The following is a 56,753-nucleotide window of genomic DNA, read 5'->3' as shown; positions in this document are numbered from 1 at the left end:
CGGCATCGACCCGATGACGCAGCGCGACCGCCAGGACGAGGCGATCGGCATCATCCGCCGCCTCTTCAACGGCGAGCGGGTCACCGCGAAGAGCGACTGGTTCACCATGAACGACGCCGCACTGCAGATCCTCCCCTTGCAGGAGGAGATGCCGTTCGTGGTGGCCTCGCAGATCTCGCCCTCCGGCATGACGCTCGCCGGCAAATACGGCATCGGCATCATCTCGCTGGGCTCAATGACGACGCAGGGCCTGATGTCGCTGCAACAGCAATGGCAGTTCGCCGAGGATGCCGCGAAGAAGCACGGCACCAAGGTCAATCGTGCCGACTGGCGCGTGCTGCTGACCTTCCACATCGCCGAGACCCGCGAGCAGGCCCGTCGCGAGGCCGGCGCCGGGCTGATGCGCTGGCACAACGAATATAATGTCGGCACGCTGCAGCGGCCGGGCCTGACCGCATTCTCCTCGCCGGATGAGGCCGTGGACAAGACCGCCTTCGTCGAGGGCGCGGCGTCCACCATCGGCACGCCGGACGATCTCGTCAAAACCATCAAGAACGTGATGGAAGTGTCCGGCGGCGTCGGCGCCATCATCGGCTTCGTGCACGACTGGGCCAATCCGGAAAATACGCGCCGGAGCTGGGACATGGTCGCGCGCTATGTCGTGCCGGAGATCAACGGCTATATCGACGGCCTGCGCAGGTCGCAAAAATTCGTGATCGAGAACCGCGCGATCTTCGAGCGTGCGGGCCAGGCCGTGATGGCCAAGATCATGGAGAACGAGAAGGCCGCCGAGGCGCTGAAGGTCACCGGCCCCGGCCGCGTCGCCATTCCCGCCGTCAACGCGCCGGATCTGAATGCGGCGGCTAAACGAATGGGATAGGCCGGTGCGGCCGCGAACGCGCAGGGGCATAGCGGCACATCGTTCGGTCCGGACTGTGCTATGCTGTCCCTCCGAGTAAAGCGGAGCTATCAGCATGTCGATGCAGGGCGGGTCCTCTTCCAAGGTCCCCTTCGCGCCACCCAGGCGTAATGAGCTGACGCACATTCCCGGCGACGAGGGTTTGCCGATCATCGGCAAGACGTTCCAACTACTGGCCGATCCCAAGGGTTTCATCGAGGCGTACGCCACGAAACACGGGCTCGTCTTTCGGACCCATTCCTTCGGCCAGACCAACGTCGTGCTGCTCGGGCCCGATGCCAACGAGCTCGTGCTGTTCGACCAGCAAAAACTATTCTCGTCGACCCATGGCTGGAACCATGTGCTCGAATTGCTATTCCCGCGTGGCCTGATGCTGCTCGATTTCGACGAGCACCGCCTGCATCGCAAGGCGCTGTCTGTCGCGTTCAAGTCTGGACCGATGAAGTCTTATCTCGACAAGCTCGACAAGGGCATCGCAGCGCGGATCGCGCAGTGGAAGGCGAAGCCCGGCTCGATTCAGCTCTATCCGGCGATGAAGCAGTTAACGCTCGACCTCGCAGCGACATCGTTTCTTGGCGCCGATATCGGTCCCGAGGTCGAGGGGATCAACCGCGCCTTTGCCGACATGGTCGCGGCCTCCATCGCTCCGATCCGCCGCCCGTTGCCGGGCACGCAGATGGCGCGCGGCGTGGCTGGCCGCGAGCGCATCGTCGCCTATTTTCGCGAGCAGATTCCGCGTCGTCGCGCCAGGAGCGGAGGAGAGGATCTATTCTCACAGCTCTGCCACGCGACCCACGAGGATGGCGCGCTGCTGTCGGAGCAGGACATCATCGACCACATGAGTTTCCTGATGATGGCCGCGCACGACACGCTGACCTCGTCGCTGACCTCCTTCATCGGCGAACTCGCCGCCAACCCGGACTGGCAGGACAGGCTGCGCGCGGAGGTTCTGGCGCTCGGACTTGCTCCTGATGCCCCCAGCAGCTTCGACGATCTCGAAAAAATGCCTCTGTCGGAAATGGCATTCAAGGAGTCGCTAAGGATCAGGCCACCGGTGCCCTCGTTACCGCGCTATGCCATGCGTGATTTCACCTTCATGGGATACTCCGTTCCTGCTGGGACCCGGATCGGCGTCAATCCGCTGTACACGCATCACATGAAGGACATCTGGCCGGAGCCGGACCGCTTCGATCCGCTCCGCTTCACGGAGGAAGCCCAGCGTGGCCGCCATCGCTTCGCCTTCGTGCCATTCGGCGGCGGCGCGCATATGTGCCTCGGCCTGCACTTCGCCTATATGCAGGCCAAATGCTTCGCGCGGCACTTTTTGCAGAACATCGAGGTGTCGCTGGAAGAGGGCTACAAGCCGGACTGGCAGATGTGGCCGATCCCGAAACCGCGGGACGGGCTGCGGGTGACGGTGAAGGCGGTTTAGCGCCGCTCTCGTAGGGTGGGTTAGCTCGCGGCCGCGCAAAGCGCGGTCCGCGAGCGTAACCCACCTCTTTTGTTTCCGCGGAGACAGAAGTGGTGGGTTACGCGTAACGGACTGCGCTTCGCGCATCCGCTACGCTAACCCACCCTACGGCACCGCCGCTGGAGCCGCTACGCCCCCTGATCGAACGCCTTGCGCAAGGCGCTCAAGCCCTGCTGCTGCTGGCTCCAGTTGCGGCCGCCGGTCATGGCGCCGTCGATGACGAGATCGTGGCCGTTGATGAAGCTGGATTCGTCGCTGGCCAGGAACACCGCAGCATGGGCGATATCATCAGTGAGACCTGCGCGCGGGATCGGCTGCGCGGTCTTGTAGACCTCGCGCATCATCGCCGGCGTCTTCTCGGCGGCGTCGGTCGAGAGCCCCAGCGCCTTGCCGAAAATGCCGGTCGCGATCGCGCCGGGCGAGATCGAGTTGACGCGCACATTGGACTCGCCGAGCTCCATCGCCACGCATTTGGTGAGATGGATTACCGCAGCCTTGGCCGCGCCATAGACGATGGACGACGAAAAGCCGGCGAGGCGGCCAGCAATGCTGCCATTGTTGATAATGCTGCCAGAACCCTGCTTCTTCATATGGGGCGCGGCGTGCTTCATGCCGAGCATGACGCTGCGCACCAGCGTCGCCATCGCCGCGTCGAAGCGCTCGACCTCGAGACCCTCGATGCCGCCGGTCTGTGCCGGGCCGCCGGCATTGTTGAACAGGCAATCGATCCGGCCGAACCTCTCCACAGCGAGCGCGATCAGCGCCTGCATCTGCGCTTCGACCGTCACGTCGGTCTGGAGGAAGGCGCAGTTGGCGCCGAGCTGCCTCGCCAGCGCCTCGCCTTCCGGTATGCGACGCCCGGCGATCACAATTTTGGCACCTTCGGCAACGAAGACTTCCGCAGTCCGCAATCCGATCCCGCTCGTCGCGCCCGTAATCACCGCCACCTTGCCGTCCAGCCTGCCCATGGAATGTCCCTGCTTTCGAACCCCTTGACGCCAAATGGCGAACACCGATCGACGACGGCACCGCGACAGTCGGCGCCGCGACGGTCACTATTCCTGCCGGCTTCCGACAAGGCAAGCTTTGCTTGCGCGCCCGACATGCGTAACATTCAAGGCGGCCGCACGTCGCAACCGGGCTGCGCATGGAGAAGCTGATCGAGGAGTTCCGCAAGGGCTGGCAGGGCGTGGCACCGCCGTCGCTCGGCCTGAGCATCGGCTTTGCGATCACCTGCCTGCTGGTTGCGACCCTGGCGCGCTGGGGGCTCGCCCATGTCCGCCCCGACGTCTACTTCACGCCTTACTTTCCGGCCGTGTTCTTTGCCGCCGCCTTCGGAGGTTTCCGGATCGGCATCGTGACGGCGATCATCGGCGGCGTGCTCGGCGTGGTCCTGAATTTCAGCGATGCCATTGCCGACAACGCCCGCTTTGCCCTGCTGGCGCTGTACTGGGCGGTCTGCGCGCTCACCATCTGGGGCGTCGAGCATTATCGGACGCTGCTGGTCGAGCAGCGCCGGATCTCCAAGCGCCTGATCGAGGAAGAGGAGTATCGCAAGCTCCTGGTCGACGAGCTCCAGCACCGGCTGAAGAACAAGCTCTCGACCGTGCACGCGGTGATTCATCAGGTGCTGCACGACCAGCCACAGGTCTGGGCCCGGATCGATCCGCGGCTGCGTTCGCTGGCCACGACCGACGATCTGATCTCGCGGATCGACAAGGGGGGCTGCGACATTCGCGATTTGCTGATCGCCGAACTCGGGCCCTACGGCCATGTCCGCTTCACCCTCAACGGCGACCGGCTGTTCCTGCCGCCGAAGCTCGCGGTCACGCTGTCATTGATGTTTCACGAGCTCGCCACCAACGCAGGAAAGTATGGCGCATTCTCCGCGCCGCGCGGTCTGTTGCAGGTGTCATGGACCATCAGCGAGGACCGCCTGACGGTCACCTGGGACGAAACCGAAGGGCCAAGCGTGGACAAGGTGTCCGAGCCCGGCTTCGGCACCAAGCTGCTGAAATCGGCACTTTCGGCTTTCGACGGCAGGACCGAGCTCTCCTATCTCAAGTCCGGCCTGCATTGCATCATGCAATGCCGCATCCCCAAGAACGGCTAGACTCGAAACAAACGAAAGAGAAGCGCGAAGGTCACGCGCGCTTTCGCATGCGCCGTTGACGCTCTGTTAATGACGATTTTCTGCGCGCGTCGCATCGCCGCAAAACACCCCCGTATTTCTCCGTAGCCCTTAACCAAACTTAAGAGGGAACTGCGCATGATTGCGTGCATTGCAAAGGCGCGCTGAACAACAAGATTCATGACTTCTATGAACGACAACAAATATTCCGGCGCGAATGAAGCCGAACTCGGATTTCTCAAGGAAATCGTTAGAATGCTGCCGGCCGGCCTGACCGTGCAGGATGCCCATGGCGAGCTTCTGCTGGTTAACGATGCTGCAGCCGCCCAGCTCGGCATGGACGGCAGCCGCCCCTCGCCGGATCTGGCGCCGCGCCGGGAAGCCTGCCGCAAGGCGCTGAGCGCCGGCGAGGCCATCGTCACCGAGGAAGCGCTTCACGACGGCGCCGCGCGCCAGGTGCTGCTCACGACCCATCGCCCCGTTCGCCTCGCCGGACGCGAGCTCCTGATCTCGGCCTCCTCCGACATCACCGAACAGAAGAATTTCGAGGACCAGCTGTTTCGCTCGGCCTATTTCGACGAGCTGACCGGCCTGCCCTCGCGCCGCGTGATCGAGCATCGCGCCAACAGCCTGCTCGCGAAGGACATCGGCGGCGAGCGCTTCGCGCTGGCCTTTCTCGACGTCGACAATTTCAAGCACATCAACGACTATTACGGCCACGCCGTGGGCGATGCGCTGCTGGTCGAGCTGTCGAAACGGCTCGGGCGCGACTTGCGCGATTCCGACATGCTGTCGCGCATCTCCGGCGACGAATTCCTGCTGCTGCTCTCCCCGATCCAGAGCCAGGAGGAAGTCGCCGAGTTCATGCAGTCGACGCTGGAGCGGCTGACCGCGCCGTTCTTCATCGACCATTCGGAAGTCTTCGCCTCGACCTCAGTCGGCATCAGCCTCTATCCCGACCACGGGCGCAGCTTCGAGACGCTGCGGCAGAACGCCGACATCGCGATGTACCGCATCAAGAACAACGGCAAGGGACTGGCCGCGTTCTTCGACGCCAGCATGGAGCGCGAGGCGCTGGCGCGGAGCAAGATCGAGCAGTCGCTGCGACTCGCCATCCTGGAAAAGCGCTTCTGCTGCGCCTTCCAGTCCAAGGTCGACATCCGCACGCAGGCCGTGAAGGGCATCGAGGCCCTGGTGCGCCTGCGCGACGACGAGGGCGTGATCCAGGCACCGGGTTCGTTCATCAACCTCGCCGGCGAGCTCGGACTGATCGACGAGCTGACCCATCTCGTGCTCGCCGAGATCGTCAAGTCGATCGACCTGATCAACGACACCTTCGGCGCGGAAGCGACCATCAGCATCAACGTCGCCGCCAAGCAGGCCGGCAATCCCGAGTTCATGCGCAGCTTCGCGCGGGCGCTGGAGGAGACCGGCTTTCCGCAGCGCTTCATGATCGAGGTGACGGAAGATGCCTTCGTCGCCAAGAATCATTTCCAGGCCGAGATCCTGCCGATGTTCCGCAAGCTCGGCGTCGGCATCTCGATCGACGATTTCGGCACCGGCTATTCCTCGCTCTCCGCGCTCGCCGACATCACCGCGGACGAGATCAAGATCGACCGCTCTTTCATCACGGATATCCACAAGCGCCCGCGCAGCCAGGGCATTTTGCGCGCGATCGAATCCCTGAGCGAGGCGCTCGGCATCACCGTGATCGCCGAGGGGCTCGAATCCTACGAGGAGCTGGCTTATCTGCAGGCTGCGACCAAGATCCGCTATGCGCAGGGCTATTACTTCTCCCGCCCGATCTTCCTGGAGGAGCTGAAGCTCGCAACCCCCGCCTCCAGCGAAGCCCGCGCCAACGTCGCCAGCCGCCCGATGCAGCAGAACCGCCAGGGCTATTCGCGGGCGAGCGGGTATCGACGGTAGGCCGACAGCGGGGCGACAAACACCGCCGTCGTCCCGGGGCGCGCAAAGCGCGAACCCGGGACCCATAACCACAGGAAGAAGTGACGGCGCGAGCTGGTAACCACGAGTCTTCGCCAAACAACTCCCTGTGGTTATGGGTCCCGGATCTGCGCTTCGCTTGTCCGGGACGACAGCGGAGAATGGGATGCACGCAGCCTTCAATTCCCCCTTTGAAATTACTACGCTTTTGGTAATAAACAGGCGGGCTTCCCGCGAGGCACGCCATGTCCACCGCCGTCTCCGTCGTCAGCGATCCCGCCTATATCCGCGCACGCGCCATGGAGACGCTGTTCGAACGGCTCGAGCATCTGTGCGAGGGCGCCATCGCAATCGATCGCAGCGGACGCGTGGTGTATGTCAACGAAAAATATGTCACCGCGATTGGCCTCTCGCATGAATCCGAAGCGCTCGGCCGCCCGATCGAAGAGGTCATCCCCAACAGCCTGATGCGAAGGGTCGTGGAAACGGGGGAGCCGATCATCCTCGACATCATGGAGCTCGGCGGCCAGCAACTCGTCGTGACCCGGATGCCGATCGAGGACGAGAAAGGGAACATCATCGGCGCGATCGGCTTCGTGCTTTATGATCGCCTCGAGGGCCTGAAGCCGCTGCTCGGGCGCGTCGCCCAACTCGAGAACGACCTGCGGCTGGCGCGACGGCAATTGTCCAACGCCCGCGCCGCGCGCTTCACCTTCGCCGACTTCGTCGGTACGACGCCGGCCATCGCACAGGCCAAGGAGCTTGCAGCGCGGGCCGCGCGGCAGAGCGTCACGGTGCTGCTCACCGGCGAGACCGGAACGGGCAAGGAAATGCTGGCGCAGGCGATCCACAACGCCTCCTCCCGCGCCGACAAACCGTTCGTCAGCGTCAATGTCGCCGCGATCCCGGAAACGCTGATCGAGTCCGAATTCTTCGGCGCCGTTCCCGGCGCCTATACCGGCGCCGACCGCAAAGGGCGCGAGGGCAAATTCCGAGTCGCCGACGGCGGCACGCTGTTCCTCGACGAGATCGGCGAGATGCCGCTGCAGCTCCAGGCGAAACTCCTGCGCGTGCTGCAGGAGCGCGAGATCGAGCCGCTCGGCTCCGACAAGGTCAGCAAGGTCGACGTGCGCGTCATTGCAGCCACCAATGTCGACCTGCACAAGCGGGTCAGCGATGGAACATTCCGGGCCGATCTCTACTACCGGCTCAACGTGCTCTCGATCGTGCTGCCGCCCCTGCGCCACTGCCTGGACGACCTGCCCGACATCTGCGCCCGGCTGCTCGACGACATCAGCGCGTCCGGCGATTACGTCAAGGCCAAGATTACGCCGAGCGCGCTCGCCGCACTCGCCCGCTATGATTGGCCGGGCAACGTCCGCGAGCTCCGCAACATCCTCGAGCGCGCGCTGATCCTCAGCGATTCCGGGCGGCTGACCGGCGACGACTTCGTCCGCATTCTCCCCGTCGGCACCGAGGTCCGGCTTGCACCGCCCGAGCGCCCTGCCGGAACGGTGGTGCCCTATGCCGAGGCCGAGGCCGAGTTCGAGAAGCACACGCTCGAGCAGGCGCTCGCCGCCAGCAACGGCCAGATCTCGGAGGCTGCCAAGATGCTGCGGATCTCGCGCGCGACCTTCTACAAGAAGCTCGCCAAGTTCGGCCTCGCCACGGGACCAGCCTCCGTCTGAGTTTCGAGACTCAGAGTGTCCGGAGTCTCGGATTCCTGACACGCGACCTGGCCGCTTTGTCCCGACGCTTTTGCTGAATCTGCTGGGTTTTCAGCCAATTTGCGCAAACCTGCGGCATCTGGCGCGGAGCTTGCTCTTCGCTTTGCACAATGACGCATGCTGCACATGCGCATTCGCAACCAGGGAGGACGCAAGATGAGTGAAGCGATCTCGGTCCATCAGCTTCAGACGAGACAGCCATCGCACGTCACGGTCGCCACCGCGAGCCTGATCGGCACGGCGATCGAGTGGTACGACTTCTTCCTCTACGGCACGGCCGCAGCACTGATCTTCAACAAGCTGTTCTTTCCGACCTTCGACCCGATGATGGGCACGCTGCTGGCGTTCGCCACCTACGCGCTCGGCTTCATCGCACGCCCGCTCGGCGGCGTCGTGTTCGGGCATTACGGCGACAAGATCGGCCGCAAGACCATGCTCTATCTGACGCTGCTGATCATGGGCGCGGCGACGGCGGCGATCGGCTTCCTGCCGACCTATGAGACCGCCGGCATCTGGGCCGCGATCCTGCTCGTCGCCTGCCGCCTGATCCAGGGCTTTGGCCTTGGCGGCGAATGGGGCGGCGCGGTGCTGATGGCGGTCGAGCATGCGCCCGCGGACAAGAAGGGCTTTTACGGCAGCTGGCCGCAGCTCGGGGCGCCGCTCGGCCTCGTGCTCGGCACGCTGGTCTTCTCGGTGGTCTCCGCGCTGCTGACCGACGCGCAGCTCTATGCCTGGGGCTGGCGCATCCCGTTCCTGTTCTCGATCGCGCTGGTGCTGGTCGGCCTGTGGATCCGCTTCACCATCGCGGAATCGCCGGAGTTCCAGAAGGTCAAGGACACCAAGCAGGAAGTGAAGATGCCGATCCTCGAGGCGATCAGGATGTATCCGAAGAACATCCTGCTCGCGATGGGCGCGCGCTTCGCCGAGAACGGCTTCTTCTACATCTACGCGACCTTCGTGCTCGCTTATGCCACGCAATCGCTCGGCATGAACAAGCAGGACATGCTCAACGGCGTCTTGATCGGCGCGGCGATCGAGACCTTCACCATCCCCGCCTTCGGCGCGCTCTCCGACCGGCTCGGGCGGCGGCCGATCTACATCTTCGGCGCGGTGTTCTCGGCGCTGATGTCGTTCCCGCTGTTCATGCTGCTGTCGACCAAGAACCCGCAATACGCCTGGATCGCGATCGTGCTCGGCCTCGCCGTCGGCCATGCCGCGATGTACGGGCCGCAGGCGAGCTTCCTGTCGGAGCTGTTCGGCACCAAGGTGCGCTATAGCGGCGTCTCGCTCGGCTACAACCTCGCCTCGATCTTCGCCGGCGCGCTGTCACCTCTGATCGCGACGGGATTGATGACGGCTTATGCCCCGGCGACCTGGCCGATCTCGCTCTACATGATCGCGCTGGCGATCATCACCGTCGTCTCGGTCTATTTCGCCACCGAGACACGCAAGATAGTGCAGTCCTGATGCCCTGATGCTGCCTCTTGTCGCGAGGAGCAACCTGTTCCAGGGCCGCTCCTCGCGATAAGATCAACGCATAACAACGGCATGCGGTCCAGGGATCGGGAGGAACGCCGTGAGCCAGCACCCAGCACTGCCTTACTTACGCAATTCCGAGAAAGGCAAGGTCGTTTCGGCGACTGAGGCCGTGATGCTGATCCGCGACGGCGATACCGTCGCCACCGGCGGCTTCGTCGGCATCGGCTTCGCCGAAGAGATCGCGATCGCGCTGGAGGAGCTCTATCTCTCCCACGAGGGCGATGCGCCCTACACGCAGGGCAAGCCGCACAATCTGACGCTGGTCTATGCGGCCGGCCAGGGCGACGGCAAGCATCGCGGCCTCAATCATTTCGCGCATGAGGGCCTGGTCCGGCGCGTGATCGGCGGGCACTGGGGCCTTGCGCCCAAGCTGCAGCAGCTCGCGATCGCCAACCAGATCGAGGCCTATAATTTGCCGCAGGGCGTGATCACGCATCTGTTCCGCGACATCGCGGCACGCCGGCCCGGTCACATCACCCGCGTCGGCATGGGCACCTTCGTCGATCCCCGGCATGGCGGCGGCAAGCTGAATGCACGCACCACCGAGGACATGGTGGAGCTGATCACGCTGCGTGGCGAGGAGTGCCTGCTCTACAAGACGTTCCCGATCGATGTCGGGATCATCCGCGCCACGACCGGCGATCCCGACGGCAACCTCACCATGGAGAAGGAGGCGCTGACGCTGGAGGCGCTCGCCATCGCCATGGCGGCGCATAATTCCGGCGGCATCGTCATCGCCCAGGTCGAGCGCGTCGCCGAAAGCGGCAGTCTCAATCCGCGCCAGGTCAAGATCCCCGGCATCCTCGTCGACTGCGTCGTCGTGGCGAAGCCGGAGAACCATTGGCAGACCTTCGGCACGCAATACAATCCGGCGTTCTCGAGCGAGATCCGCGTCCGTGCCGCCTCCCTGCCGGTGATGCCGGTCAGCGAGCGCAAGATCATCGCCCGGCGCGCCGCCCTGGAGCTCAAGGCCAACAGCGTCGTCAATCTCGGCATCGGCATGCCTGAGGGCATCGCCTCGGTCGCCAATGAAGAGCGGATCATCGACCTCATCACGCTGACGGCGGAGCCGGGCGTGATCGGCGGCATCCCGGCAAGCGGGATCGATTTCGGCGCGGCGATCAACACCCAGGCGGTGATCGACCAGCCGTATCAGTTCGACTTCTACGACGGCGGCGGTCTCGATGCCGCCTTCCTCGGCCTCGCCCAGGTCGACCGTGTGGGCAACCTTAATGTCAGCAAGTTCGGGCCGAAGCTTGCGGGCGCGGGCGGCTTCATCAACATCAGCCAGAATGCCAAGGAGGTCGTCTTCGTCGGCACATTCGGCGCGGGCAAGCAGCGCATCGCGGTGAATGACGGCAAGCTCGTCATCCTCGACGAAGCCAAATCACGCAAGTTCGTCGACAAGGTCGAGCACGTCACCTTCAGCGGCCCGTTCGCTGCCGCGCGCAAGCAACGCACGCTCTATATCACCGAACGCTGCGTGCTCGAGCTCAGACCGGATGGGCTCGAGCTCACCGAAGTCGCGCCCGGCATCGACATCGAGCGCGACATCCTGCGCCTGATGGATTTCAAGCCGCTGATCCCGCGCGACCCCGCCCTGATGGACGCCCGCATCTTCCGCGACGGCCCCATGGAGCTGCGCGAGCGCCTGCTCACCATCCCGCTCGACCAGCGCTTCACGCTGGACGAGCAGCAGAACCTGTTCTTCGTCAATCTGGAGCGCTATCCGCTGCGCAGCAAGGCAGAGATCGACGCCATCGCTGATATCGTCGAGGCAAAGCTCGCTCCGCTCGGCCGCCGGGTCTACACCATCGTCAACTATGACAATTTTTCCATCCTGCCGGAGCTGATGGACGATTATTCAGCCATGGTGCGCAGCCTGGTCGACCGCTTCTATTCCGGCGTGTCGCGCTACACCACGTCGGGCTTCCTGCGCATCAAGCTCGGCGAAGCCCTGGAGAAGCGCGGCGTCGCGCCGCACATCTTCGAAAGTGCGGAGGAAGCGCAGTCGGATCGACGTCAGGCCGAGGGGGCCGAAATATCGCGAACCATGCGGCAAGCCCAAAAATGATGCATGCTCGAAAGGCCGACACGCTCGGCCGGAAGGTTCAATTGCAATGTTCGTAGTGTTGTGCAAATCGCTGTTACCTAGAAACTTTGAATCAGGAGGGACCATCGTGCGTCGATCATTCATCATAACAACAACCATCCTTGCCCTCGCCGCGAGTACCTCCGCACGGGCCGACGATCTCAAGGTCGCTCTGATCTACGGCAAGACCGGTCCGCTGGAAGCCTATGCCAAGCAGACCGAGACCGGCCTGCAGATGGGTTTTGAATACGCCACCAAGGGCACCATGACGCTCGACGGCCGCAAGATCGTCGTCATCACCAAGGACGACCAGGGCAAGCCGGACCTTTCGAAGGCCGCGCTCGCGGAAGCCTATCAGGACGACAAGGCCGACATCGCCATCGGCACGACCTCGTCGGCCGCGGCGCTGGCGATTCTCCCGGTCGCTGAAGAGAACAAGAAGATCCTGATCGTCGAGCCCGCGGTCGCGGACCAGATTACCGGCGAGAAGTGGAATCGCTACATCTTCCGCACCGCGCGCAACTCCTCGCAGGACGCGATCTCCAACGCGGTCGCGATCGGCAAGCAGGGCGTCACCGTCGCAACGCTGGCGCAGGACTACGCCTTCGGCCGCGATGGCGTCGCCGCCTTCAAGGAGGCGCTCGCCAAGACCGGCGCGACGCTGGCAGCGGAAGAATATGCCCCGACCTCGACCACCGACTTCACCGCGGTCGGCCAGCGCCTGTTCGATGCGCTGAAGGACAAGCCGGGCCGCAAGATCATCTGGGTGATCTGGGCCGGCGCCGGCAATCCGCTGGCAAAGCTCCAGGACATGGACCCGAAGCGCTACGGCATCGAGCTCTCCACCGGCGGCAACATCCTGCCGGCGCTCGCCGCCTATAAGGGCCTGCCCGGCATGGAAGGCGCGACCTATTACTACTATGAGATCCCGAAGAATCCGGTGAACGACTGGCTGGTCGCCGAGCACCAGAAGCGCTTCAAGGCCCCGCCGGACTTCTTCACCGCGGGCGGCTTCGCAGCCGCTATGTCCGTTGTCGCCGCCGTCACCAAGGCGAAGTCGACCGACACCGAGAAGCTGATCACGGCGATGGAAGGCCTGGAGTTCGACACGCCGAAAGGCAAGATGGTGTTCCGCAAGGAGGACCATCAGGCGCTGCAGAGCATGTATCACTTCAAGGTCAAGGTCGATCCGAACGTCGCCTGGGCCGTGCTCGAGCCGGTGCGCGAGCTGAAGATCGAGGACATGGACGTTCCGGTTAAGAACAAGCGGTAGGCGTCTTACTTCACCTCTCCCGCTCTTGTCCGCCGAAGCCTTGGCGAAGGCGGATGCGGGAGAGGCCGGGAGGGGGCTCTCATCTCTTGAGGCTCTCGCCTGCGGAAACACCCTCTCCCCTGCCCTCCCCCGCAAGCGGGGGAGGGTGCGCACCGCGACCGCGGATAAATCCAGTTTCATCATTTCCAGACGTTCAATGACGCTCACCCTCGAAACCCGCGATCTCACCATCCGCTTCGGCGGCCATGTCGCAGTCAACAACGTCACCTGCAGCTTTCGCCCGGGCGAGCTCACCGCCATCGTCGGGCCGAACGGCGCCGGCAAGACCACTTATTTCAATTTGATCTCGGGCCAGCTGCGCGCATCGAGCGGCAGCATCTTGTTTGACGGCACCGACATCACCCAGCATTCCGCGCCGATGCGGACCCGCGCGGGCCTTGGTCGCGCGTTCCAGCTCACCAATCTGTTTCCCAATCTCACCGTGGAAGAGAACGTCCGGCTCGCGGTGCAGGCGGCGAACGGCACCCATTACGACATGCTACGGCCCTGGATGGTGCGCCGCGACCTGATCGCGCGCGCCGACGCCATCCTCGACCAGGTCGCGCTCGGCAGCCGCCGCGGCGTCGCCGCGACCGCGCTGTCGCATGGCGACCAGCGCAAGCTCGAGGTCGCGCTGATGATCGCGCTGGAGCCGAAAGTGTTCATGTTCGACGAGCCGACCGCCGGCATGAGCATCGACGAGGTGCCTGTTGTCCTCAACCTGATCGCGCAGCTCAAGCAGGACAGGAGCAAGATCATCCTGCTGGTCGAGCACAAGATGGACGTGGTGCGTTCGCTCGCCGATCGCATCATCGTGCTGCATAACGGGCAACTTGTTGCAGATGGCCCGCCGGCCGAGGTGATCGCCTCGCCGATCGTGCAGGAAGCCTATCTGGGCGTCGCACCGAAGAGCGCCGCATGACCGATCTCCTCAAACTCTCCGGCGTGCACACCCATATTGGGCGCTATCACATCCTCCAGGGCATTGATCTCGCCGTCCCGCAAGGACAGGTCACGATGCTGCTCGGCCGCAACGGCGCCGGCAAGACCACGACACTGCGTACCATCATGGGCCTGTGGCAGGCCTCCAGCGGCGAGATCAGCCTCGCCGGGATGCGCATCGAGAGCCGCGCCACGCCCGACATCGCCAGGCTCGGCGTCGGCTACGTGCCGGAGAGCATGGCGGTGTTCTCCGACCTCACGGTGAAGGAGAATCTGGTGCTCGCGGCTCGCGACGGACCGCTCGACGACGCCCAGCTCGACTGGATTTTCGGCTTCTTCCCGGCGCTGCGCCGGTTCTGGCTGTCGCGGGCGGGAAGCCTCTCGGGCGGGCAGAAGCAGATGCTGTCGATCGCGCGCGCGATCATCGAGCCGCGCAAGCTGCTTTTGATCGACGAGCCGACCAAGGGTCTGGCGCCCGCCATCGTGATGGCGCTGATCGAGTGCCTGAAGGAGATCAAGCGCAAGGGCGCAACGATCCTTCTGGTCGAGCAGAATTTCTTTGCCGCGCGCGAGCTCGGTGACAGCGTGCTGGTGATGGACAACGGCACCATCGTCCATCGCGGCGAGATGGCGGCGCTCGCCGCCGACGTGCCGCTGCAAGAGCGGCTGCTCGGCCTGAGCCTGGAGGCGCATCAGTGACTGACCTTGCTGCAACCGATCCCCTGCCGAAACCGAAGCGCGACCTCGCGCCGGTCCTGCTGCCGATTGCGCTCGCCCTTCTGATGATCCCGCTGATCGGATCGACCAGCTCCTGGCTGACGCTGACCGCCGCGAGCCTTGCCATGGGCATGATGATCTTCATCATGGCCTCGGGCCTCACGTTGGTGTTCGGCCTGATGGACGTGCTCAATTTCGGCCACGGCGCCTTCATTGCCGTCGGGGCCTATGTCGCAACGCTGGTGCTTGCGCCGTTCGCGGCGTCCATCCAGGCCGATTCGCTCTGGATGAACCTTGCGGTGCTGGCCCCGGCCGCACTGCTGTCGATGGCGGTGTCCGGTGCGCTCGGCCTGGTCGTCGAGCGCGTGCTGATCCTGCCGGTCTACGGCCAGCATCTGAAGCAGATCCTGATGACGACCGGCGGTCTGATCGTCGCCGAGCAGACGCTCTATGCGCTGTGGGGACCGCAGATCATCCCGATGCCGCTGCCGGCCTCGCTGCGCGGCTCCTTCATTCTCGGCGATGTCGCGATCGCCAAATACCGCGTGCTGGCGATGCTGATCGGGCTCGCCGTTTTCATTGCGATCCAGCTCGTGCTCAACCGCACCAAGCTCGGCCTCCTGATCCGCGCCGGCGTCGAGAACCGCGAGATGGTCGAGGCGCTCGGCTATCGCATCCGGCGCCTGTTCCTCGGCGTGTTCATGACGGGATCAGCGCTGGCCGGCCTCGGTGGCGTGATGTGGGCGCTCTATCGCGAGCAGGTCCACGCGTCCATGAGCGACGACCTCACCGTCCTGATCTTCATCGTCGTCATCATCGGCGGACTCGGGTCGATCGGGGGCTGCTTCATCGGCGCGATCCTGGTGGCCATGGTCGCCAATTACGGCGGCTTCCTGGTGCCGAAACTCGCCCTCGTCTCCAACATCCTGCTGATGGTCGCCATTCTCATGTGGCGGCCGCGCGGCCTCTATGCGGTGACCAGCCGATGATGATCCTTTCCGGCGATCCGCCGCGCAGCCGCGTCCTCACGCTCCTCCTCGTCGTCATCATCCTGGCGCTGGCGGCGACGCCATTCCTGTTTCCGGGCGCCAAGGCGCTGAACGTCGCGGCCAAGATCTGCGTCTTCGCCGCGCTGGTCGCCTCCTACGACCTCTTGCTCGGCTATACCGGCTCGGTGTCGTTCGCCCACACCATGTTCTATGGCATCGGCAGCTATGCCATCGCGATCGCGCTGTACGGCATGGGCCCGAACTGGGCGGCGGTCGCAACCGGCATCGTCACCGGCCTGCCGCTGGCGGCCTTGCTCGCGCTCGCCATCGGCCTGTTCTCGCTGCGGGTGGCCGCGATCTTCTTTGCCATGATCACGCTCGCGGTCGCCTCTGCCTTCCAGGTGCTGGCCTCGCAGCTGTCCTGGCTGACCGGCGGCGAAGACGGCCGCAGCTTCCAGCTGCCGGAGCTGCTGCGCCCCGGCACGGTGCTGATCTCGAAAAACCTGTTCGGCTTCGAGATCAACGGTCGCATCCTGACCTTCTATCTGGTGTTCGCGATCTCGGCGCTGATGATCCTCGCTCTGTTGCGCGTCGTGAACTCGCCGTTCGGCCGCGTGCTGCAGGCGATCCGCGAGAACCGCTTTCGCGCCGAGGCGCTCGGCTTCCGCACCGTCTTCCATTTGACCTACGCCAACTGCCTCGCCGCCCTCGTCGCCGCCAGCGCCGGCATCTTGAACGCGCTGTGGCTGCGCTATGCAGGCCCCGACACCTCGCTCAGCTTCTCCATCATGCTGGACATCCTGCTGATGGTGGTGATCGGCGGCATGGGCACGATCTACGGCGCGATCATCGGCGCCACCATCTTCATCCTCGCGCAGAACTATCTGCAGTCGCTGATGGGCGTTGCCTCGAAGGCGGCCTCGGAAGCCGGCCTGCCGCTGCTGCCGGGACTCCTGCATCCCGACCGCTGGCTGCTGTGGCTCGGGCTGCTCTTCATCGCCAGCGTCTACTTCTTTCCGACCGGCGTGGTCGGACGGCTGCGCCATGGCGGCGGCAAGAAGACCGTGGGCCCCTCGCATTAAGCATCGATTAATGATGCAGCGCAGCGGTTGCTGCGGACGCAGCGCAACCGTGACGTGCTTCGCGTCCGGCGGCATACGGGCGCGCCGGCGCAACCTGATTTAATCCTTAGGTAACTGGTTTTCCTAAGCTTTGCGCCATTTGTGAGGTGTATTCCTGTCCTTCCAGGGAGGGGGAATGCGCCAGGTCTTTTCCACGATGGCAGCCGGAATGTCCCTAGCCGCGAAAAACGGCTGGGCGGCCTTAGCGCGTCGTGGCCCGGTCCTGTGGTTGACCCTGTGCGGTGTGCTGCTGGTCGCGGGCATCTTCGCCGTGACCGCCATGGCCGTCGGCGAATTCCGCGAGCGGACCCTGCTCAACCGCGAACGCGAGCTGGAAAACACGGTACAGCTGATCGCGCGCCACTTCGACCAGCAGTTTGAAGACTCCGATGTCGTTGCCGCCGACCTGATCGGGCAGATGAACCTGCCGGAGATCAGCTCGCCCGCGGTGTTCCGCGAGCGCATGTCGGGCCCTGCGGCGAACCAGATGCTGCGCAGCAAGGTCAGCTCAGTGTCCTATCTCGGCGACATCGCGATCTACGATGCCGACGGAGAACTCATCAACTGGTCGCGAATCCAGCCGCTGCCCAAGATCAATATTTCCTCGCGCGCCTATTTCCAGACGCTCAAATCCGATCCGATGGCCGAACCGGTCATCCTGGAATCGGTCCGCAGCTTCATCATCGGCAAATGGACCACGGTCGTTGCACGACGGCTGCGCGGCGCCGACGGCACCTTCTTCGGCGCGATGGTCCGCCGGATCGATCCGGACAGCTACCGGAACTATTTCGCATCCGTGGCGCTTGCCGAGGGCACGGCGATCGCGCTGTTCGACCGCGAAGGCAAGATGCTGGCACGCTACCCCCATGTCGAGGAACTGATCGGCAGGAGCTTCAAGGATGCCCCGCTGATGCGGAAGGTGCTGACCAGGGGCGGTCAGCACACGCTTCGCGTCAGGAGCCCGATCGACCACGAGGAGCGGCTCGGATCGGCGGCGTCGCTGAAGCATTTCCCGCTGGTCATCGTCGCCACCAACACCATGGCTGGAGCGCTTGCGGACTGGCGGCAGCAGACCGGCTTCATGGTCACCACGGCCGCGCTTTCCGCCGCCGTGATCGCGATGATCCTCTATCTGATCATTCGCCAGATCAACCGGCAGAACCGCGAGGCCCAAGAGCGGATCGAGGCGGAGCGGCTGCGGCTCGACACCGCCCTCAACAACATGTCGCAGGGGCTGATCCTATATGACGCGAGCGGCTACATCGCCACCTGCAACCGCCGCTATGCCGACATGTTCGGCCTCTCCCACGACGTCATCAAGCCCGGCTGTCACATCCGCGAGGCGATGTCTCATCGCAAGGAGCGTGGCGCGTTCGGCGGCGATGTCGAGGCGTTTTGCGCCGAAGTGATGCGGGTGGTCGCCGAAGGTACGGTCTCCACCAGGATCCACGAGTTGCCCAACGGCCGCGCCTTCCAGGTCATCAACACGCCGCTCGCGCAGGGAGGCTGGGTCGCCACGATCGAGGAGATCACCGAGCGGCGCAATCTGGAGCAGGAGCGCGACCGCAACTACATGTTCCTGCGCGAGATCATCGATCACATCCCCTCCCAGATCACGGTGAAGGACGCCGGAACGCGGCAATATCTGCTGGTCAACCGGACCGCCGAGGAGCAGTTCGGCCAGTCCAGTGAAGAGATTGTCGGCAAGGCCCCCTTCGACCTGTACCCGGCTGAGGCGGCCAGACTCGTCACCGAGGACGACAGCAGGGCGCTGCAGTCCGCCGAGGGATTGTTCAAGGACGAGCACGCCTGGCAAAGCCAGACCAAGGGACCGCGCTACATCACCTCGACCCGGATCGGCATTCGCGACAAGTCCGGCGAGCCGCGCTACCTCATCAGTGTCGTCGAGGACGTCACCGAGCGGCGGCGTGCCCACGAGAAGATCGCGCATATGGCGCATTACGATGCGCTGACCGATTTGCCGAACCGCACGCTGTTCCGCGAGCAGATCGAGCGCGAGCTGGAAAAGGCCGCGGATGGCTGCCAGTTCGCCCTGCTCTATATCGACGTCGACGAGTTCAAGGGCATCAACGATTCGCTCGGCCATCACGTCGGCGACGAGCTGCTGAAGGCGATCGCGACCCGCCTGCGCGGCTGCCTCAAGAAGGGTGACCTGATCGCGCGGCTTGGCGGCGACGAATTCGCGGTGATCCAGACTGGTATCCAGTCCTCCGCCGATGTGCTGTCCTTCGTGACGCGGATCTACGAGGCGATCCGGCAGCCCTATCACTGCCTCGGCCACCAGCTCTCAACCGACGCCAGCATTGGCATCGCGCTGGCGCCGCAGGACGGGGCCGATCTCGACCAGCTCATCAAGAACGCCGACCTCGCGATGTACGGCGCCAAGGCCGAGGGACGCCGCACACACCGCTTCTTCGAGCCGGAGATGGATGCGAGCGCCAAGGCGCGCCTGACCATGGAGCAGGATCTGCGCCAGGCCCTGGTGAACGGCGGCTTCGAGATCCACTATCAGCCGCTGGTCGATCTGCGCTCGGGCGCGGTCTCCGGCTGCGAGGCGCTGCTGCGCTGGCGCCATCCCGAGCGCGGCATGGTCTCGCCGGCGGAGTTCATTCCGGTCGCCGAGGATACCGGCCTGATCAACGAGCTCGGCGACTGGGTGCTGCGCATGGCCTGCAACGAAGCCGCGACGTGGCCGGCGCATATACGGGTTGCGGTCAACGTCTCGCCGGTGCAGCTCAAATGCGACACGCTGGCGCTCAGGATCGCCAGCGCGCTCGCGGCCTCCGGGCTCGCTCCCTCCCGGCTCGAGCTCGAGATCACCGAGGCCGTGCTGATCCGCGACGACGAGGCGGCGCTGTCGATCCTGCATCAGCTCCGTTCGATCGGCGTGCGCATCGCGCTCGACGATTTCGGCACCGGCTACTCCTCGCTGAGCTACCTCAAGCGCTTCCCGTTCGACAAGATCAAGATCGACCGCTGCTTCGTCGCCGACATCGCGGAGACCAGCGGCGCGCCCGTCATCGTGCAGGCGGTGGTGAACATCGCCGCCGCCAGCAACATGACCACGGTCGCCGAGGGCGTCGAGACCGAGGCCCAGCGCGAGATGCTGCGTAACCTCGGCTGCACCGAGATGCAGGGCTATCTGTTCAGCGCGCCGAAGCCGGCCACTGACGTGCGAAAACTGTTCGGCCCCGGCGATGCCGCACCGGTGGCGGCGGTGGCCTGATGACGAAGCCAAACAAGACTCCGGCAAAGTCCGTCGACGCTGCGGATTCCTATGCCGCGCGGCTGATGCAGCACCTGGTGGTGCCGACCTTCGTGATCGACCCGAAGCGCCGCGTCGTGATCTGGAACAGGGCCTGCGAGCGGCTGACCGGCGTCGCCGCCTCCGAGGTGATCGGCACCAGCAAGCACTGGCAAGCCTTCTATGAAACCAGGCGCCCCTGCCTTGCCGACCTGGTCGCGCTCGACCGTCCCGAGCAACTGCCGGAGTTCTATTCGGAATATGCGGCGCGCGGCCATAACGGGCTCGGCTTTTCCGCCGAGAACTGGTGCGTGATGCCGAAGCTCGGCAGCCAGCTCTATCTCGCGATCGACGCCGGCCCCATCCACGACGAGGCCGGCCGGCTGATCGCCGTGGTGGAGACGCTGCGCGACCTCACCGACCAGAAGCGCGCCGAGATGGCGCTGAAGGAGCTCGCCACCAAGGACGGGCTCACTGGCCTGTCGAACCGCCGCTCGTTCGACCAGATGCTGATGAGCGAATGGGCCCGCGCCGAGCGCACGCAGAAGCCGATGGCGCTGCTGTTCGTCGACGTCGATCATTTCAAGCTGTTCAACGACCACCACGGCCACCAGACCGGCGACGAATGCCTGCGCGCGGTCGCGACCGTGGTGAGCCGCCATGCCGTGCGCCCGCTCGACCTCGCCAGCCGCTATGGCGGCGAGGAGTTCGCGCTGATCCTGCCGGACATGGATTGCGACAGCGCCTGCGCCATCGCCGAGGAGATCCGCATCGCCGTGATGGCCTTAGCGATCGCCCATGGCGCCAATGGGGCCGGCGACCACGTCACCCTCAGCGTCGGTGTCGCCAGCCGCATACCCGGCGCGGCCGACGGCGGCCCCAACCGTCTGCTGGGCGAGGCCGACGAGGCGCTCTATGTCGCCAAGCGGCTCGGCCGCAACCGCGTCATCTGCGCCGAAAGGGTGCTGGCCGAGTTCGTGCGGGAAGGTCGCGGCGCGCACCGGCTTCCAGCCGTCGCAAATCGCCGCTCCAGCCGAGGTTGATGTTCATCGAAGGTTCTATTGCGTTCGGGCTCGCGGGCGGAGGATGTTGCGCCAGTACAACACGCATATTTTCTTCTCGAGAAGCCGCAATTTCTCGGACGCTCATTTGAATATAGATAAGTCGTTGCCTGGAGCCGTATTCGCTTTGATGTTTCCCTGCCCATCCCGCAGTGCCCTCCCCTGTCCGGCCGAACCCGGCCCTGCCACCAAGATCAACCGCTGATGTCCGAGGAAGCCGGTTCGTTTCGCGGACGTGTCCACCGCGGAACACAGCAAATTGGTGGCACCTGCATCGAGCTCGAGGCCGCGGGCGAGCGAATCCTGCTCGACCTTGGACTTCCGCTCGATGCCGTCGGCCCCTCGGATGACCTGCTCCCGCCCGTGGCCGGGCTTCGCGTCGAGGATCCAGCCCTGCGTGCGATCGTCCTGTCGCACGGACACGGCGATCATTGGGGTTTGCTACCCCTGTGCAGACCCGATGTCCCTCTCGCCATGGGCGCCGCGACCGCGCGCATCATGCGTGCGGCAGCTCCTTTCGTGCCCAATGCCTTCGTGCCGGATGTTTCGTTCGAGCTGGCCGATCGCAAGACCTTCCAGATCGGCCCGTTCAGCATCACACCTTATCTTGTCGATCATTCGGCCTATGATGCCTATGCGCTGCTGATCCATGCCGCCGGCCGGCGTCTGTTCTATAGCGGCGATATCCGTGCGCATGGTCGCAAGGGCGGCCTGTTCGAGCGATTGGTAAGCAATCCGCCCCGCGGCGTCGATACGATGCTGATGGAGGGGTCTAGCCTCGGCCGTCTCGACGAAGACACGCAATTTCCGACGGAAGACGACATCGAGGCGAGGCTGACCGAGAGCCTCGGGCCGCCGGGCTTCGTGGTCCTCTCCGCCTCCGCGCAGAACATCGATCGCATCGTCAGCATCTATCGCGCCTGCAAACGCAGCGGCCGAACGCTGCTGCTGGATCTCTACGCGATGGAGATATTGCGGGCCACCGGCAACGAGCGCCTGCCGAACGTCGGCTGGCCCAATCTGTCGGTCTATGTGCCGGAATATCAGCGGCAACAGATCGCACGGAACAAGCGCTTCGATCTCCTGGAGCCGTACAGATCCGCGCGCATCTACCGCGATCGCATCACCGAGATCGCCGACCGCACGGTGATGTTGTTTCGTCCGGCAATGGCCCGCGACGTGGAGACCGCAAATCTCTGGGCCGGCACCAGGGCGATCTGGTCGCAATGGGACGGATACCTGAAGGATGGCCCTGGCGCCAGGCTGAAGGCGGATCTCGCTGCACGCGGCGTTCCCGTTGAAGTCATCCATACCTCGGGCCACGCCAGCATCCTGGATCTCAAGCGGCTCTCGAACGCAATACAACCGGACAGACTGGTGCCCGTCCACACGTTCGAAGGCGACAGTTTCTCCAGATATTTTGACAACGTCACGCGACGCAGCGATGGCGAATGGTGGGAGGTATGAGATGAGCTTCAAACGCGGCATCCGGAACGACGACTTTCGCAAGGCACTCGGGGCACTCGCGCAGCAGGATGGCTGGTGGAAAGACGTTCTCGCCGATCCCTCGCTCATCATCGGCATTCGGGATGAGTACCTGAACGTCTATTGGCAGGGACAATCGATCTTCAAAGTGTCGTTCAAGGGCGGGAAGGTGACCGCCACGACCCACGAAAAGTATCTCCTGAATCCGGACTTGAAGGATCAGATTTCGCTTGTCGACGGCAAGTTCGCCTTCGGCAAGGCCGAGCCAAGGATGCTGACGCGCGAATACGAGGGCGCAAAGACCCTGGACAAGCTCAAAAGGGCTGCGTCGCTCTATTCCGGACAGGAGAAGGAAGGCGTCCACGAGATCGCGACGTCCAATCTCTCCGTCGTCGACGTCGAGATTGCGATCAACGCATCCGGCGCCCCCGGCGTCGAGCGGAGCCTCCCGCGCATGGACCTGGCGAACTTCGAAACGACGGCGAGCGGCGTCGATCTGGTGTTCTGGGAGGCCAAGACGTTCAGCAATCCCGAGCTGGAGAACGGCAAGATTGTCCGCCAGATCAAGGACTACCGAACGGTGATCGACCTCCACAAGGCGGAGATCGACGACAGCTATCGATGGGTTGCAACCAATCTGACCGCGATGGCGGAATGGAGCAACGGGCATCGCAGTGTGGCCGCGGCGATCAGCGCCGTTGCGAAGGGGGCAAAGATCAACATCAGCAGTGCCAATGTCGGGCTGCTGGTCTATGATTTCACCGCGGACCAACGCGACCGCAAGGACAAGGACGGCAAGACGCTGAACGACAGAGTGATCGAATCGCTCGCGGATCTGGGCTTGGGTCCGAAGCGCATCAGGTTCAAGGGAACGACAAAGGATCTCACCATCTGAGCTGGCAAGAGGGAGAAAGCTTGCTTTGCCCCTTCCCAAGGACGAAATGCTCACCTTCGCGATCGGCGACATCCACGGCTGCTTTGAAGAGCTGATGTCGCTTCTCGCCGTGTGCGACGAGATTCGCGGCGAGCGGAGTGCGCAGTTCGTCCTTGTTGGAGACTACATCGACAGGGGCCCCCAGAGCCGCGAGGTGATGGATTTTCTCGTCGGCAGCGAGGGGAAGCAGAACCGCCCCTTCGTCTGTCTGCGGGGCAACCATGAGGAGATGTTGCTTCGCGCGGCCGACATGGAGCGCTCCGACCGGGATCTCATGAATTGGTGGGGAAACGGTGGCGAACAGACGCTCGACAGCTACGGGATCGACGATCCCGTCGATTTTCCGAGCGAGCATCTCGACTGGATCCGCGCACTTCCGCTCATGAAGATCGAGCATGGACGACTTTTCGTCCACGCAGGAATACGGCCGGCCGTGCCGTTGGCGTCGCAGTCCGAGCAAGATTTGCTCTGGATTCGGGAACCCTTCTTGTCGTCTGATCTCGACCACGGGCTATTCATTGTCCATGGCCATACGCCGATCCGGTCCCGGACACCTGATCTGCGGGCGAACCGGTTGAACCTGGATACCGGCGCCTGCTTTGGCGGCCCGCTCACGGCGGCCGTGTTCGCCACCTCGGAGGCGGGCCCGTTGATGTTTGTGAACGATTCCGGCGAGATCTCGGGACCGGCCGCCCTCCAGGATTGAAGAGCGAAGCGTAAACCCACGAATCGGGCGATCCCGGGCGCCTGAGCCCGGGCAAAGCTAGCGATTGCCCACCCCTCGCCAATCGGCTAAATGAACCCCGACTAGCACCCGTAGCTCAGCTGGATAGAGCGTTGCCCTCCGAAGGCAAAGGTCACACGTTCGAATCGTGTCGGGTGCGCCAGTTTTTCGGCCGAAATCTGCGTTTTTGTGCCCCTCGGGCCGACGACCTGAATCTGGGGGCGCGCGGGGAACGCATTTTGGGTCCGCGCCCCCCAATTTCGATGGTCGTCAGCTCGCTCTAGGCTTTCCTACAAGGTGGCACCCACACCAACCGTGGAGGCTGTTTCACTTTCCTTCCCAAACGATCCAAGCCGGTCGTGTTAGACTCCTTTGGAGCAAGCCGGCCCTTGGGACGCGCCCGGTGAACTGGGCAAACTTGGCTCATCGCCTCAGCCGGCGGGCATGGTTCCCTCTGGTGCTGTTTAGGACCTTTAGGGCGCCGCGAGCGTTGAGGGGATAGCACCGGGGTAGGACCGCGAACCCCGGAGTTCGGATCATGAGCACGATCCCTGCGGACCTCGAAAGAAAGTTCGAACAACGGTGGGCCGCCAGATTGGCGCGACCCGTTCCACCGGCTCCATTTTTGCGCCCCGCCTGCCCGAGCTGCAAGGCCCAGATGATGCTCGTCAGCATCGAGCCAGAAAGCCCAAGCGTGGACTTGCACATGTTTCGATGCGCTGTCTGCAATCACGAACTTACGATCTTCGCAGCGCATGAAGATCCAATGCATTCCAAGGCCCTTGGCCGCTGGCTTCAAGGCGATTTGCACCCACCGAAGTAACCCACGCTGCAAGTCGTGGCCGAAAGCGAGATGCCGCGGCTGCCGGAAGGGTTTCAGGGGTGAGCGCGACAAGAACGGTTGGTCGACTTGCACGAAGCGGCGATGTCCTCGATGCATCCGCCGCTCTGACTGGTCTTCACCAACCCGCCGGCCGGGTATGGCATGACCATGTCCGATGACTGGACCAAACGAGCGACGAACATCCTTCGAGAACTTCATGCTGCCGAGGCAGAGCTAATCGGCAGGGGTGTTATCCTGACCGACGGTAAGGCGGGGACGGTTGATCACGTCTTCCTTGACGAGGTGCACGGGCTCCGGATCTCGATCGGTGGCCACGACGGCAAGTGGCCGATTTCGACTGTGAAGCTTCTAGACTCCAGTTCCTCCGGATAGCGCAGGCAGTGTCAGGCTGCGACGCTGTGCGATGCCGGCGTAGGCCGTCGCAGATTAGTCGGCTGGAGCGAGTAATCGGCCATCGCATCACAGTGCCACGGCGAAGCAATAACGCCCATCTTCGTCGGCCGTGGCGCGCCATTTGCGTACAACGGCGCCCGGCGCGCCCGTCCGGTGTCCTTCGCCGATTTGATCCTCAGTTTTGCTTCGGCAAGGTATTTACGCCCTTGTCATTGAGGCACTTCTTTTTGTCTTTATCCAAAAGACATCCCGGCCCCGGTGCCGATGCAGGAACCGGCTGTTTCTCTATGACGGCGGGCGTTGTTGTGGGCGCAGCTTCGATCGCCGATGACGTTGGTTTCAAGGTCCAGCTCACGGCAATCGTATACGTACCGGATTGAATGGTCTCCTGACCGCTTATGGAGCCTGTCGAGGGCAACGGCTTGTCTGCGAAGTTCAATTCGGCGAGGTCGCTCCCAAGGATTCTCAATCTGCCGTTATTTTTTACCAGGGGTGCAAATATGCTGCGGATATCGATCGTGGTGTTCGCCTCGGCCAAGAAGCGCAGATGGATGTTGTAAGTCTTGTCCTTGGTGTTCACGCTGATCTTGGTGCCGCAAAAATCGTTGGTGTCGTTTGTCTTTTCGAGAACAGGAAGGGTTGCATCTCCCGCGATCTCCCCGCTGATGTCAAACCAGCCTTTGACGGAATCAAGCTCTCTTCCCTTGAGGCGGTCCCTCACGCGGACATAGCCGCTCCCAACGCACCCATGCTGATTGCGCACATCCGCAACGAACGGCGTGTTGAAATCGACAAACCTCGTCAAATCAGGTTTCACAGTCGCCGTCGGCGGCTTGAAGTTTTTCGCGTTTGCCAGCGCCGCCGACTGCGCGCAAGCCTGCATTTGCCGCTCGCAGGCAGCAGACTCCCCGCAGGCCTCGAATTTCTGTGCGCATGCAGCCATCGCGTTGCCCATCCCTGCCATATCCGCTTTGGTCAGACCGCTCTGCGCGAGCATGGCGTCGGCTGCTTTATTTTGGGCTTCCAAGTCCTTCTGGACCATGCCGTTGTACTCGGTTGCCTCCAACGGAATTTCCACGTGAGCTTCGCGGCTATAGTCGAAATCACGCCAGGGCTTCGCTTCCTTACCCTGAAAAGTCTTGTTCGGATCGTTGTGATGACCAGTCACCTGGACCTTTACATCCAGAATTCCTGCCTTGGGAAAATCTTGTGCCGTGGCGGCAATGGACATCAAACCCGTGAAAACAAGGCTCAGCGCTGCGCGTTGCATGTATCCTCTAATGCTGATGATTTGTACTATTGAATGAATGCCAAAGGCGGCTTCGGATAGGTTCGGACTGAGGCGGCTTTGCGGCGCTCGCGGCAGGCCACGACATCACTCAGGCCATGCGAACGCTTGCGGCCGCGAGTCAGTGCTGGACATCACACTCAAGGTGGCCCGCGGTTGCCGTGAGATGGAATGCGCGTCCGCACAATTGCTGACAACCGCGGAGGCTTTCTCGGATGACAGCAACCGCCTTGAGCTGCAGGCCAGAAAGTTCTTGAATTCAGTTCGCGGCCTTGAACCGAAAGGTCGGATTGCAAAAGTCAGGCGACCCAGCCCGCGCCTACGTCAGCATCGAAACGATCGCCTGGATCTGGTCGGAAGCGGACGCCACCAGCCCGTCATATGACGTCTGCCCATGCGCGGCGGCCTTCAGGATGTATTCGGCGACGGCCGCTTTCAGGCCGAAGACCGACTGATGGGACGGCACGCTCGCCATCACGGTCTCGAGTGCCTGGCGCATCGTCTGAATGAGCTCGGAGCTGTATTGCATGGGCTGTCCTCCGCGGGCTCATATGGGACCACATCCCAAGGCTTGCCACTCACAAGCCTGAGATTGCTCTTTGAACCCGTCGAGGCCGAACGCCAAAATTCGAACGTCAGATAGCCGCATTGAGCACGCCGGCAAACCTTCCCGCGGCGACGACGACCGGCGACACCCGAAGCATCCATCACCTCGCGCATCTCTTTGGTTTCAGATCGAGCCCGCGGCCGGCGACACGACCATCTCCTGACCGCAGGCACTGCACCGCGCACTCGTGCCGACCTCTTCGCAAGCCGGATCGCCCGAGGCGATGCTGCGCCGGCATTTCGGGCAGACATAGCCGTTGCCTGTCTCGGTGAAATCGCTGGACGGCCCGACATAGGCGCAGATCATGTGATGCAGGATCCGATCGAACGCGAGACGATTTCGGCAGACCGGACACATCGTTTCATCCGCGCTGATCTGCACCTTCGTTTCCTTTCGACAGGATGTCCCCGGCCTATTGCAGGCCCAGCAGGCGCACCAGCGCTGCGGCCAATCGGGACGCCAGGTTCGTGTAGTACAAGTGAACGGAAACCGTCGAATTCAGCGGCGGCGGAACGGCCTCCGCAGCGAAGCGGATGCGCGCGATCTGGGTCGCAGCGCGCTCGCGCGTCAGCGGTTGCCGGCCTGCGGCATACACGTCCGAGACCGGCAGGATCTCCGCGATCGTTCCTGCGATGCGGCGGTTGCCGAACAGCACGAGCACCTGATTGCCGATCCTGGGCTCGACCAGGCGCGCATTCGGAATGTACCAATCGACGAAGATGTCGGTGGGATCAAGGATTTCGGCGATCGCCGTGCCGGCCACCAGCGATTGCCCGGCATTGGCGAGATTGGTCGAAACGATGCCGGCGATCGGCGCCAGCACCTGGCCGCCGGCGAAATTCCGCTCCACGTCGTCGAGATGGTCGCGCAGCTGCTGGCCAAAATCGTCCAGATCCGCCAGCTGGGTGATGGACTCCGCAATCTCCGCCTCCTGCGAAATGACGGACTTGCGAGCGAGGCCGCGTTCACGCAGCAATTCGAGCCGAAACGCCAGGCTCGCTGCGCTCGACGCTTCGATCTGGTCGACGGCATCTTCCGTCAATGTCCTGTACGCTTTCGCCGCCTCGAGCGTTTCCTGCGCGACGCGTGCCCTGATACGCAACTCCGATCGCCGGCTTGCGATGTCGGCCAATGCGCGCATATAGGTCGCCACGATGTTGTCGCGCTCGGGCGAGCGGATCTGTGCGATCCGGTCCCCCGCCTCGACCGTGGTGCCCGGCGTAACCATGACCTCTGCGACCTGCACCAGATAGGGCAGTGAAACGACGTGCGGCGGGGACGAGACGGTCCCGGGTCCGCTCAGATAGACCAGTGGCGCGCCGAAATAGACGACCAGGAAGGCGAGCACGCCGAAAACGGCCGTCGCATAGGTAAGGCGCACGAGCCGTCCCGCAGCGCTTCGGCGGCTTTCCACGGGATCGGGGACATTCGGGTCCAGCCTGTTGATGACAACATTCATCGGCGTGCTCCTCCCCTAGCCGGAAAACAGGGCGCGACGTACGCGCGGCGGCACGAAGTCGTCGTTCCCGGAAGCGGCGAAGATGATCTCGGAGGAGTAGGAGACCAGCCGGGCGCATTTCAGATAGACGCTCTGATAGATCGGGAAGACCAGCGCCGCCCCGAGATCGAGGATACGCGGCGCACGCTTGAACAGGGCGAAGGCGAGACCGAGGTTGAAGAACGAAATCCACGTCAGCAGGACGTAGATCGCGGCGAGAAGCCAGAAGGCGTCGGAGCCGAGCAAGGCCACGAGATAGACGAGATAGAATGGAAAACTGAGCGTGGGGATCAGGTCGAACAGGATGAAATCCAGCCTCTGCAGCGTATCGGGCAGCCGCTCGAAGCGATGGAAGAACCGCAATTCGCCATACATGATGAGGCGGATTCGCAAGGCGTCGCGATCCCATCGCGCGCGCTGGCGCAGCAGGCCAAGGCCGCTGGCGGGTCCTGCCGTTGCGACCCACGCTTCGGGCACGAAGCGAACGAGATAACCCAGCCGGCGCAGCCGCAGGCTGAATTCCAGATCCTCTCCCGGACCGACGTCGAGCCCGCCATGCCGCATGAAGACATCGCGGCGGTACATGGAGCAGGCGCCGGAAAGGCAGGCGATCGCATCGACGGTGTCGAGGATCGTCCTGCCGGCGCTGATCGACATCAAATATTCGATGCTTTGAAGCCGCGTCCAGATCGAGCTGGCTTCGTTGCTGATCGCGATGTTGCAGCTCGCGCCCGCGACGCGCGGATCCGTGAATGCGGATGCGAGCCCGGCGACGGCCGCCGGTTCGAACAGCGTATCGGAATCCACCGTCAGAAGCAGCTCGCCGCTGGCGAAGCGGGCGGCGGCGTTGATCGCCGCACTTCGGCCGCAGCGCGTGCCGTGGCAGATGACCATATCCGCCAGACCCGCCGCACGCGCCCGCTCGGCAATTGCGCGCGTGTCGTCGGTGGAGCCGTCATCGACGACGATGATCTCGAGCGGCGCCAGGGTCTGCCGACGTAGCGATTCGATCGAACGAAGCAGGCCGGGACCACCGTTGAAAGCGGGCACGATCACGCTGACCGATGCGCTGGTCGGCGCCTGCCGTTGCGACAGCGCTCCGGCCAGGCCGAGCAGAGAGAGCGACAGCAGTGAAAACGTATAGCGGGGAATATCGAAGATGATGACCGCGAGCGCGAGCTGAATCCAATTCGTGTCGGCGATCAACTGCAATGCCTCGAGCATGCTGACCTACCCTCCCCGGACGGCGAGTCGTGAGAGGTTAGCGACACGCGCGAGACCGAGGAACTATTGGTGGATGGCCCTCCGTCTGCGACAATTCCGAAGAGAGGACCTTCAACTCGGAGTTTAGCATATCCCTTTGCAGCAACCGGGCGAAGGGCCTTGCGGAGCCGGCGACCGCGGGAACCCGATCGGTTAGAATTCGCGGAAAATATGTAGGGACATTAACCCAGGACAAGGCTTGCGGTGAGGCTGCAGCGCATGCGCCAAGCGCGAAATCCAGCTACAGTTTGCAGAACCGGACAGGAAAGAGGGCTCCATGCAGTCATGTCGAACGATCGTTGCCGGATTGTTTGGATTGTTGATAGCTGGGGCCGCATCTGCCGGTGAACCGACCGCATGCGACCGTCTGGCGGGCTCGCCCACCGACCCAAACCGGGCCGGCGCGGGAATTGGCCTGTACGGGATCGAACCGGCCGAGGCCATCGTGGCTTGCGAAAAGGTCTTGGCTGCCGACCCGAGCAATCCGCGCCTCCTCTTCAATCTCGGCCGGGCGCATGACGCGAGCAGCCTCCTCGACAAGCGGCCCGACCAGAAGGCGCAGGCCGGACGGAATTTCAAGGCCGCGGCGGACCAGGGTTATCCCGCGGCGCAAGTCGCGCTGGCGGCTTTCTATTGGTACGGCTGGGGCGACCTCCCGCGGGATCCGGGACAGGCCATGCGCCTCTTGGCAAAGGCGATGGCGTCGGACGCCAAGGAAGCCAACGCGCAACGCCAGAACCTGTTTGGCGACACGACCTTCAATCCTGACGCCAACGAGGCGCAACTTCGCATCATCAAGGATGCCGCCGATGCCGGCGATGCCGACGCACTCTATGCGCTGAGCTTGCCGTTGAACCTGGGCGGGAGCCCGGTCGCGCAAGCAGAACTTGCTCGCCTCCTGCACAAGGCGGCGGCGCACGGCAGCGCCCCCGCGGCTCGCGATCTCGCACGACTGTATTTCCGGGGCAGTCACGGCCTGGCGAAGAACCCGGACGAATCCTTGCGCCTTTTTCAGCAAGCCATGGCCAGCGACGATCCCGAGGTGTGGGAGTCGATAGCGATGCTCTATGAGCGGGGCAATTTCGGCCTGCCGAAGGACGAAAAACAGGCCGCCCGGCTCTACGAGCAGGCAAGCAACGAGGGCCTTGCATCCGCACAATACGACCTCGCGAGGTTCTACGAGGAGGGCAAGGGCGGGCTGCCGCGGGATGTGCGCGAGGCGGCGCGCCTCTACGGACTTGCAGCCGATCAGGGCAACAGCGATGCAGTCCTCGCACTCGCGCGCGACATGGCAGAGGGTCGCGGAGGCTTTGAGGCGAACAAGCCCCGGGCGGTCGAATATCTGCGGCGCGCCGCACGCTGGAGCCCGCGGGCGAAGGACGAATTGGCGAGGATGGGCGCACAATAATTGCGCAGGAGCCGGTAGAACTACCGGGAAACACAGGGGGTCGAGGCCGTATTCCCTCGCATCATCTTCAGTGACGTAACACGCACGTAACCGTATTCGATGGTGCGGAACCACGGTGCGCCGGCCTTAACTCTATTCCAAATACCCGAAGCCTAACGTCCTCCCCGAAGACCGACCGTCGCAGGGAGCAACGTTGCTGGCCGCTCGCGCACACAAGGGTTTGTTGGCGGGGTTCGCGCAGGAGGGACAGCCACCTCCCATGCGCCGGATCGGCTCGACACGTCCGGTCGTCGTGCTGATGCTATGCGGCGCATTCCTGATCGCGCTGGTCGTTTGCACCATCGCGCTCATCCTGTCCAACCTGCGCTATCACGCCATCGAGGAGAGCAAGCAGCAGCTGCTCGCAACCGCCACCGTGCTCGCCAACCAGGCGGCGCGCGATTTCGACGCCGCCAATTTGATCGAGGCGAGCCTGATCGAGCACATGCAGACGCTCGCGGTCGTCTCCGACGAAGTCTACGCGCGTGCCATGGCGAGCCGCGACATCCAGCTCATGCTGGAGGACAAGATCGGCGGCTTCCCGCATATCGAGGCCGTGATGCTGGTCGGCGCCGACGGCAAGGTGATCAACTCGTCGGTGGCGTGGCCGACCCCGCCCCTCAATGTCGCGGACCGGGATTATTTCCAGGCGCTCAAGGCTGATCCCGCCCTGAGCACGAAGCTCGGCCGGCTGGAGAAGGACCCGCGCAGCGGCGCCTGGACGATCCCACTGGCGCGGAAATTCATGGGATCCGACGGAGAATTCCTTGGCCTGGTGGTCGGCACCATCAAGGCTCAATATTTCGAGGAGCTGTACCGGACGCTGGTCCGCGGCCCCGATGAATCCATCACACTGCTTCGGCAGGACGGCACGATGCTGGCGAGCCATCCGCATGCCGATACAGCGATCCCCAACTCCTCGTCCGGGAGCCGGCTGAACGAGATCACGCGATCCGGCAGCGGCGTGGTTCGGTGGCGCGACGGGGCCGACGGCTCCGAGCGCCTGATCGCGGCCGCGCACCTTGCCGGCTTTCCGGTGCTCCTGACCACCAGCACCACGGTGTCCGCCGCACTGGCCGGCTGGTGGACCGAGGCCCTGTTCCTGATCGGGCTCACGATCGTGCTGGTCGTCGCCATCGGCGGCACCGGAGCCGTCGTCGTCCAATATTTCCGCAAGCAGAGCATCCAGCTCGACGCCACGCTGAACAATCAGTCGCAGGGCGTGTGCATGTACGATGCGCATCACCGCCTGATCGTGTGCAACGACCGCTATGCGGAGATGTTTCATCTCCCCGGCGAGCTCACGCGGCCCGGGACCACGCTGCGGCAGATCTTCGACCATCAGATCTCGCAAGGTCTCCATTCCCAAAGCGATGCCGAGAACCATATCCGCGGGCTGATGACCATCGTGACGGCCAACGAGCCGGCGAGCATCGTCGCGGAGCTGTCGGACGGACGTGCCGTCGTGATCGTGTTCCGGCCGGTGCCGGGCGGCGGCTTCGTGATGACGGTCGAGGACATCACCGAGCAGAAGCGCGCGGAGAAGCGGATCGCGCATATCGCACATCACGATGCGCTGACCGGCCTGCACAACCGCGCTTCGTTCTCCGAATATCTCGCGACGACGGTGGACGAGGCAATCCGGGCCGGCGAGATATTCGCGATCCTGTGCCTCGATCTCGATCGCTTCAAGGAGATCAACGACCTGCATGGCCATCTCGTCGGTGACGCCTTGCTGCGCGAGGTGGCGCGGCGCCTGCAGGAGGTCGCAGGGGACGCCTTCCTGGCGCGGGTCGGCGGCGACGAATTCATCGCGGTCCTGCTCGGCGAAGCGCAGGCTACCGCAGCCGGCCCGCTGGCGGAGCGGCTGCGGGCCGCTCTCGTCGGCGATATCGAGCTTGCCGGCCGGCAGGTGCGCATCGGATTGAGCGTCGGCATCGCGCGTGCGCCGTCCGACGGACACGACCCGACCACGCTGCTAGCCAATGCCGATATCGCGCTCTACCGCGCCAAGGCGGAAGGACGCAACGCGATCCGTTTCTTCGAGCCGGAGATGGGCGCGCAGCTGCGCGATCGCAGCGAGTTGCAGCACGATCTACAGTCCGCCGTCGCCAATGGCGAGCTGCGGCTCGATTACCAGCCCCTGGTGCGGATCTGCGGCGAGATCGTCGGCTTCGAAGCATTGGTCCGCTGGCATCACCCGCGTCGCGGCCTCGTCCCGCCCGGCACCTTCATTCCGCTCGCCGAGGAGAACGGGCTGATCGTCGCGATGGGAGAATGGATCCTGCGCGAAGCCTGCCGCGAGGCTGCGTCCTGGCCGAACGAACTGAAGATCTCCGTCAACCTGTCGCCGGTGCAGTGCCGCAACGACGACATCGTGCGCCTCGTCCACGAGACCCTGATCACCAGCGGATTGCGTCCGCACCGGCTCGAGCTCGAGATCACGGAAGGCGTGCTGATCGACGACTTCTCCGGCGCGGTCTCGATCCTGCGCAGGCTCAAGGCGCTCGGCGTGCGCATCGCGCTGGATGATTTCGGCACCGGCTATTCGTCGATGTCCTATCTCCAGGCCTTCCCCTTCGACATGATCAAGATCGACCGCAGTTTCATTTCGAACCTCGATCACGCGCAATCGAAGGCGATCCTGCGCGGCGTCATCGGGCTGGCGCGCGGGCTCGAGCTTCCGGTCACCGCGGAGGGCGTGGAGACGCAGGCTCAGCTCGACGTGCTCTCCCACGCAGGCTGCGACTATGCACAGGGTTTCCTGATCGGAAGGCCGGCCGCGATCAGGCAATACGCACGGATCGTCGGACGGCCGGACCGCTTCGATCGGCCCGAGGCCTGGGCCGGCCTTGCATCCACGGCGTGAGCGGACGGCATGATCGATCCGCTCTCCATCAGACTTGTCGATCTCCAACGAGGAGCTGAAACATGACCATCAGGATGATCCTGGCCGCGGCGGCGCTGAGCATCGCGGCCCAGGCGGCGAGCGCCGAGGAGCTGACCGGCGTGCTGGACAAGATACGGCGCACCGGCACCATCACGCTCGGCCACCGAGAATCGTCGATCCCGTTTTCGTACTACGACGAGAACGAAAAGGTCGTCGGTTACGCCATGGACCTCTGCTACCTCGCCGTCGATGCGGTGAAGGCGCGGCTCGGCCTGCCAAAGCTCGACGTCAAGCTCGTGCCGGTCACGCCATCGGGCCGCATTCCGTCGGTCCTCAGCGGTGCGATCGATCTCGAATGCGGAACGACCACCAACAATCTCGAGCGGCAGAAAGTGGTGTCGTTCTCGACGACCTATTTCGTCGCCGCGAATCGCTTCGCCGCCAGGGCGGCCGCCAAGCTCCGGACGCTGAATGACCTCAAGGGCAAGGTCGTCGTATCCACCATCGGATCCACCAACATCAAGCAGATCAGCGAGCTCAACGGGCGGCAAAACCTCAATCTCACCATCCTCGCCGCCAAGGACAATGGCGAAGCATTTCGGATGCTGGAGTCAAACCGCGCCGATGCCTTCGTGATGGACGACATCCTGCTCTACAGCCGGGTGGCGGATTCGGCGAATCCCGGCGATTACACCGTGTCCGACGAGGCGCTGTCGATCGAGCCGTACGGCATCATGATGCGCCGCGACGATCCGGCGTTCAAGAAGGTGGTCGACGACGCAATCGCCGCCGTCTATCGCAGCGGCGAGATCGAAAAGATCTATGCCAGATGGTTCCAGGCTCCGACGCTGCCGAAGGGCATCAATCTCAACGTTCCGATGAGCGCGCCGCTCAAGCGTACGATCGAGAATCTGATCGACAGCGGCGATCCCGACGCCTATCGGGCAAGCGGCACGAACTAAGACCGCGATGCCCATACTCGCGCTCCGACCTCGACAGGCCGGAGTGCGACGGCACGGCCCCGCCCGGGGCAATATAGGCCGCGCTTAGCGTCTGCTCCACCTAGAGCCCCGGTCACGTCAGCATTGAAATGATCGCCTGAACCTGATCGGACGCAGACGTCACTAGTCCGTCATATGACGTTTGGCCGTGCGCGGCGGCCTTCAGGATGCATTCGGCGACGGCCGCTTTCAGGCCGAACACCGATTGATCCGCCGGCACGCCCGCCATCACGGTCTCGAGTGCCTGACGCATCGTCTGAATGAGCTCGGAGCTGTATTGCATGGGCTGTCCTCCGAGGCTCATATGGGAGCATATTCCAAGCCTTGCCACTCACAAGCCTGGGATTGCTCTTTGAACCCATCGAGACTAGACGCCTCAATTCAAACGCAGATGGACGCATTGAGCACGCCGGCAAAGGCCATCCAGCGACGACGAACAACAACAACTGAAGCCTCCATCACCTCGCACTTCTGCTTGCGCGATTGTATCATCTTCTTATGAGCGATTCCGACACGGTGACGGGCGCAGCCTCGCCCGTGCGCAAGATCATCCATATCGACATGGATGCTTTCTATGCGTCCGTGGAACAGCGCGATCATCCGGAGCTCCGCGGCAAGCCGGTTGCGGTCGGGGGCTCGGCGGAACGCGGTGTCGTCGCGGCCGCCAGCTATGAGGCCCGCAAGTTCGGCGTCCGCTCCGCGATGCCCTCGATCACTGCGAAGCGGCAATGCCCCGAGCTGATCCTCGTCAAGCCGCGCTTCGAGGTCTACAAGGCGATCTCCAGGCAGATCCGCGAAATCTTTGCCGAGCACACACCGGTTATCGAGCCGTTGTCGCTGCATGAAGCCTATCTCGACGTGACCGAAAACCTGCAAGGCATTCCGCTGGCACGGGACGTCGCCTTGCGGATTCGCGAGAAGATCAAATCAGAGACGGGCCTCAACGCCTCGGCCGGCATCTCCTACAACAAGTTTCTGGCCAAGCTTGCCTCCGATCATCGCAAGCCCAACGGGCAGTTCGTGATCTCGCCGGAGATGGGACCTACCTTCGTCGAGACGCTGCCCGTCGGCAAATTCCATGGCATCGGTCCGGCGACAGCTGCGAAGATGAACGCGCTCGGCCTGTTCACCGGCCTCGACATCCGCAACCAGTCGCTGGAGTTCATGAACGCGAATTTCGGCAAGTCGGGTGCGTATTACTACTGGATCTCGCGCGGCGTCGACGAGCGGCCGGTCCGGGCCAACCGGATCCGCAAATCGATCGGGGCGGAGACCACGTTCTCGACTGACCTCGACGCATTCGACGCGCTGGTCGCCGAGCTCAGGCCTCTCGTCGACAAAGTCTGGCGCCATTGTGAGGTGACCGGCAACCGCGGCCGCACCGTCACCTTGAAGATCAAGTTCGCCGACTTCGAGATCATCACGCGCAGCAGGTCCGTGACCCCAGCGGTTGGGGGCCGGGACGAACTGGAGCGGCTGGCCTGCGGCCTGCTCGAAATCGAAATGCCCCTGCCCAAGCGCGTCAGGCTGCTGGGCGTGTCGCTGTCCTCCCTCCAGGACGGGGACGATGCGGAGCCGCAGCTGACTCTGGGCATCTGAGCCAGGCCAGCCCTCGGCAAACGCGACATCTTTATCCGCGACGCCGCTTCCAACCTGTCGTAGAGACATCGGATACGCCTTTTGCCATTGATGTTGGAATGCTTGCCTTATTGATACGCTTGGGACTGCGCTTCGAAGACCGGATCGAGGAGCGGCGATTTGTCGACCAATACGTCCGCGGCAGCCTCGGGTGGACGCAGATCGCGATGCTGCTCGGCGCCGCCACTTATGCCGGCTACACGCTGTGGGATTGGGTGCTCTACCCCGAAGTGGTCCCGACCACGCTCGCCATCCGTGGCGGCACGGCCGTGTTCATCCTGCTGCCGCTGACCGCGCTGCTGTCGCGGCGATGGATGAAGCCGTGGGCCGAGACGATCTTCCTCGTCTATTGCGTCATTCCCGGCTGCATCCTGCCGAGCATCTACCTCGTCCTGCCTTCGGGCTTCACCTTTGCCGCGCCCGGCATGATGATGATCATCCTGTTCGTCTCGACCATGCTGCCGTTGCGGATCGGCTCGCTGGCGATTTTCTGCCTGCTGTCCTGGGTGGCGCTGATCGTCGCCGAGACGTTCGCGCCGACGCTGCCGATGGGCCTGCGCTTCATCAACCATTCCCTGGTCGGCAACGCTTATGCGCTATCGCTCTACGCCGTGGCTGCGCGCGAGTACCGGGCACGAAAGCAGTTCCGGACATCCGAGGCGCTGCAGCGGGAGAAAGAACGCTCGGAGCAATCGCTGCGCGATCTGCGCGCGACCCAGGAGCATCTCGTGCAGGCCGAAAAGCTCGCCTCGCTCGGTCAATTGGTGGCAGGCGTCGCGCACGAGGTCAGCACCCCGCTCGGCCTGGCGCTCACGACCTCGACGACTATGCAGACCGATTTGCAGACAATGGCGGACGCATTGAATGGAACGTCGGTGCGGCGATCCGATCTGACGAAGGGAATTGACCGGCTCAAGCAGGGACTCAACCTGACCTTCGACAGTCTGCACCGCGCAACTGAAATGGTGCACAGCTTCAGGCAGGTCGCCGTCAACCAGGCCGATGAGGACCGGCGCACGTTCGAGCTCAGGGACTGGCTGTCGGAGTTGATGTCCAAGCTCGGACCGCTGCTGTCGCACCATGCTCTGGCGGTCGATGTCCAGTGCCCGGCGGGAATCAGGCTCAACAGCTACCCCGGTGCACTAGCGCAGGTGATCAGCAGCCTCGCGCTCAATACGGCCGGGCACGCCTATCCCGACAAGAGAGGCGGCAGGTTTGCGATCACGGTCAGCCAGGCGGAGCCGAAATCGGTCCGCCTCGTCTGCACGGATGACGGCGTCGGCATTCCCGACGAACTACAGGGGCACATCTTCGATCCATTCGTCACGACGAGCCGCGAAAGGGGCAATGCCGGGCTCGGCCTGCACATCGCGTTCAATCTGGTCGCGTCATCGCTCAACGGGCGCCTGCGGCTCGAGAGCAAGGCGGGTCCGGGAACTCAAATCGCCATCGAGATTCCGGTCGAAGCCTGACGGTGGCAGGATGTTAAGCCCGCCACCGACGAGAGTGTCGATCCTGGCGGGCCGCTCAATGCTTCATCTGCTCGAACACCACGATCACGCCGGTCGGCTCCGGCTCGTGCGCCATCAGGCGCGTCAGGTCCGCATCGCTCCAGTCGGCGAGACTGACGACTTCGCCGCTCTGGCGGTCCGCTGCGAGTGACGGGGTGGGTTCGAGCACCTTGAGGCCCGTCTCGTCGACGAAGAAGGTGTGCTCGCCGAACATGCTGTTGAGCTGAGGCATGGCGGGATGCTCGTCGGGCAGCACCTGGGCGCCGAGTTGATGAACGGTCTGCTTCACCTGTTCGGATGTTAGCTTCATGCGCTGCTCCGTTGCTGTCCTGTCCGGGTTCATCGGCTTGGGCCAGAGCGGGCGTTCCCTGCGCCTGTGCCGCCTGGCTCAGACTCCCGAACGGGTGCTGCGCACAAATGTTCCAGTGAAATGCATTTCGTGATCGCGCGTTGCATCTGCCGCGCTGGCGGCACGAGATCGCCACACGATGCACACGATCCGGCGGCGGACCGCGCTAATCGGCGGCTTCGACGATCCTGATGTCGCGATCGGCGCCGTCACCGAGCAGATCGTGCGCGGCCTGGTAGGCCGGGCTTGCATAGGCCGCCTTGGCCTGCTCGACACTGTCGAACTCGATGAGAACGACGCGTTCCATCTGGCCGAGCTCGAAGGCCGCAGCCGGCACGCCGCGCGCGAGCACACGGCCCCCGGCCGCCTCGATCGCCGGACGCGACAGCTTGGCATAGGCCGCCATCGCATCGGGATTCTTGATCGCGCGGTAGGTGGCAACCCAATAGGCTTTGGCCATCTTGTTGTTACTCCGAGGGTCTATTGCTCGCTGCGGTTCTCGCCGACCGACAGCGCGCAGATGCGTGACAGATAGGTGTAGGGCAGACCGGTCTCCTCGGCCCAGGCGTTGAACTGCGCCTGCACCTTGGCGAGATCGCCCTTCGATTTCACCTCCTCGGCGATGTCGAGGCCGGCATCGCGCAGGCACGCGACGACGTCCTTGGAGGTGACGAAACCGTCCCAGCCGACGAAACGCAGCAGCATCTGGCCGGTATTGCCGCCCAGCCGGCTGCCGCGCTTGGCGAGGAGATCGAGCAGGCCGACCTCGTTGGACGGCGGCCACTTCGCCAGAAACTTGCCGAAGCTGCCGTGCTCCTTCGCGATCTCCTGCACGAAGGCGGCGTTGTCGCGCACCGACATGATCTTGGCGCCGTTGCGCACGATGCGCGCATCGCGCAGCAGGCCTTCCCAATAGTCCTCGGGCTGGAAGCTGAGCTTGGCCGGCTGGAAATGCAGAAAGGCGTCTTCAAAGCCGTCCCATTTCGAATCGATCACGCTCCAGGCAAAGCCCGCGCAAAACACCCGCCTGGTCATCTCGGCAAGGATGCGGTCGTCGCCGAGCCTGGCCAGACGCTTCAGGTCGGGCTTGTCAGGCATCAGCTTGTCCAGCGCCTTGGGCCCGCCCTTGCGCTTCTCGGCGCGCGCACGAATGGTCTTGAAGGAGGTCATGTGGACACAGCTGTTGAGGGGAGGCCACGACACCAGAATTCGGCGATCCGGTCCAGCCCTCGCGTTGCCCCCTTGCACTCTGCAACGCGCCGCAGCATGCTGTCGCTCGTTGGATTGACGTGAAGCGGCGGCCGGGCTGGTCTGCTTCTTGCTTTATGCCGTTTTGGAATTCCCTGACATTTTCGATCTCTCGCCGACGGATTTTCCATGCGCTGCCTGGTCGTGGCCGACCTGCACTACTCGCTGCCGCAGCTCGACTGGCTGGTCAGCGCGGCGCCGCAATTCGACCTCTTGATCTTTGCCGGCGATGCGCTCGACATCGGCTCGATGGTGGATTTTCGCGCGCAGATCGTGGTGGTGAAGAAATACCTCGCGCTGCTCGCGGCAAAGACCCGCGTGATCCTCTGCTCCGGCAATCACGACCTCGACGAGCGCAATGCGGAGGGCGAAAAGATCTCGCGCTGGATCTCGGAGGTGCGTGAGCTTGGCATTGCCTGCGACGGCGACAGCCTCACCGTCGGCGACATCCTGTTCACGGTGTGCCCGTGGTGGGACGGGCCCCAGGTCAAGCAACGCCTCATTGAGCAGTTGCGCGATGCCGCCGCCAGCCGGCCGCAGCGCTGGATCTGGGCGCATCATGCCCCGCCGGCGGATTCACCGACGAGCTGGGGCGGCAAGCGCTTCTTCGGCGATGTCGAGCTGGTGCAGTGGATCATGCAGTACCAGCCCTCCATGGTGATCTCGGGCCATGTGCATCAATCGCCCTTCATCAGCAATGGATCGTGGTTCGACCGGCTGGGCCAGACCTGGGTCTTCAACACCGGCCTGCAGCCTGGCCGTCCCCCGACCTACATCGTGCTGGATCTCGATGCGGACAAGGCGTTCTGGCTGGCGGCCGGCGAAGCGCAATGGATCGACCTTGCCGCGCCGCTGAAGCGGCCTGCTGCACCGATCGCGACGCCGCCCGACTGGCTCACATCCTTGGATCAGATTGCCGATCCGAGCCTGGCGAGACCTCAAGCGGCGGCAGGTTGATCATGCTCTGAAGCACCTCGCCGACCATGGCCAGATGCGTGCCGTGGCCGGCATATTGCCGCTTGAGATCGGCAAGATAGGTGTTGGCAACGTTGAGCCGCTGCGCCAGCATCTTCGCAATCAGCAGCGCGATGCCCGGCTCCTGCTTGAGGAACGTGGCAGCGTCCTCGAACTCATAGATGACGGCATCGGAACAGGCGCGCACCGTCGCCGTATGCGGAACGCCCAACAGCACGGACATCTCACCCAGCACCGCCCCGGGCTCGGTGACGGTGGCGACCACCATATCGCCCTTGAGCACCTCGAGCTTGCCTTGCATCAGCACGTAGAGATGACCGCTGGTGCCACCCTCGGTGACGACGAGCGTGCCGGCTGCAACCTGCCGTTCCGTTCCGCCGGTGCAATGATCCAGGACTGCGCGCATCTTGCGAAAGCTCCCGTCGCTGGGGATACCCTACCCTCCCGATACTAGAGCACGATCCGTGCCACGCGGCAAATCATCGCGGGTGCGAGAGGCGCTTGGCGAGGTGGACCGACTGCCAGTCTCCAAGCCCGGTATCGCTGTATCCCGCCTTCCTCGCGAGGCCCCGCATCTCGGCATTGGTCCGCGCGGTCTCACCGGCGATCATCTCATGGCCGAGATCGATCGCGCGCGTTTCCATCGCATTCATCATCTGAAGGCCAAGGCCCATGCGCTGGAAGGCGTCGGCGACCGAGATGGCAAACTCGCCGTGCCGTGCGGCCGCGTCGTAGGCATAGTGCGTTTCGCCGATGATCCTGTGCCGTCCTTCCTGCCTGAACTCGGCGAGCAAGGTGAAATGATCGGGATGGCCGGCTTTCGCCACGCATTCCGCAGCGACGACCGCGAGGTCGGCGCGCGCGCCCATGAACCGCTTGTTGCGCGACGTCGTGGAGAGACCCGTGAAATACACTGACAGGCTCTCCACGTCGGATGCGCCGGCGGGCCTGATGCAGACCACGCCCTTCGCTTCGGCCAGTTCAACCGGCGGGGCGACGGCCTCCGGAAACAGCTGTGACATGCGTGATGCCCTCGGCAGGTTGCGTGGACCGCACACCTAACCGAGACCGCCTGCCTGCGGCTTGGACATCACTGCCAATCATGCGGCTGAAAACGAACAGCTCGTTTCCCCGTGCCACACGTCACACACGTGAGAGCGAGGGCACCTCTTCGGGCAGGATGGCCTGCAGGCCGCCGAAGCGGCGCTCGCGGTTGTGGAAGGCGGCGAGCGCGTCAGCGAGATCGCTCGCCTCGAACTCGGGCCACATCCGCTCGGTGAAGTGCAGCTCGGCATAGGCGCCTTCCCAGAGCAGGAAGTCCGACAGCCGCTTCTCGCCGGAGGTACGGATGATGAGATCGACGTCGCGCAAACCGGCCTCGCCGGTGACGAGCTGCGAGAACGCTTCGCGGGTGAGACTGGTCAGCGCCGCTGCCTTGGCCGCCGCGTTGAGGATGGCATCGCGCGCGGAGTAGTCGACGGCGATCCGCAGATGCAGCGTGCTGCCGCGGGCGGTCGCCTCTTCGGCGCGCGCGATCGCAATGGCGATGCCGTCGGGCAACCGGTCGCGGCGGCCGATCACGGTGAGACGCACACCGTTCCTGACCAGGCTCTGCACCTCGTTGGCGAGATAGAAGCGCAGCAAGGTCATCAGCGCTGCGACCTCGGCCTTCGGCCGCCGCCAATTGTCGGTGGAGAAGGCATAGAGTGTCAGCGTACCGATGCCCTGCTTGGGCGCGGCCTCGACGATGCGGCGGATGGTCTCGACACCGGCCTCGTGGCCGCGCACGCGCGACAGGCCGCGCCGCGTGGCCCATCTGCCGTTGCCGTCCATGATGATGCCGACATGAAGCTTCTCGTTGCGGGACGTGATTTCACTTTGCATTGCAAAGTCTCCGGTCAAAAAAGGGGAGGATCAGGTCGAGACGATGCCGAGGCGGCCGAGCGGCGGCGCCTCGCGGCCGGCGGCCTTGGCGGCGTCACGCACCAGGCGTTCGAGCACGGCGAGATAGTCGAGGAAGCGGCGGCGGCCGGCCTTGGTCAGGCGGCAGGTGGTGTGCGGACGATTGCCCTCATAGCCCTTGGTCACCTCGACGAGGCCGGCCTCCTGGAGCACGGCGAGATGCCGGCTGAGATTGCCGTCGGTGAGGCCGCAGAGCTGCTTGAGGTCGGCGAACGCCAGACCCTTGGGATGCGCCATCAGCGAGGTCAGCAGCCCGAGCCTCGCCTTCTCGTGGATCACGCGGTCGAGCCCTTCATAGGAAAAGGGCGCGCTGTCAGTCTTCGACATCATGGTCTCCCGACGCGAAATACAGAATGCCCGCCATCACCGACTGACCGATCACGAAGGGCAACCCCATGGTCCATGGCGACAGCGTATGGGTTCGGCTCGCGAGCACCACGACCGCGAAGCCCGACACGAAATACCAGGCGCCGGCGAATGCGACGCTACGCGGCAGCGAGCGGACCGAGGCGAAGATGCCGATCGAGACGAGGATCTGCCACAGGCCCGGCAACAGCCACAGCGTCTCGCTCGCAAATTTCCACATCACCACCGCAAGCAGCACACCGGCAACGCCGGCGGGCAGAAACTGCTCGACCGCCTGATGGATCATGGCATCGGCAAGACCGGAATGATGGCGTCGCGAGCGCGCGCGCATCTCGATCCCGATCATCAAGCCGGACAGCACGGCGGCGATGAGCCAGCCGAGGAAGAAGCCGACCGGCTCGCTGGTTGGATCACCAAGCAGCCAGGCTTGCAGAAACGCGGTCAGCAGCGCGACGGCGCCCGTTGCCGCAATCGTGGCCGGGCCATAGCCGCGAAACGCGGTGCCGGCCGCGATCTGGCTGCGGATCGCCACGATGTCAGCCAGTGCCTTGTCGAGATCGCGCATCGGCAACGCCAGAACCTCGCTCCGCCCGGATCTTCGAGAGCGAACGCCCTCTTACTTTGTATTGCAAAGTATATCGGATCGCAAAGTAATGGCAAGCCCGAAAGTCACCGCAAGCGAATTCGATCTGCACGAACAACTGCCGGTTGCGCAGCGACCGTCCCCGCAGATAAGATGCGCCCAAAAGCGTTCCGGGGGCTGGCATGTGGCTTAAATCGTTGATCGTTGCGTCCGTGTTGCAGGTGGGTGTCGTCGCGGCGCATGCGGCAGGGCCGTTCGGCTCCGTCAATGTCGGCAACTGGATCGGCGGCGCCTTCAGCAATGACGAGACGGGCGCCTTCTCGCATTGCGCGGCGACCGCGCCTTACGCCAACGGGGTTAGTCTCGTCGTCGCGCAGAATGCGGCCGGCTCCTGGCTGCTGAGCTTCGCCAGTCCTGGATTTCGCTTCAACAAGGGCGATACCGCGCCTGTCGATTTCATCTTCGACGGCCAGGAGCAGGCCAGGTTGTTTGCGACCGCCGGCGCCTCCAACATGGTGACGACCATCTTGCCCCTCAACGTCGCTCGCACCTTCCAGAAGGCAAGCCTGATGGTGGTGACGACCAACGGCAGCAAGCCGCTCCAGTTTGTGCTGTCGTCGACGGCGCCCCTGATCGCGGCGCTGGCGAACTGCGTCACGCGGGTGAAGGCAGACGGGCTCAGCAAGGCCGGGGATTTTACCAAGGGCACCGCGAAACCGGCAGCCACGGCGGATAAGCAGGCGTCACCGCCGGCCAGCAAATCCGCGAAGTCCAAGAGCGGCACAGGCTTCGTGGTCAGCGCCAATGGGCACATCGTCACGAACAACCATGTGATCGACGGTTGCAGCGACCTTAAGGGCAATCTCACGGGCGAGGCCGCAATGGTGTTGCGCGTCGTATCGAGCGATGCCAACAACGACCTCGCCCTTTTACAGGCGCCGTCGACAGTGACGTTCAAGGAGTTTGCCCGGATCCGCGACCGCTCAATCCGCTCCGGCGATTCCGTCGTCGCGATCGGCTTTCCCTACCACGGGCTGCTGAGCTCGGACTTCACCGTGACCACCGGCATCGTGAGCTCGCTCAGTGGCATGCGCAACGATTCGCGTTTCCTGCAGATCAGTGCGCCCGTGCAGCCCGGCAATAGCGGAGGCCCGCTGTTCGACACCACCGGGCAGATCGTGGGCGTGGTCACGGGAAAGCTCGACAATCTGCGGATCGCGGTCGCAACCGGCAACATTCCCGAAAACATCAACTTCGCCATCAAGACCGGCGCGCTACGCGACTTCCTCGACAATTCCGTGGTGCCCTATCAGACCGCCGAGCCGAAGAGCGAACTCAAGACCACCGACATCGCCGGCAACGCCCGGCCGTATACGATGCTGATCTCGTGCAACGGCACGGAGCAGGCCGACGCGAAGCGGTGAGGCTGGCGCTGCCCGCGCCTTACCTCTGATGTCGTCCTGGCGAAAGCCAGGACCCATTACCCCAAGAAGGAGTTTGGCGAAGATTGGTCGCTCGGTACGACAACCGAGCGCCATCGATAGATTCCGCGGTATGGGTCCTGGCTTTCGCCAGGACGACATCGAGAAATGAACCGCCCCCTCACCCGTGGCAGCACGCCGCCTTCGCCGCCTGCGGCTCGTACTGGTCGCGGAGGCGGACCCAGTCCATCGGATAGGGCAGGCCGTCCTCGTGACGGCCGAGCGGGGTGAGATCGAGATACTGATAGGCAGCGTTCATCATGTCGAGGCCGCGGGCGAAGCAGGAATAGGTGTGAAAAATCTCGCCGGCCTCGTCGCGATAGAACACGCTGATGCCGGGCAGCTCGGGGCCGTAGATCGGCGTGGTGCCGAAATTGTACATCGGCTTGCCGGTCGCGATCTCGTCCGGCGAGAACGTCACGCCGTAGTCGCGGTTGAATTCGTTGTCACCCGAGGAGACCCAGTCGAAGGTCCAGCCCATCCGCTTCTTGAAGGCCTCGAGCTTTGCGCTGGGCGCCAGCGAGACCGCGGCCATGGACGTGTCGCGCGCGGCCAGGTGCGGCACCATGCGCTCGAAACCGTCGGCCCAGAACGAGCAGCTCTTGCAGGCCGCGTCCCAGTCGGGCGCGAACATCACGTGCTGGACGACGAGCTGCGGGCGGCCCTTGAAGAGATCGGAGAGCGTCACCCTGCCGTTCGGCCCGGTGAAGACGTAGGTCTTGTCGACCTTCACCCACGGAAGCTGGCGGCGCTCGTCGGCAAGCCGTTCGCGGGCCTGTGTCAACTCCTTCTCATGGGCCAGGAGGGCCTTGCGCGCCGCAATCCACTGCTCGCGCGAAACGATCTGATGTTGCTGCATGGCATCCTCCTTGGAATTCAGGTGACGAAGGCATCGAGCTTGTCGAGGAACGAGCTCCAGCCGCGCAGGTGATTGTCGCGCGCGGTCTCATCGGCGAACTGGGCGTGATGGAACACCATCAGGGTGCCCGCGCTGTCCGGCTTGAACGAGATCGTGACCAGCGATTCACGCTCCGGAGTCGAGTACCAGGCCCAGGTGAAAACCAAAAGCTCGTTCGGCACCACCTCGCGATAGGTGCCGCCGGCTTCGAAATATTCGCCATCGTCGCGGGTGAAGCTGAGGCGAAAGCGGCCGCCGGTGCGGACGTCGAGCTCGGCTTGCAGCGTCGCCGGCTTCATGTTCGGCGGCCCGAACCACTGCACTAGCTGCTCGGCTTGCGTCCAGGCGGCGAAGACTTTTTCCGGCCGCGCGCGGAGCCGGCGCGTGAGCGTGAGGCTGGGACGTTCCGCGGATCGTTCGGTGACGTTGACGGCGGTGTTGGCCATGTCTCTTCCTCCACGAAGGCGGCAAGACGGTCGAACTTGTCGGACCAGAACTGGGCGTAGCGATTGAGCCAGTTCATCGCCTGCTCCATCGGCCGCGCGGTGAGCCGGCAGGAGACCGTGCGTCCGGTCTTCTCGCGCACGATCAGGCCTGCATCCGTAAGCACGTCGAGATGCTTCATGATCGCCGGAAGCGAGACCGGAAACGGCGCAGCCAGCTCGCTCACCGACAAGGCGTCCCGCTCGCCGAGGCGCGCGAGCAATGCCCGCCGCGTCGGGTCGGACAGCGCCGCAAAGGTCCGGTCCAGTGCCTCGTCCTGATACTTAACCATGTGGTTTAGTATAAGCGCGCACGAAAATGCGTCAAGCCGGAACCCGCCCGCGCGGGTCCGCACGACTGCGTGATCGGGCTGCGATCGTGCGAAACGCGATCAGTACGGCGCGACAGGCCGCGTGCGCCGGGGCGGGCGAGGCGGCGGCACCTGCTGCTGGCCGTAGGCAAAGCGGGGATTGCGGTCGCAATACAGCAAGCGGCCGGAGACGCTCGCCTGGCACTGCTCAAAGGTGCTGTAGGCGCATTCGCCGGGATAATCATATTCACCGCCCTGGGCGCACCAGGGATAATCGCGTGCCGCCGCCGGCGTGATGGAGACGAAGCCGGCAAGGACCGTCGCGCACAGCGTCAGCAGTGCCAATTGCGTCTTGCGCATGATCCCAACTCCTTTGCTCACGGCGCGAGATACGCGCCATCTATCATCAGGTTTCGCCGCAGCGTTTTATTCCGGATCAACGACACAACGCACGCAAGAAAAAAGCCCTGCCGAACGGCAGGGCTTCCTTCCCAGTCATCACAAGATCGCTACTCGACCTTCAGGCCGGCGAACTCGACCACCTTCTTCCACTTCTCGGTCTCGGCCTTGATCTCCTCGCCGAACGCCTCGGGGGTCTGCACACGCGGCTCGCCGCCGAGCTCGACCAGGCGCTTGGTCATGTCGGGCTCCTTCATCAGCGTGTTGATCTCGCTGTTGAGCTTGGCGATGATTTCCTTCGGCGTGTTCTTCGGCGCACCCATGCCGAACAGCGCGCTGGCCTCATAGCCCTTGACGGTGTCGGCGATCGGCTGCACGTCGGGCAATTGCGGCGAACGTTCCGCAGTGGTGACGCCGATCGCGCGCAGTGAGCCGGAGCGGATGTGCTGGATGATCGAGGGCATGTTGTCGAAGATCACCTGCACCTGGCCGCCGAGCATGTCGGTGATCGCGGGCGCCGCGCCGCGATAGGGCACGTGCTGCATCTTGCAGCCGGTCATGGCCATGAACATCTCGCCGGAGAGATGCACCGAGGTGCCGTTGCCGGACGAGGCCATGTTCACCTTGCCGGGATTGGCCTTCACATATTCGATGAACTCGGCGACGTTCTTGGCCGGCACGTCCTTGTTGACGGTCATCACGTTCGGCACGCGCTGGAACGAGGCGATCGGCGCGATGTCGCGCACGAAGTTGAACTTGAGGTTGCTGTACAGCGAGGCGTTGATGTAGTTGGCCGGATTGACCATTTGCAGCGTGTAGCCGTCGGGCTCGGCGTTGATGACCGATTCGGTCGCGATATTGTTGCCGGCGCCCGGCTTGTTCTCGATCACGAACTGCTGGCCGAACTTTTCCGACAGCCGCTGGCCGATCAGCCGCGCCAGGATGTCGGTGGCGCCACCCGGCGGATAGCCGACCACCCATTTCACCGGACGGGCCGGATAATCGGCAGCGAGGGCCTTCGACAGCGGAGTGGCTGCAAGCGGACTTGCGGCGAGCAGGCCCAGCGCGGTACGGCGAGTGATCATTTCAAGGGTTCTCCCACGTGTTGTTCTTGAAAGCCGGATGTCTTGAAAGTGGCGTCGGCGCGGTTGTAACAAAGCTTGCTGCGGGCGGAAAGTGCGCGGGGCGCATCACGACGAAAGGATAAGGCATGCCGGTCAAGGTCGAAGCCCTGGATCATCTCGTGATCAACGTCGCCGATGTCGCGGTGACCGCCGAGTGGTACCGCAGGATTCTCGGCATGGAAGTCAAGGTGTTCGACCCCGGCGGCGGCAAAGCGCCGCGGACTTCCCTTCAGTTCGGTAACCAGAAGATCAACGTCCGGCCGCGCGATGCCGACAAGGTGGAGTGGTTCACCGCCGACCACCAGACCGCCGGCAGCGAGGACCTCTGCTTTCTCACCTCCGCCGCGCCTGACGAGGTGGTGGCGCATTTGCAGGCACATGGCGTCGCCATCGAGGAAGGCCCGGGCCCCAGGCAGGGCGCCCGCGGCACGCTACGCTCGGTCTATTGCCGGGATCCCGATGGCAGCCTGATCGAGATTTCGTCGTACGAAAACTAGATTCGTCATTCCGGGGCGATGCGCAGCATCGAACTATGGTGCGCAGTTGCGCACCTGAGAACCTCGAGATTCCCCGGTGCGCAATTGCGCACCTGAGGTCTGGTCCTTCGGACCATCCCGGAATGACGAAGGAGAGAACGAGCGCGCGGCCACTGCGTAGCGCACTGCCATCGCCCCGATTTGCGCCCCGCGCCGTCCGATGGCAGGAAGACGCAATAATCAAAAGGCAGCCGCCAGCAAGATGCAGGCTGCACGGGAGGTCGCCATGCCTGTTCAACACGCCACAGCCGGAATCGTGGGTCCGTTCGACGGGCTCGACGTGCCCTGGCTCTTGAGGATGCGCGCCGAGGTCCGGCGTGATCATCCGTTCCTGATCTGGGCGCCGTTCGATGCGCCGGCGCGGCGCTGGAGCTATGGCGAGTTTCACGAGCGGGTCGGCGCGCTCGCGGCGGGGCTCGCCAGACGCGGCATCAGGCCGGGCGAATATGTGCTCATTCATCTCGACAATTGCATCGAGGCGATGCTGGCCTGGTTTGCCTGCGTCGAGCTGGGGGCCATCGCCGTCACGACCAACACGCGCTCGGCGCCGGCCGAGATCGCGTATTTCGCCGATCATTGCGGCGCAGTCGCCGCGATCACGCAGCCGGCCTATGCCGAGGTCGTCGCCCAGAACTGCCGCAACATTCGCTGGATGGCGGTAACGTCGCATGACGCGGGCGCGGCGCCCGCGCAAGCGGTCTCGCGCGGCGACAGCTTTGAATCCCTGTTCGCTGACAGCGCCGACCGTCCCAGGCGCGCGACCGATCCGCTGGCGCCGTGCAGCGTGCAGTACACCTCGGGCACGACGTCGCGGCCGAAGGCGGTGCTGTGGACCCACGCCAACGCGCTGTGGGGCGCCAAGATCAACGCCGCGCATGAGGACCTCCATGCGAGCGACGTGCACCAGGCCTATTTGCCGCTGTTCCACACCAATGCGCTGGCCTACTCGATGCTGGCGACGTTGTGGGTCGGCGGCTCTTGCGTCATCCAACCGCGCTTCTCCGCAAGCCGGTTCTGGGGCGTCGCGCGCGAGCACGGCTCGACCTGGACCTCGACCATCCCGTTCTGCATGAAGGCGCTGCTCGAGCAGGAGATCCCGAAAGACCATAAATTCCGCCTGTGGGGCACGGCGATCAACGAACCGCCGGCCTTCGCGGCGTTCGGCGTCAAGATGATCGGCTGGTGGGGCATGACCGAGACCATCACCCACGGCATCGTCGGCGAGGTCGACCAGCCCAACATCCCCATGTCGATCGGCCGCGCCGCGCCAGAGTACCAGATCCGCATCACCGACGATGAGGGACGACCGACCGAGGTCGGCGACACCGGCAATCTATCGATCAAGGGCTTTCCCGGCCTGTCGCTGTTTGCCGAATATCTGCACAACGAGGCGGCGACCCGCGAAAGCTTTGACGAGCACGGCTTCTTCCTCACCGGTGACCGCGTCGAGCGGCTGGAAAACGGCTTCATCAGGTTCGGCGACCGCGCCAAGGACATGTTGAAGGTCGGCGGCGAGAACGTCGCGGCCTCCGAGATCGAGCAGGTGATCGCGCTCGTCCCGGGCGTGCGCGAGGCGGCCGTGGTGGCGAAGAAGCATCCGATGCTGGACGAGGTGCCCGTCGTGTTCATCATCCCGCATGGCGGCGTCGCGGCTGCGCCGCTCGATTTCCATGACCGCGTGATGGAAGCCTGCCGCAAGGGCCTCGCCGACTTCAAGCTGCCGCGCGAGATCAGGCTGGTCGACGACATGCCGCGCTCGACGCTGGAGAAGGTGGCGAAGGCGGAGCTCAGGAAGATGGTGGGGTGATCTTGTAGGGTGGGTTAGCCGAAGGCGTAACCCACCTCTTTGATATCCGCGGCGGCAGAAGTGGTGGGTTACGCTAGCGGACCGCGCTTCGCGCGACCGCGAGCTAACCCACCCTACGGCATCTCGCCTTAAAACGACCCCAGCGCCACCGGGCGGAACGCCTGCAGCAGCTGCTGGTCGAGCTTGCCGCCCATGCCTTCCATCATGGTGAAAGCGCGGGAGTGGGTGAAGGGCATGCGGTAGGCGCGCTTCTCCACGAGAGCTGCGTAGATGTCGACGATCGTCGTCAGGCGCACGATGTCGCTGATCTGGTTCGACGACAGACCGTTCGGATAGCCGGAGCCGTCGAGGAATTCATGGTGATGCAGCACGACATCCAGCATCTCCGGCGGGAAGCCGCCTTGAGCGGCAAGCGCGTCGTAGCCGCGGCGCGGATGCTGGCGAACCTCGGCCATCTCCTCGTCGGTGAGCTTGCCGGGCTTGTCGAGCAGCGCAGAGGGAACGAAGGCCTTGCCGACATCGTGCAGCAGCGCGGCGCGGGTCAGCCGGCGCTGATCGTCCTCGCGCATGCCGAGATGCTGCGCGAAGGAAACTGCAAAGCCGGTGACGAACAGGCAGTGCCGGTAGCTGCCGACGTGGTGGCAGCCGACCGTGGTGAGCCATTCACGCAGTGAGGAATGCTTGATCGCCTTCAGGATCTTGCTCTCGGCGGCGATGACGTCGTCGAAGGTCAGGGGCACGCCGAGCGGCAGCTTCTCGAACATCTTCTTCAGCACCGCATGCGCCGCCTCGACGCCGCGGTTGAGCGTCTTGCCGCGATCGGTCGCGTCATAGGTGGCGGTGTCGGGGAAGGCGGCGCGGATGCGCTGAAGGATCGCGTCGGCCTGCAGCGGCCGCGAGATCGTGTCGGTCGCTCCAAGCGCCCACGCCTGCATGGTGCCGTGATGCAGGGCGTCCGCAAGCACGAACAGCCGCGGCATGGAGCGATAGGCATCGCCGCGCAGCTTGTTGCGCACCCGCTGCACGCTCTCGGGCGAGCGCAGGTTGATATCGACGACGAGACCGGAGAGATCGCGCGAGGGCTGCTCGGGGATGTCCTGGGTGGTCACCGTCGAGACCTCGCCGACCGCCTTCAGGATGCTGGCGAGCTCGGTGCTTTCGTCGCTCCGGTCGGAGGCGAGCAGAAGCCGGCGTTTGGCGGCGGTTTTGGCTGGCGCGTTCATGGCTTCCCCAAAGGCACGGGACGGGATTTGGCGTCAGCCTAAGCCGGATCAGGTTCTCCGGCCCTTAAGAGGCGTGCTCAATGGAACCCTTCGGAATTGGGCGCAATTCTACGGAATTCGGGTTCCGGGAGCGGAACAACAAAACAGCGAAAACAACCCCATGCACAGTAGAACGACCATTGAAAATGCTGGACTTTTTTTGAGCGCCGGAGGGGAGGCTCTTGAGACACATCGGGTTCATGCGCAAGGGCGGTGTCGCGCGACCGAAATCATCCCGGCTAGAATGAACGCGAAACAAGAAGGGGCGGAAACCATGCCAGGGATCAATCGGGACGGCGTCGGCATCTACTACGAAGTCCATGGCGAGGGTCCGCCGCTGCTGCTGACCCACGGCTACTCCTCGACCTCGGCGATGTGGCACGGCCAAGTCGATGCGCTCGCGAGGGATCACAAGCTCATCCTGTGGGACATGCGCGGCCACGGCCAGTCCGATTATCCCGATGATCCCAAAGCCTACAGCGAAGCGCTCACGGTCGGCGACATGGCGGCGATCCTCGATGCCGTCGGCGCGGAGCGCGCCATCATCGGCGGTCTCTCGCTCGGCGGCTACATGTCGCTCGCCTTCTATCGCGCTTATCCGGAACGCGCCCGCGCGCTCCTGATCATCGACACCGGCCCCGGCTTCCGGAAGGACGACGCGCGCGAGGCCTGGAACGCGCGTGCGCTCGCGACCGCCGACAGGCTCGACCGCGAAGGCCTCGACGTGCTGAAGCAGGCGACGCGCGAGCGCGCCACCGCCAACCATCGGAACGCCAAGGGGCTGGCCCTCGCCGCACGCGGCATGATGACCCAGCGCGATGCGCGCGTGATCGAACTGCTGCCTGATATCAAGGTGCCCAGCCTGATCGTGGTCGGCGCCGACGACACGCCGTTCCTTGCCGCCTCCGACTACATGGCGGCCAAGATCCCAGGCGCGCAAAAGGTCGTGATCCCCGCCGCCGGACACGCCGTCAACATCGATCAGCCCCACGCTTTTGTTGACGCGGTCGCGCCTTTCCTGAAGAACTTGCCGGGATAGGCCGAACAGGGACGTAAGCAATGAAGCGAGCGATGGTGGTTGCGGGCGCCGTGTTGCTGTCGATGTCTGCGCAGGCCGAGCCGTTCGGCACCGCGGCGCCGCGCCAACCCTTCGTCACGACCTTGTCGAACAACACGCCGCTCGCGTACGGCATGGATGCCGAGCAGACCGCGCGCGCCCTGGGGCAGCCGCTGCAATATGTGCGGGGGCGCCCCGGCAACGAGATCTATCTCGCGCTGCGCAATCTCGGCGGCAGCGGGCTGATCCCCTACCGCCATCGCCTGTTCCTGCAATTCCGCCACGGACGGCTGGCGGGATGGAAGGAGGATTACGGCGAGAACTGGATGTGGGAGTGACGTGTATCTCCTCATGGTGAGGAGCGGCGAAGCCGCGTCTCGAATCATGCAGGTCCCGCTGCTGCATCTCGGCCTTGCATCCTTCGAGACGCGCGCGAGGGCGCGCTCCTCAGGATGAGGGGAGAGAGCTGAACTTCGGATCGACAACCAAGAAGGACAACCCGCGTGGGACAGGACATCAAACTGACCGCTTCCGATAATTTCCAGCTCGGCGCCTATCGCGCCGATCCCGCCGGCGCGCCGAAAGGCGCGGTGGTGGTGATCCAGGAAATCTTTGGCGTCAACCATCACATCCGCTCGGTCTGCGATCGCCTCGCCAAAGAGGGCTATGTGGCGATCGCGCCGTCGATCTTCGACCGGACCACGCCGAATTTCCAGACGGGCTATACGCCTGACGAGATCGCAGAGGCGCGAAAATTCGTCGCCAATCCGGATTGGGCCGCGATGCTGCGCGACACCCAAGCCGCGATCGATGCGGTCAAAAGCGTCGGCCCGGTCGGCGTCATCGGCTTCTGTCTCGGCGGCAGCATCGCCTTCGTCGCGGCGACGCGGCTGTCGGGGCTGAAGGCCGCGGTCGGCTATTACGGCGGCGCGGTCGTGCGCTTCGCCGACGAGACACCGAAGGTTCCGACGCAGCTGCATTTCGGTGAGAAGGATGCCGGCATTCCGCTGACCGATGTCGAGACCGTCAAGGCCAAGCGGCCGGACGTCGAAGTTTTCATCTATCCCGGCGCGCAGCACGGTTTCCATTGCGACGAGCGGCCGAGCTACGACAAGGCCAGCTCCGACATCGCCTGGCCGCGCAGCATGGAATTTTTCGCGAAGCATTTGAAGTGACGCGCACAGTTCTCTCCTCCGTCATTCCGGGATGCGCCGTAAGGCGCAGGCCCGGAATCCATACTCCCGATCGTGGTTATGGATTCCGGGCTCGCGCTGCGCGCGCCCCGGAATGACGAGAGGAGAAAGCAGGAATCGGGTGGCTGCGTCATGGCGGCCGGCGATAGAGCTGGCCGGTCACGCCAACTCACGCCGGGAGATTGCCATGCAGCAGGCCAATACGAACCTCGTCATCCGCAATCCGTTCGGAACCTTGGACGTCCGGGCGCCTAACGATTCCGAGGTGATGGACTATGCCGCCTCCACCGCGCTTGCCGGCGATGCCGCCGACGTCAACGCGGCGCAATGGGCATGCATTGCCGCATCATCCGATCCGCTCGAGGGCATCTGGGCGAGCCGCTGGAACGGCGGTGCCGACCCGACCATTGCGGGTGATACGCCGGACAAGTGGAAAGAGGGACGCGCCGAAGTGCGGATTGCGGGCGAACGCATCTATCTGCGCTTTGACTGGGACGATGGCCGCCGGCACGGGCTGATCGATGCCGCGCGCGAGGGTACGCGGCTGGTCGGCAAGTACATCAACCTGACCAATCCAGCGATCATGCGGCCGTGGGTCGGGCGCGTGGTCGATGCGGCGCGCATTGATGGATGTTTTCCGAACGGGCGGTTGGATTTTCGGAGGTGAGTGCGGACGTAGCGTTCCGCCACTCTCACCTCTCGTCATTCCGGGACGCGACGAAGTCGCGGGCTATGGTGCGCAATTGCGCACCATAGAATCCATCGGGCGTCAGAGTTGGTGGTGCGATGGATTCTTAGGTGCGCAATTGCGCACCATAGCTCGCGCTTGCGCGCGCCCCGGAATGACGAAGGGAGAGAGTTGCGCTCTGGTCTTAAAACCAGCGCTCGCCGACGAACACGGTGTCGCCGGGCGCCAAGGGCGTGCCGAGCGGCACAACGGCCCGCATGGCGCCGCCGGCTTCGGTGTGCGTCACGGTGACGACGTCGCGCTTGGCGCGCGGCGAGAAGCCGCCGGCAATCGCGACGGCGCTTTCGACCGTCATGTTCGGGACATAGGGATACTGGCCGGGCGCGGAGACTTCGCCGAGGATGAAGAACGGGCGATAGGTGTCGATCTCGACGGCGACCGAGGGTTCGCGGATGTAGCCGTTGCGCAGGCGCGCGCCGATCTCGCCGGCGAGCCCTGCGGTGGTGCGGCCACGCGCGGGCACGGCGCCGATCAGCGGCATGGTGATGGAGCCGCCGGCATCGATCGCGTAGCTGTTGGTGAGACCTTCCTGGCCGTAAACCACGACGCGGAGCTTGTCGCCGGCGTCGAGATGGTAGGAGGCGTCGTAGCGCACCGGCCCCGCCATCGGCGCGGCGTAGCCGACCGGCATGGGCGCAGGCGCGGAGGCAAAGGAATTGCGCAGCGCGCCAATGGCGCCGCCACCGTCGGCGACGACAACAGGCTGCGGCGCGCTGTAGGGCTGGCCATAGGCCATCGCGTCGAGATCGGGCCGGGGCTGCACCATCGCGACGGGGCCGGCAGTCTGCATGCAGCCGCCCAGGGTCAGCGCGGCGGACGCTGCCAAGATCGACCATCGAAACGCGCGTGCAACCGGCACCGGACCTGTCCCTCGAAACGAGATGGCTCCAGTGATGCACTGGTTATGGTTAATAAAGCGTTGAGCGGGGCGATGAGGTGCGATCGTGCCTGCTACGCAGACGGTGCGCTCCCTCTCCCGCTTGGGGGAGAGGGTTGGGGAGAGGGTGTCTCCACACAGAGACTCCCCAAGAGGAGAGAGCCCTCTCCCGCATTGCATCTCACGATGCAATGCGACCTCCCCCGCTTGCGGGTAGGGCTATCGCATATGGGCAAGGACGGTGAGGAGGAAGTCGTTATTCCACCTCGCCTGGAGCATTTTGTGGCTGATGCGGGCCGGACCAGGCGTGGCTTGCAGGGCATTGATGGCCAGCTTGCGGAT

At 64.0% G+C, this 56,753-nt stretch carries 53 protein-coding genes and 1 tRNA gene (1 of these 54 running past the window's edge); 32 read left to right on the top strand and 22 right to left on the bottom strand.

Features of this window, described 5'->3' with window-relative positions:
- Positions 1 to 880: the 3' portion of an LLM class flavin-dependent oxidoreductase gene (locus tag JQ635_RS36890; RefSeq protein WP_211414673.1), read on the top strand. It extends 359 nt beyond the left edge of the window; only the last 880 of its 1,239 coding nucleotides appear in the window; its start codon lies off the left edge, out of view; its stop codon occupies positions 878 to 880.
- A 94-nt stretch (positions 881 to 974) separates the two neighbouring features.
- On the top strand, positions 975 to 2,351 hold the full coding sequence (locus JQ635_RS36885) for a cytochrome P450 (protein ID WP_211414672.1): 1,377 nt from the start codon (positions 975 to 977) through the stop codon (positions 2,349 to 2,351).
- 167 nt (positions 2,352 to 2,518) lie between these two features.
- Here the strand turns inward: JQ635_RS36885 and JQ635_RS36880 are convergent, their stop codons facing one another.
- Complete coding sequence (locus JQ635_RS36880; protein ID WP_211414671.1) at positions 2,519 to 3,358, bottom strand: SDR family NAD(P)-dependent oxidoreductase; 840 nt, start codon at positions 3,356 to 3,358, stop codon at positions 2,519 to 2,521.
- Between the two features lie 179 nt (positions 3,359 to 3,537).
- Here JQ635_RS36880 and JQ635_RS36875 point away from each other — a divergent pair, with 179 nt between their 5' ends.
- From JQ635_RS36875 to JQ635_RS39140, 17 genes are all read left to right on the top strand, one after another.
- Complete coding sequence (locus tag JQ635_RS36875; RefSeq protein WP_211414670.1) at positions 3,538 to 4,503, top strand: sensor histidine kinase; 966 nt, start codon at positions 3,538 to 3,540, stop codon at positions 4,501 to 4,503.
- A gap of 207 nt (positions 4,504 to 4,710) precedes the next feature.
- On the top strand, positions 4,711 to 6,447 hold the full coding sequence (locus JQ635_RS36870; protein WP_211414669.1) for a putative bifunctional diguanylate cyclase/phosphodiesterase: 1,737 nt from the start codon (positions 4,711 to 4,713) through the stop codon (positions 6,445 to 6,447).
- Between the two features lie 263 nt (positions 6,448 to 6,710).
- Complete coding sequence (locus JQ635_RS36865; RefSeq protein ID WP_211414668.1) at positions 6,711 to 8,153, top strand: sigma-54 interaction domain-containing protein; 1,443 nt, start codon at positions 6,711 to 6,713, stop codon at positions 8,151 to 8,153.
- Between the two features lie 195 nt (positions 8,154 to 8,348).
- Positions 8,349 to 9,659, top strand: a complete 1,311-nt coding sequence (locus JQ635_RS36860) for an MFS transporter (RefSeq protein ID WP_246584010.1) — start codon at positions 8,349 to 8,351, stop codon at positions 9,657 to 9,659.
- Positions 9,660 to 9,768: 109 nt separating this feature from the next.
- A complete protein-coding gene (locus JQ635_RS36855) occupies positions 9,769 to 11,805 on the top strand; it encodes an acyl CoA:acetate/3-ketoacid CoA transferase (RefSeq protein ID WP_211414666.1) in 2,037 nt (678 codons plus the stop codon).
- 106 nt (positions 11,806 to 11,911) lie between these two features.
- A complete protein-coding gene (locus JQ635_RS36850; RefSeq protein WP_211414665.1) occupies positions 11,912 to 13,096 on the top strand; it encodes a substrate-binding domain-containing protein in 1,185 nt (394 codons plus the stop codon).
- Between the two features lie 196 nt (positions 13,097 to 13,292).
- Positions 13,293 to 14,057 (top strand): ABC transporter ATP-binding protein, encoded by a 765-nt coding sequence (locus JQ635_RS36845; protein WP_211414664.1) that lies wholly within the window; start codon positions 13,293 to 13,295, stop codon positions 14,055 to 14,057.
- A complete protein-coding gene (locus tag JQ635_RS36840) occupies positions 14,054 to 14,776 on the top strand; it encodes a branched-chain amino acid ABC transporter ATP-binding protein (protein ID WP_211414663.1) in 723 nt (240 codons plus the stop codon). The genes JQ635_RS36845 and JQ635_RS36840 overlap by 4 nt, the downstream gene beginning before the upstream one ends.
- Positions 14,773 to 15,783 carry a branched-chain amino acid ABC transporter permease gene (locus JQ635_RS36835; protein WP_211414662.1) on the top strand — a complete coding sequence of 337 codons (1,011 nt, stop codon included), beginning with the start codon at positions 14,773 to 14,775 and terminating at the stop codon, positions 15,781 to 15,783. Before JQ635_RS36840 ends, JQ635_RS36835 begins: the two co-directional genes overlap by 4 nt.
- Positions 15,780 to 16,865 (top strand): branched-chain amino acid ABC transporter permease, encoded by a 1,086-nt coding sequence (locus tag JQ635_RS36830; protein ID WP_211414661.1) that lies wholly within the window; start codon positions 15,780 to 15,782, stop codon positions 16,863 to 16,865. The genes JQ635_RS36835 and JQ635_RS36830 overlap by 4 nt, the downstream gene beginning before the upstream one ends.
- 175 nt (positions 16,866 to 17,040) lie before the next feature.
- Positions 17,041 to 20,151, top strand: coding sequence for a bifunctional diguanylate cyclase/phosphodiesterase (locus JQ635_RS36825; protein WP_211414660.1), 3,111 nt, complete (start codon positions 17,041 to 17,043; stop codon positions 20,149 to 20,151).
- Positions 20,151 to 21,212 carry a sensor domain-containing diguanylate cyclase gene (locus JQ635_RS36820; protein ID WP_211414659.1) on the top strand — a complete coding sequence of 354 codons (1,062 nt, stop codon included), beginning with the start codon at positions 20,151 to 20,153 and terminating at the stop codon, positions 21,210 to 21,212. Before JQ635_RS36825 ends, JQ635_RS36820 begins: the two co-directional genes overlap by 1 nt.
- Positions 21,213 to 21,533: 321 nt before the next feature.
- Complete coding sequence (locus tag JQ635_RS36815) at positions 21,534 to 22,697, top strand: MBL fold metallo-hydrolase (protein ID WP_349631902.1); 1,164 nt, start codon at positions 21,534 to 21,536, stop codon at positions 22,695 to 22,697.
- Position 22,698: 1 nt separating this feature from the next.
- Positions 22,699 to 23,610 carry a hypothetical protein gene (locus tag JQ635_RS36810; protein ID WP_211414657.1) on the top strand — a complete coding sequence of 304 codons (912 nt, stop codon included), beginning with the start codon at positions 22,699 to 22,701 and terminating at the stop codon, positions 23,608 to 23,610.
- A gap of 25 nt (positions 23,611 to 23,635) precedes the next feature.
- Complete coding sequence (locus JQ635_RS36805; RefSeq protein ID WP_246584008.1) at positions 23,636 to 24,355, top strand: metallophosphoesterase family protein; 720 nt, start codon at positions 23,636 to 23,638, stop codon at positions 24,353 to 24,355.
- Positions 24,356 to 24,459: 104 nt separating this feature from the next.
- Positions 24,460 to 24,536 (top strand) — tRNA-Arg (locus JQ635_RS36800).
- An 822-nt stretch (positions 24,537 to 25,358) separates the two neighbouring features.
- Positions 25,359 to 25,589 (top strand): PRC-barrel domain containing protein, encoded by a 231-nt coding sequence (locus tag JQ635_RS39140; protein ID WP_246584007.1) that lies wholly within the window; start codon positions 25,359 to 25,361, stop codon positions 25,587 to 25,589.
- A gap of 196 nt (positions 25,590 to 25,785) precedes the next feature.
- On the opposite strand, the gene JQ635_RS36795 is transcribed toward JQ635_RS39140, so the two are convergent.
- The 5 genes from JQ635_RS36795 to JQ635_RS36775 form a co-directional block, all read right to left on the bottom strand.
- Positions 25,786 to 26,880, bottom strand: a complete 1,095-nt coding sequence (locus JQ635_RS36795) for a hypothetical protein (RefSeq protein WP_211414656.1) — start codon at positions 26,878 to 26,880, stop codon at positions 25,786 to 25,788.
- Between the two features lie 337 nt (positions 26,881 to 27,217).
- On the bottom strand, positions 27,218 to 27,427 hold the full coding sequence (locus JQ635_RS36790) for a hypothetical protein (RefSeq protein ID WP_211414655.1): 210 nt from the start codon (positions 27,425 to 27,427) through the stop codon (positions 27,218 to 27,220).
- A 201-nt stretch (positions 27,428 to 27,628) separates the two neighbouring features.
- Entirely contained in the window at positions 27,629 to 27,886 is a 258-nt protein-coding gene (locus JQ635_RS36785) for a hypothetical protein (RefSeq protein ID WP_211414654.1), read from the bottom strand.
- A gap of 31 nt (positions 27,887 to 27,917) precedes the next feature.
- The gene (locus JQ635_RS36780; protein ID WP_211414653.1) at positions 27,918 to 28,964 is read right to left on the bottom strand and encodes an HlyD family secretion protein; all 1,047 of its coding nucleotides are present in this window, start codon (positions 28,962 to 28,964) and stop codon (positions 27,918 to 27,920) included.
- A 15-nt stretch (positions 28,965 to 28,979) separates the two neighbouring features.
- Positions 28,980 to 30,227 carry a glycosyltransferase family 2 protein gene (locus JQ635_RS36775; RefSeq protein ID WP_211414652.1) on the bottom strand — a complete coding sequence of 416 codons (1,248 nt, stop codon included), beginning with the start codon at positions 30,225 to 30,227 and terminating at the stop codon, positions 28,980 to 28,982.
- 316 nt (positions 30,228 to 30,543) lie between these two features.
- On the opposite strand from JQ635_RS36775, the gene JQ635_RS36770 reads away from it, so the two are divergent.
- The 3 genes from JQ635_RS36770 to JQ635_RS36760 all read left to right on the top strand — a co-directional run bounded on the left by JQ635_RS36770 (position 30,544) and on the right by JQ635_RS36760 (position 35,565).
- Positions 30,544 to 31,674: a tetratricopeptide repeat protein gene (locus JQ635_RS36770; protein ID WP_211414651.1), complete on the top strand. Its 1,131-nt coding sequence runs from the start codon at positions 30,544 to 30,546 to the stop codon at positions 31,672 to 31,674.
- A 259-nt stretch (positions 31,675 to 31,933) separates the two neighbouring features.
- On the top strand, positions 31,934 to 34,582 hold the full coding sequence (locus JQ635_RS36765) for a bifunctional diguanylate cyclase/phosphodiesterase (protein WP_211414650.1): 2,649 nt from the start codon (positions 31,934 to 31,936) through the stop codon (positions 34,580 to 34,582).
- Between the two features lie 62 nt (positions 34,583 to 34,644).
- On the top strand, positions 34,645 to 35,565 hold the full coding sequence (locus tag JQ635_RS36760; RefSeq protein WP_211414649.1) for an amino acid ABC transporter substrate-binding protein: 921 nt from the start codon (positions 34,645 to 34,647) through the stop codon (positions 35,563 to 35,565).
- 112 nt (positions 35,566 to 35,677) lie between these two features.
- Here the strand turns inward: JQ635_RS36760 and JQ635_RS36755 are convergent, their stop codons facing one another.
- Positions 35,678 to 35,887 (bottom strand): hypothetical protein, encoded by a 210-nt coding sequence (locus tag JQ635_RS36755; protein ID WP_211414648.1) that lies wholly within the window; start codon positions 35,885 to 35,887, stop codon positions 35,678 to 35,680.
- 215 nt (positions 35,888 to 36,102) lie between these two features.
- Here JQ635_RS36755 and dinB point away from each other — a divergent pair, with 215 nt between their 5' ends.
- Both dinB and JQ635_RS36745 read left to right on the top strand, forming a co-directional pair.
- Positions 36,103 to 37,203, top strand: a complete 1,101-nt coding sequence (gene dinB / locus JQ635_RS36750) for a DNA polymerase IV (protein WP_211414647.1) — start codon at positions 36,103 to 36,105, stop codon at positions 37,201 to 37,203.
- Between the two features lie 98 nt (positions 37,204 to 37,301).
- Positions 37,302 to 38,714, top strand: coding sequence for a sensor histidine kinase (locus JQ635_RS36745; protein ID WP_211414646.1), 1,413 nt, complete (start codon positions 37,302 to 37,304; stop codon positions 38,712 to 38,714).
- 55 nt (positions 38,715 to 38,769) lie between these two features.
- Here JQ635_RS36745 and JQ635_RS36740 read toward each other — a convergent pair whose 3' ends face one another.
- The 3 genes from JQ635_RS36740 to JQ635_RS36730 all read right to left on the bottom strand — a co-directional run bounded on the left by JQ635_RS36740 (position 38,770) and on the right by JQ635_RS36730 (position 40,272).
- Entirely contained in the window at positions 38,770 to 39,063 is a 294-nt protein-coding gene (locus JQ635_RS36740; protein WP_211414645.1) for a hypothetical protein, read from the bottom strand.
- A 205-nt stretch (positions 39,064 to 39,268) separates the two neighbouring features.
- A complete protein-coding gene (locus JQ635_RS36735) occupies positions 39,269 to 39,562 on the bottom strand; it encodes a DUF1330 domain-containing protein (RefSeq protein WP_211414644.1) in 294 nt (97 codons plus the stop codon).
- 20 nt (positions 39,563 to 39,582) lie between these two features.
- On the bottom strand, positions 39,583 to 40,272 hold the full coding sequence (locus JQ635_RS36730; protein WP_211414643.1) for a DNA-3-methyladenine glycosylase I: 690 nt from the start codon (positions 40,270 to 40,272) through the stop codon (positions 39,583 to 39,585).
- A gap of 207 nt (positions 40,273 to 40,479) precedes the next feature.
- Here JQ635_RS36730 and JQ635_RS36725 point away from each other — a divergent pair, with 207 nt between their 5' ends.
- Positions 40,480 to 41,307 carry a metallophosphoesterase family protein gene (locus JQ635_RS36725; protein ID WP_211414642.1) on the top strand — a complete coding sequence of 276 codons (828 nt, stop codon included), beginning with the start codon at positions 40,480 to 40,482 and terminating at the stop codon, positions 41,305 to 41,307.
- Here the strand turns inward: JQ635_RS36725 and JQ635_RS36720 are convergent.
- From JQ635_RS36720 to JQ635_RS36700, 5 genes are all read right to left on the bottom strand, one after another.
- Positions 41,246 to 41,731 (bottom strand): Crp/Fnr family transcriptional regulator, encoded by a 486-nt coding sequence (locus tag JQ635_RS36720; protein ID WP_211414641.1) that lies wholly within the window; start codon positions 41,729 to 41,731, stop codon positions 41,246 to 41,248. The two genes, JQ635_RS36725 and JQ635_RS36720, sit on opposite strands and share 62 nt — an antisense overlap.
- A 73-nt stretch (positions 41,732 to 41,804) precedes the next feature.
- Complete coding sequence (locus JQ635_RS36715; RefSeq protein WP_211414640.1) at positions 41,805 to 42,347, bottom strand: GNAT family N-acetyltransferase; 543 nt, start codon at positions 42,345 to 42,347, stop codon at positions 41,805 to 41,807.
- 121 nt (positions 42,348 to 42,468) lie between these two features.
- Complete coding sequence (locus JQ635_RS36710) at positions 42,469 to 43,209, bottom strand: di-trans,poly-cis-decaprenylcistransferase (RefSeq protein ID WP_211414639.1); 741 nt, start codon at positions 43,207 to 43,209, stop codon at positions 42,469 to 42,471.
- Positions 43,210 to 43,239: 30 nt separating this feature from the next.
- Positions 43,240 to 43,614: a winged helix-turn-helix domain-containing protein gene (locus JQ635_RS36705; RefSeq protein ID WP_027542101.1), complete on the bottom strand. Its 375-nt coding sequence runs from the start codon at positions 43,612 to 43,614 to the stop codon at positions 43,240 to 43,242.
- Positions 43,601 to 44,218: a hypothetical protein gene (locus JQ635_RS36700; RefSeq protein ID WP_211414638.1), complete on the bottom strand. Its 618-nt coding sequence runs from the start codon at positions 44,216 to 44,218 to the stop codon at positions 43,601 to 43,603. The genes JQ635_RS36705 and JQ635_RS36700 overlap by 14 nt, the downstream gene beginning before the upstream one ends.
- Positions 44,219 to 44,418: 200 nt before the next feature.
- On the opposite strand from JQ635_RS36700, the gene JQ635_RS36695 reads away from it, so the two are divergent.
- A complete protein-coding gene (locus JQ635_RS36695) occupies positions 44,419 to 45,660 on the top strand; it encodes a S1C family serine protease (RefSeq protein WP_211414637.1) in 1,242 nt (413 codons plus the stop codon).
- Between the two features lie 178 nt (positions 45,661 to 45,838).
- Here JQ635_RS36695 and JQ635_RS36690 read toward each other — a convergent pair whose 3' ends face one another.
- The 5 genes from JQ635_RS36690 to JQ635_RS36670 all read right to left on the bottom strand — a co-directional run bounded on the left by JQ635_RS36690 (position 45,839) and on the right by JQ635_RS36670 (position 48,892).
- Complete coding sequence (locus tag JQ635_RS36690) at positions 45,839 to 46,576, bottom strand: DUF899 domain-containing protein (protein ID WP_211414636.1); 738 nt, start codon at positions 46,574 to 46,576, stop codon at positions 45,839 to 45,841.
- A gap of 17 nt (positions 46,577 to 46,593) precedes the next feature.
- A complete protein-coding gene (locus tag JQ635_RS36685) occupies positions 46,594 to 46,938 on the bottom strand; it encodes an SRPBCC family protein (protein ID WP_349631901.1) in 345 nt (114 codons plus the stop codon).
- On the bottom strand, positions 46,938 to 47,390 hold the full coding sequence (locus JQ635_RS36680; RefSeq protein ID WP_246584006.1) for an ArsR/SmtB family transcription factor: 453 nt from the start codon (positions 47,388 to 47,390) through the stop codon (positions 46,938 to 46,940). Before JQ635_RS36680 ends, JQ635_RS36685 begins: the two co-directional genes overlap by 1 nt.
- A gap of 99 nt (positions 47,391 to 47,489) precedes the next feature.
- Entirely contained in the window at positions 47,490 to 47,768 is a 279-nt protein-coding gene (locus JQ635_RS36675; protein ID WP_211414634.1) for a DUF3551 domain-containing protein, read from the bottom strand.
- A gap of 149 nt (positions 47,769 to 47,917) precedes the next feature.
- Positions 47,918 to 48,892, bottom strand: a complete 975-nt coding sequence (locus JQ635_RS36670) for a Bug family tripartite tricarboxylate transporter substrate binding protein (RefSeq protein ID WP_211414633.1) — start codon at positions 48,890 to 48,892, stop codon at positions 47,918 to 47,920.
- A gap of 125 nt (positions 48,893 to 49,017) precedes the next feature.
- Here JQ635_RS36670 and JQ635_RS36665 point away from each other — a divergent pair, with 125 nt between their 5' ends.
- Positions 49,018 to 49,428 (top strand): VOC family protein, encoded by a 411-nt coding sequence (locus JQ635_RS36665; RefSeq protein ID WP_211414632.1) that lies wholly within the window; start codon positions 49,018 to 49,020, stop codon positions 49,426 to 49,428.
- 265 nt (positions 49,429 to 49,693) lie between these two features.
- Positions 49,694 to 51,274: an AMP-binding protein gene (locus JQ635_RS36660; RefSeq protein WP_211414631.1), complete on the top strand. Its 1,581-nt coding sequence runs from the start codon at positions 49,694 to 49,696 to the stop codon at positions 51,272 to 51,274.
- 128 nt (positions 51,275 to 51,402) lie between these two features.
- Here the strand turns inward: JQ635_RS36660 and JQ635_RS36655 are convergent, their stop codons facing one another.
- Positions 51,403 to 52,497, bottom strand: a complete 1,095-nt coding sequence (locus JQ635_RS36655; protein WP_211414630.1) for an HD-GYP domain-containing protein — start codon at positions 52,495 to 52,497, stop codon at positions 51,403 to 51,405.
- Between the two features lie 313 nt (positions 52,498 to 52,810).
- Between JQ635_RS36655 and JQ635_RS36650 the strand changes: the two genes are divergently transcribed.
- The 4 genes from JQ635_RS36650 (at position 52,811) to JQ635_RS36635 (ending at position 55,453) form a co-directional block, all read left to right on the top strand.
- Positions 52,811 to 53,575, top strand: a complete 765-nt coding sequence (locus JQ635_RS36650; protein WP_211414629.1) for an alpha/beta fold hydrolase — start codon at positions 52,811 to 52,813, stop codon at positions 53,573 to 53,575.
- A 20-nt stretch (positions 53,576 to 53,595) separates the two neighbouring features.
- The gene (locus JQ635_RS36645) at positions 53,596 to 53,931 is read left to right on the top strand and encodes a hypothetical protein (RefSeq protein ID WP_211414628.1); all 336 of its coding nucleotides are present in this window, start codon (positions 53,596 to 53,598) and stop codon (positions 53,929 to 53,931) included.
- A gap of 165 nt (positions 53,932 to 54,096) precedes the next feature.
- Positions 54,097 to 54,768, top strand: a complete 672-nt coding sequence (locus tag JQ635_RS36640) for a dienelactone hydrolase family protein (RefSeq protein ID WP_211414627.1) — start codon at positions 54,097 to 54,099, stop codon at positions 54,766 to 54,768.
- 205 nt (positions 54,769 to 54,973) lie between these two features.
- Positions 54,974 to 55,453 (top strand): hypothetical protein, encoded by a 480-nt coding sequence (locus JQ635_RS36635; protein ID WP_211414626.1) that lies wholly within the window; start codon positions 54,974 to 54,976, stop codon positions 55,451 to 55,453.
- A gap of 205 nt (positions 55,454 to 55,658) precedes the next feature.
- Here JQ635_RS36635 and JQ635_RS36630 read toward each other — a convergent pair whose 3' ends face one another.
- Complete coding sequence (locus JQ635_RS36630) at positions 55,659 to 56,393, bottom strand: polysaccharide biosynthesis/export family protein (protein WP_211414625.1); 735 nt, start codon at positions 56,391 to 56,393, stop codon at positions 55,659 to 55,661.
- Positions 56,394 to 56,753 lie beyond the last annotated feature (360 nt).

This window comes from Bradyrhizobium iriomotense (genome assembly GCF_018130765.1).
GTDB lineage: Bacteria > Pseudomonadota > Alphaproteobacteria > Rhizobiales > Xanthobacteraceae > Bradyrhizobium > Bradyrhizobium iriomotense_A.
This window is presented reverse-complemented; position numbering and strand designations above follow the sequence as displayed.

What these genes read in the sequence shown, in the direction of transcription:
- JQ635_RS36830 (WP_211414661.1), top strand. Translation starts at nt 15,780, where the DNA reads ATGATGATCCTTTCCGGCGATCCGCCGCGCAGCCGCGTCCTCACGCTC.
- JQ635_RS36735 (WP_211414644.1), bottom strand. Translation starts at nt 39,562, where the DNA reads ATGGCCAAAGCCTATTGGGTTGCCACCTACCGCGCGATCAAGAATCCC.
- JQ635_RS36745 (WP_211414646.1), top strand. Translation starts at nt 37,302, where the DNA reads ATGCTTGCCTTATTGATACGCTTGGGACTGCGCTTCGAAGACCGGATC.
- JQ635_RS36655 (WP_211414630.1), bottom strand. Translation starts at nt 52,497, where the DNA reads ATGAACGCGCCAGCCAAAACCGCCGCCAAACGCCGGCTTCTGCTCGCC.
- JQ635_RS36740 (WP_211414645.1), bottom strand. Translation starts at nt 39,063, where the DNA reads ATGAAGCTAACATCCGAACAGGTGAAGCAGACCGTTCATCAACTCGGC.
- JQ635_RS36635 (WP_211414626.1), top strand. Translation starts at nt 54,974, where the DNA reads ATGCAGCAGGCCAATACGAACCTCGTCATCCGCAATCCGTTCGGAACC.
- JQ635_RS36790 (WP_211414655.1), bottom strand. Translation starts at nt 27,427, where the DNA reads ATGCAATACAGCTCCGAGCTCATTCAGACGATGCGCCAGGCACTCGAG.
- JQ635_RS36710 (WP_211414639.1), bottom strand. Translation starts at nt 43,209, where the DNA reads ATGCAAAGTGAAATCACGTCCCGCAACGAGAAGCTTCATGTCGGCATC.
- JQ635_RS36720 (WP_211414641.1), bottom strand. Translation starts at nt 41,731, where the DNA reads ATGCGCGCAGTCCTGGATCATTGCACCGGCGGAACGGAACGGCAGGTT.
- JQ635_RS36715 (WP_211414640.1), bottom strand. Translation starts at nt 42,347, where the DNA reads ATGTCACAGCTGTTTCCGGAGGCCGTCGCCCCGCCGGTTGAACTGGCC.
- dinB (WP_211414647.1), top strand. Translation starts at nt 36,103, where the DNA reads ATGAGCGATTCCGACACGGTGACGGGCGCAGCCTCGCCCGTGCGCAAG.
- JQ635_RS36880 (WP_211414671.1), bottom strand. Translation starts at nt 3,358, where the DNA reads ATGGGCAGGCTGGACGGCAAGGTGGCGGTGATTACGGGCGCGACGAGC.
- JQ635_RS36810 (WP_211414657.1), top strand. Translation starts at nt 22,699, where the DNA reads ATGAGCTTCAAACGCGGCATCCGGAACGACGACTTTCGCAAGGCACTC.
- JQ635_RS36650 (WP_211414629.1), top strand. Translation starts at nt 52,811, where the DNA reads ATGCCAGGGATCAATCGGGACGGCGTCGGCATCTACTACGAAGTCCAT.
- JQ635_RS36865 (WP_211414668.1), top strand. Translation starts at nt 6,711, where the DNA reads ATGTCCACCGCCGTCTCCGTCGTCAGCGATCCCGCCTATATCCGCGCA.
- JQ635_RS36730 (WP_211414643.1), bottom strand. Translation starts at nt 40,272, where the DNA reads ATGACCTCCTTCAAGACCATTCGTGCGCGCGCCGAGAAGCGCAAGGGC.
- JQ635_RS36725 (WP_211414642.1), top strand. Translation starts at nt 40,480, where the DNA reads ATGCGCTGCCTGGTCGTGGCCGACCTGCACTACTCGCTGCCGCAGCTC.
- JQ635_RS36670 (WP_211414633.1), bottom strand. Translation starts at nt 48,892, where the DNA reads ATGATCACTCGCCGTACCGCGCTGGGCCTGCTCGCCGCAAGTCCGCTT.
- JQ635_RS36695 (WP_211414637.1), top strand. Translation starts at nt 44,419, where the DNA reads ATGTGGCTTAAATCGTTGATCGTTGCGTCCGTGTTGCAGGTGGGTGTC.
- JQ635_RS36775 (WP_211414652.1), bottom strand. Translation starts at nt 30,227, where the DNA reads ATGCTCGAGGCATTGCAGTTGATCGCCGACACGAATTGGATTCAGCTC.
- JQ635_RS36680 (WP_246584006.1), bottom strand. Translation starts at nt 47,390, where the DNA reads ATGGTTAAGTATCAGGACGAGGCACTGGACCGGACCTTTGCGGCGCTG.
- JQ635_RS36845 (WP_211414664.1), top strand. Translation starts at nt 13,293, where the DNA reads ATGACGCTCACCCTCGAAACCCGCGATCTCACCATCCGCTTCGGCGGC.
- JQ635_RS36700 (WP_211414638.1), bottom strand. Translation starts at nt 44,218, where the DNA reads ATGCGCGATCTCGACAAGGCACTGGCTGACATCGTGGCGATCCGCAGC.
- JQ635_RS36820 (WP_211414659.1), top strand. Translation starts at nt 20,151, where the DNA reads ATGACGAAGCCAAACAAGACTCCGGCAAAGTCCGTCGACGCTGCGGAT.
- JQ635_RS36665 (WP_211414632.1), top strand. Translation starts at nt 49,018, where the DNA reads ATGCCGGTCAAGGTCGAAGCCCTGGATCATCTCGTGATCAACGTCGCC.
- JQ635_RS36795 (WP_211414656.1), bottom strand. Translation starts at nt 26,880, where the DNA reads ATGCAACGCGCAGCGCTGAGCCTTGTTTTCACGGGTTTGATGTCCATT.
- JQ635_RS36825 (WP_211414660.1), top strand. Translation starts at nt 17,041, where the DNA reads ATGCGCCAGGTCTTTTCCACGATGGCAGCCGGAATGTCCCTAGCCGCG.
- JQ635_RS36770 (WP_211414651.1), top strand. Translation starts at nt 30,544, where the DNA reads ATGCAGTCATGTCGAACGATCGTTGCCGGATTGTTTGGATTGTTGATA.
- JQ635_RS36645 (WP_211414628.1), top strand. Translation starts at nt 53,596, where the DNA reads ATGAAGCGAGCGATGGTGGTTGCGGGCGCCGTGTTGCTGTCGATGTCT.
- JQ635_RS36760 (WP_211414649.1), top strand. Translation starts at nt 34,645, where the DNA reads ATGACCATCAGGATGATCCTGGCCGCGGCGGCGCTGAGCATCGCGGCC.
- JQ635_RS36860 (WP_246584010.1), top strand. Translation starts at nt 8,349, where the DNA reads ATGAGTGAAGCGATCTCGGTCCATCAGCTTCAGACGAGACAGCCATCG.
- JQ635_RS36765 (WP_211414650.1), top strand. Translation starts at nt 31,934, where the DNA reads ATGCGCCGGATCGGCTCGACACGTCCGGTCGTCGTGCTGATGCTATGC.
- JQ635_RS36675 (WP_211414634.1), bottom strand. Translation starts at nt 47,768, where the DNA reads ATGCGCAAGACGCAATTGGCACTGCTGACGCTGTGCGCGACGGTCCTT.
- JQ635_RS36870 (WP_211414669.1), top strand. Translation starts at nt 4,711, where the DNA reads ATGAACGACAACAAATATTCCGGCGCGAATGAAGCCGAACTCGGATTT.
- JQ635_RS36885 (WP_211414672.1), top strand. Translation starts at nt 975, where the DNA reads ATGTCGATGCAGGGCGGGTCCTCTTCCAAGGTCCCCTTCGCGCCACCC.
- JQ635_RS36660 (WP_211414631.1), top strand. Translation starts at nt 49,694, where the DNA reads ATGCCTGTTCAACACGCCACAGCCGGAATCGTGGGTCCGTTCGACGGG.
- JQ635_RS36875 (WP_211414670.1), top strand. Translation starts at nt 3,538, where the DNA reads ATGGAGAAGCTGATCGAGGAGTTCCGCAAGGGCTGGCAGGGCGTGGCA.
- JQ635_RS36780 (WP_211414653.1), bottom strand. Translation starts at nt 28,964, where the DNA reads ATGAATGTTGTCATCAACAGGCTGGACCCGAATGTCCCCGATCCCGTG.
- JQ635_RS36755 (WP_211414648.1), bottom strand. Translation starts at nt 35,887, where the DNA reads ATGCAATACAGCTCCGAGCTCATTCAGACGATGCGTCAGGCACTCGAG.
- JQ635_RS36840 (WP_211414663.1), top strand. Translation starts at nt 14,054, where the DNA reads ATGACCGATCTCCTCAAACTCTCCGGCGTGCACACCCATATTGGGCGC.
- JQ635_RS36690 (WP_211414636.1), bottom strand. Translation starts at nt 46,576, where the DNA reads ATGCAGCAACATCAGATCGTTTCGCGCGAGCAGTGGATTGCGGCGCGC.
- JQ635_RS39140 (WP_246584007.1), top strand. Translation starts at nt 25,359, where the DNA reads ATGACCATGTCCGATGACTGGACCAAACGAGCGACGAACATCCTTCGA.
- JQ635_RS36705 (WP_027542101.1), bottom strand. Translation starts at nt 43,614, where the DNA reads ATGTCGAAGACTGACAGCGCGCCCTTTTCCTATGAAGGGCTCGACCGC.